55 protein-coding genes and 2 tRNA genes (2 of these 57 cut by a window edge) are annotated in these 56,108 nt (G+C 68.2%); 35 read left to right on the top strand and 22 right to left on the bottom strand.

Features of this window, described 5'->3' with window-relative positions:
- The 3 genes from DI276_RS44570 to DI276_RS44560 all read right to left on the bottom strand — a co-directional run.
- Positions 1-3,757, bottom strand: partial view of an ATP-binding protein gene (locus DI276_RS44570; protein WP_112275513.1) — the 5' portion only. The gene continues 293 nt to the left of window position 1, outside the view; only the first 3,757 of its 4,050 coding nucleotides appear in the window; it begins with the start codon at positions 3,755-3,757; its stop codon lies off the left edge, out of view.
- An 18-nt stretch (positions 3,758-3,775) separates the two neighbouring features.
- Positions 3,776-5,452 (bottom strand): energy-dependent translational throttle protein EttA, encoded by a 1,677-nt coding sequence (gene ettA / locus DI276_RS44565; protein WP_112275511.1) that lies wholly within the window; start codon positions 5,450-5,452, stop codon positions 3,776-3,778.
- Between the two features lie 265 nt (positions 5,453-5,717).
- On the bottom strand, positions 5,718-6,113 hold the full coding sequence (locus tag DI276_RS44560; RefSeq protein WP_232837349.1) for a single-stranded DNA-binding protein: 396 nt from the start codon (positions 6,111-6,113) through the stop codon (positions 5,718-5,720).
- A 256-nt stretch (positions 6,114-6,369) separates the two neighbouring features.
- Here DI276_RS44560 and DI276_RS44555 point away from each other — a divergent pair, with 256 nt between their 5' ends.
- From DI276_RS44555 to DI276_RS44545, 3 genes are read left to right on the top strand one after another with little or no spacing between them, the layout of a single operon-like run.
- Positions 6,370-6,978: a TetR/AcrR family transcriptional regulator gene (locus tag DI276_RS44555; protein WP_112275507.1), complete on the top strand. Its 609-nt coding sequence runs from the start codon at positions 6,370-6,372 to the stop codon at positions 6,976-6,978.
- Positions 6,971-7,894 carry an ATP-binding cassette domain-containing protein gene (locus tag DI276_RS44550; RefSeq protein WP_112275505.1) on the top strand — a complete coding sequence of 308 codons (924 nt, stop codon included), beginning with the start codon at positions 6,971-6,973 and terminating at the stop codon, positions 7,892-7,894. Before DI276_RS44555 ends, DI276_RS44550 begins: the two co-directional genes overlap by 8 nt.
- Positions 7,895-7,902: 8 nt before the next feature.
- A complete protein-coding gene (locus tag DI276_RS44545) occupies positions 7,903-8,700 on the top strand; it encodes an ABC transporter permease (protein WP_112275503.1) in 798 nt (265 codons plus the stop codon).
- Here the strand turns inward: DI276_RS44545 and DI276_RS44540 are convergent.
- Complete coding sequence (locus DI276_RS44540; protein WP_332874760.1) at positions 8,697-10,628, bottom strand: cytochrome c oxidase assembly protein; 1,932 nt, start codon at positions 10,626-10,628, stop codon at positions 8,697-8,699. The genes DI276_RS44545 and DI276_RS44540 overlap by 4 nt on opposite strands.
- 35 nt (positions 10,629-10,663) lie before the next feature.
- Between DI276_RS44540 and DI276_RS44535 the strand changes: the two genes are divergently transcribed.
- Positions 10,664-11,182: a lipoprotein gene (locus DI276_RS44535; RefSeq protein ID WP_157985344.1), complete on the top strand. Its 519-nt coding sequence runs from the start codon at positions 10,664-10,666 to the stop codon at positions 11,180-11,182.
- Here the strand turns inward: DI276_RS44535 and DI276_RS44530 are convergent.
- Positions 11,160-12,323 carry an MFS transporter gene (locus DI276_RS44530; RefSeq protein ID WP_112275769.1) on the bottom strand — a complete coding sequence of 388 codons (1,164 nt, stop codon included), beginning with the start codon at positions 12,321-12,323 and terminating at the stop codon, positions 11,160-11,162. The two genes, DI276_RS44535 and DI276_RS44530, sit on opposite strands and share 23 nt — an antisense overlap.
- A gap of 73 nt (positions 12,324-12,396) precedes the next feature.
- Here DI276_RS44530 and DI276_RS44525 point away from each other — a divergent pair, with 73 nt between their 5' ends.
- The 4 genes from DI276_RS44525 (at position 12,397) to DI276_RS44510 (ending at position 14,870) form a co-directional block, all read left to right on the top strand.
- Complete coding sequence (locus DI276_RS44525) at positions 12,397-13,476, top strand: LacI family DNA-binding transcriptional regulator (protein WP_112275766.1); 1,080 nt, start codon at positions 12,397-12,399, stop codon at positions 13,474-13,476.
- A gap of 126 nt (positions 13,477-13,602) precedes the next feature.
- Positions 13,603-13,675 (top strand) — tRNA-Arg (locus DI276_RS44520).
- Between the two features lie 122 nt (positions 13,676-13,797).
- Complete coding sequence (locus DI276_RS44515) at positions 13,798-14,496, top strand: helix-turn-helix domain-containing protein (protein WP_408610634.1); 699 nt, start codon at positions 13,798-13,800, stop codon at positions 14,494-14,496.
- Positions 14,497-14,504: 8 nt separating this feature from the next.
- On the top strand, positions 14,505-14,870 hold the full coding sequence (locus tag DI276_RS44510; RefSeq protein ID WP_112275497.1) for a hypothetical protein: 366 nt from the start codon (positions 14,505-14,507) through the stop codon (positions 14,868-14,870).
- On the opposite strand, the gene DI276_RS44505 is transcribed toward DI276_RS44510, so the two are convergent.
- Positions 14,867-15,667 (bottom strand): NAD(P)H-binding protein, encoded by an 801-nt coding sequence (locus DI276_RS44505; protein ID WP_112275762.1) that lies wholly within the window; start codon positions 15,665-15,667, stop codon positions 14,867-14,869. The genes DI276_RS44510 and DI276_RS44505 overlap by 4 nt on opposite strands.
- Before the next feature lie 79 nt (positions 15,668-15,746).
- On the opposite strand from DI276_RS44505, the gene DI276_RS44500 reads away from it, so the two are divergent.
- On the top strand, positions 15,747-16,508 hold the full coding sequence (locus DI276_RS44500) for an AraC family transcriptional regulator (RefSeq protein ID WP_112275495.1): 762 nt from the start codon (positions 15,747-15,749) through the stop codon (positions 16,506-16,508).
- Here DI276_RS44500 and DI276_RS44495 read toward each other — a convergent pair.
- Both DI276_RS44495 and DI276_RS44490 read right to left on the bottom strand, forming a co-directional pair.
- A complete protein-coding gene (locus DI276_RS44495) occupies positions 16,465-17,055 on the bottom strand; it encodes a LysR family transcriptional regulator (RefSeq protein ID WP_112275493.1) in 591 nt (196 codons plus the stop codon). The genes DI276_RS44500 and DI276_RS44495 overlap by 44 nt on opposite strands.
- A gap of 24 nt (positions 17,056-17,079) precedes the next feature.
- A complete protein-coding gene (locus DI276_RS44490) occupies positions 17,080-17,649 on the bottom strand; it encodes a TetR/AcrR family transcriptional regulator (RefSeq protein ID WP_112275491.1) in 570 nt (189 codons plus the stop codon).
- Between the two features lie 83 nt (positions 17,650-17,732).
- On the opposite strand from DI276_RS44490, the gene DI276_RS44485 reads away from it, so the two are divergent.
- On the top strand, positions 17,733-18,368 hold the full coding sequence (locus tag DI276_RS44485) for a class I SAM-dependent methyltransferase (protein WP_157985343.1): 636 nt from the start codon (positions 17,733-17,735) through the stop codon (positions 18,366-18,368).
- Here the strand turns inward: DI276_RS44485 and DI276_RS44480 are convergent.
- Entirely contained in the window at positions 18,316-19,098 is a 783-nt protein-coding gene (locus tag DI276_RS44480) for a DUF3152 domain-containing protein (RefSeq protein WP_112275486.1), read from the bottom strand. The two genes, DI276_RS44485 and DI276_RS44480, sit on opposite strands and share 53 nt — an antisense overlap.
- A 79-nt stretch (positions 19,099-19,177) precedes the next feature.
- On the opposite strand from DI276_RS44480, the gene DI276_RS44475 reads away from it, so the two are divergent.
- Both DI276_RS44475 and DI276_RS44470 read left to right on the top strand, forming a co-directional pair.
- Positions 19,178-19,843: a response regulator transcription factor gene (locus tag DI276_RS44475; protein ID WP_112275759.1), complete on the top strand. Its 666-nt coding sequence runs from the start codon at positions 19,178-19,180 to the stop codon at positions 19,841-19,843.
- The gene (locus DI276_RS44470) at positions 19,840-21,555 is read left to right on the top strand and encodes a sensor histidine kinase (RefSeq protein ID WP_112275484.1); all 1,716 of its coding nucleotides are present in this window, start codon (positions 19,840-19,842) and stop codon (positions 21,553-21,555) included. Before DI276_RS44475 ends, DI276_RS44470 begins: the two co-directional genes overlap by 4 nt.
- Here DI276_RS44470 and DI276_RS44465 read toward each other — a convergent pair.
- Positions 21,536-22,345, bottom strand: a complete 810-nt coding sequence (locus tag DI276_RS44465) for an NAD(P)/FAD-dependent oxidoreductase (protein WP_112275483.1) — start codon at positions 22,343-22,345, stop codon at positions 21,536-21,538. The two genes, DI276_RS44470 and DI276_RS44465, sit on opposite strands and share 20 nt — an antisense overlap.
- A 50-nt stretch (positions 22,346-22,395) precedes the next feature.
- Here DI276_RS44465 and DI276_RS44460 point away from each other — a divergent pair, with 50 nt between their 5' ends.
- Entirely contained in the window at positions 22,396-22,956 is a 561-nt protein-coding gene (locus DI276_RS44460) for a helix-turn-helix domain-containing protein (RefSeq protein ID WP_112275481.1), read from the top strand.
- Between the two features lie 7 nt (positions 22,957-22,963).
- Positions 22,964-23,233: a DUF2277 domain-containing protein gene (locus DI276_RS44455; protein ID WP_112275479.1), complete on the top strand. Its 270-nt coding sequence runs from the start codon at positions 22,964-22,966 to the stop codon at positions 23,231-23,233.
- On the opposite strand, the gene DI276_RS44450 is transcribed toward DI276_RS44455, so the two are convergent.
- Positions 23,230-23,487 carry a hypothetical protein gene (locus DI276_RS44450; RefSeq protein ID WP_112275477.1) on the bottom strand — a complete coding sequence of 86 codons (258 nt, stop codon included), beginning with the start codon at positions 23,485-23,487 and terminating at the stop codon, positions 23,230-23,232. The genes DI276_RS44455 and DI276_RS44450 overlap by 4 nt on opposite strands.
- A gap of 285 nt (positions 23,488-23,772) precedes the next feature.
- Between DI276_RS44450 and DI276_RS44445 the strand changes: the two genes are divergently transcribed.
- Entirely contained in the window at positions 23,773-24,453 is a 681-nt protein-coding gene (locus tag DI276_RS44445) for a hypothetical protein (protein ID WP_232837348.1), read from the top strand.
- 171 nt (positions 24,454-24,624) lie between these two features.
- Here DI276_RS44445 and DI276_RS44440 read toward each other — a convergent pair whose 3' ends face one another.
- Both DI276_RS44440 and DI276_RS44435 read right to left on the bottom strand, forming a co-directional pair.
- Positions 24,625-25,275, bottom strand: coding sequence for an HNH endonuclease family protein (locus DI276_RS44440; protein WP_112275475.1), 651 nt, complete (start codon positions 25,273-25,275; stop codon positions 24,625-24,627).
- Between the two features lie 63 nt (positions 25,276-25,338).
- Positions 25,339-26,286, bottom strand: a complete 948-nt coding sequence (locus DI276_RS44435) for a methionyl-tRNA formyltransferase (protein WP_112275473.1) — start codon at positions 26,284-26,286, stop codon at positions 25,339-25,341.
- A gap of 93 nt (positions 26,287-26,379) precedes the next feature.
- Between DI276_RS44435 and DI276_RS44430 the strand changes: the two genes are divergently transcribed.
- Together DI276_RS44430 and DI276_RS44425 are read left to right on the top strand one after the other, a co-directional pair.
- Positions 26,380-27,630, top strand: coding sequence for a lysine N(6)-hydroxylase/L-ornithine N(5)-oxygenase family protein (locus tag DI276_RS44430; protein ID WP_112275755.1), 1,251 nt, complete (start codon positions 26,380-26,382; stop codon positions 27,628-27,630).
- Between the two features lie 10 nt (positions 27,631-27,640).
- The gene (locus DI276_RS44425) at positions 27,641-29,182 is read left to right on the top strand and encodes an amidohydrolase (protein WP_198681283.1); all 1,542 of its coding nucleotides are present in this window, start codon (positions 27,641-27,643) and stop codon (positions 29,180-29,182) included.
- Here DI276_RS44425 and DI276_RS44420 read toward each other — a convergent pair.
- Genes DI276_RS44420 through DI276_RS44410 form a run of 3 tightly spaced genes read right to left on the bottom strand, consistent with a single transcriptional unit; the run spans position 29,160 to position 30,747 of the window.
- Complete coding sequence (locus DI276_RS44420) at positions 29,160-29,471, bottom strand: ArsR/SmtB family transcription factor (RefSeq protein WP_112275471.1); 312 nt, start codon at positions 29,469-29,471, stop codon at positions 29,160-29,162. The two genes, DI276_RS44425 and DI276_RS44420, sit on opposite strands and share 23 nt — an antisense overlap.
- Positions 29,468-29,902: an SRPBCC family protein gene (locus DI276_RS44415; protein WP_112275469.1), complete on the bottom strand. Its 435-nt coding sequence runs from the start codon at positions 29,900-29,902 to the stop codon at positions 29,468-29,470. The genes DI276_RS44420 and DI276_RS44415 overlap by 4 nt, the downstream gene beginning before the upstream one ends.
- Before the next feature lie 35 nt (positions 29,903-29,937).
- Positions 29,938-30,747, bottom strand: a complete 810-nt coding sequence (locus tag DI276_RS44410) for a hypothetical protein (protein ID WP_112275467.1) — start codon at positions 30,745-30,747, stop codon at positions 29,938-29,940.
- Positions 30,748-30,899: 152 nt separating this feature from the next.
- Here DI276_RS44410 and DI276_RS44405 point away from each other — a divergent pair, with 152 nt between their 5' ends.
- Both DI276_RS44405 and DI276_RS44400 read left to right on the top strand, forming a co-directional pair.
- Complete coding sequence (locus DI276_RS44405) at positions 30,900-32,372, top strand: CYTH and CHAD domain-containing protein (RefSeq protein WP_112275465.1); 1,473 nt, start codon at positions 30,900-30,902, stop codon at positions 32,370-32,372.
- Positions 32,373-32,606: 234 nt separating this feature from the next.
- Complete coding sequence (locus DI276_RS44400) at positions 32,607-34,178, top strand: beta-N-acetylhexosaminidase (RefSeq protein ID WP_332874759.1); 1,572 nt, start codon at positions 32,607-32,609, stop codon at positions 34,176-34,178.
- Here DI276_RS44400 and DI276_RS44395 read toward each other — a convergent pair whose 3' ends face one another.
- Complete coding sequence (locus DI276_RS44395; RefSeq protein ID WP_112275463.1) at positions 34,179-35,516, bottom strand: aldehyde dehydrogenase family protein; 1,338 nt, start codon at positions 35,514-35,516, stop codon at positions 34,179-34,181.
- Positions 35,517-35,694: 178 nt separating this feature from the next.
- Between DI276_RS44395 and DI276_RS44390 the strand changes: the two genes are divergently transcribed.
- From DI276_RS44390 to DI276_RS44355, 8 genes are read left to right on the top strand one after another with little or no spacing between them, the layout of a single operon-like run.
- The gene (locus tag DI276_RS44390) at positions 35,695-37,068 is read left to right on the top strand and encodes a GAF domain-containing protein (RefSeq protein ID WP_232837347.1); all 1,374 of its coding nucleotides are present in this window, start codon (positions 35,695-35,697) and stop codon (positions 37,066-37,068) included.
- Between the two features lie 57 nt (positions 37,069-37,125).
- A complete protein-coding gene (locus DI276_RS44385) occupies positions 37,126-38,400 on the top strand; it encodes an FAD-dependent oxidoreductase (RefSeq protein ID WP_112275459.1) in 1,275 nt (424 codons plus the stop codon).
- On the top strand, positions 38,378-38,920 hold the full coding sequence (locus DI276_RS44380) for a DUF402 domain-containing protein (protein ID WP_112275457.1): 543 nt from the start codon (positions 38,378-38,380) through the stop codon (positions 38,918-38,920). Before DI276_RS44385 ends, DI276_RS44380 begins: the two co-directional genes overlap by 23 nt.
- Positions 38,917-39,504, top strand: a complete 588-nt coding sequence (locus DI276_RS44375) for a nucleoside/nucleotide kinase family protein (protein WP_112275749.1) — start codon at positions 38,917-38,919, stop codon at positions 39,502-39,504. The genes DI276_RS44380 and DI276_RS44375 overlap by 4 nt, the downstream gene beginning before the upstream one ends.
- Positions 39,505-39,550: 46 nt before the next feature.
- Positions 39,551-40,108 (top strand): RNA polymerase sigma factor, encoded by a 558-nt coding sequence (locus DI276_RS44370; protein WP_112275455.1) that lies wholly within the window; start codon positions 39,551-39,553, stop codon positions 40,106-40,108.
- A complete protein-coding gene (locus tag DI276_RS44365; RefSeq protein ID WP_112275453.1) occupies positions 40,105-40,824 on the top strand; it encodes a hypothetical protein in 720 nt (239 codons plus the stop codon). The genes DI276_RS44370 and DI276_RS44365 overlap by 4 nt, the downstream gene beginning before the upstream one ends.
- 10 nt (positions 40,825-40,834) lie before the next feature.
- Complete coding sequence (locus DI276_RS44360; RefSeq protein ID WP_112275451.1) at positions 40,835-41,119, top strand: DUF6412 domain-containing protein; 285 nt, start codon at positions 40,835-40,837, stop codon at positions 41,117-41,119.
- Positions 41,120-41,159: 40 nt separating this feature from the next.
- Complete coding sequence (locus DI276_RS44355) at positions 41,160-41,777, top strand: YidC/Oxa1 family membrane protein insertase (protein WP_112275449.1); 618 nt, start codon at positions 41,160-41,162, stop codon at positions 41,775-41,777.
- On the opposite strand, the gene DI276_RS44350 is transcribed toward DI276_RS44355, so the two are convergent.
- Complete coding sequence (locus DI276_RS44350) at positions 41,759-43,267, bottom strand: PucR family transcriptional regulator (RefSeq protein WP_112275447.1); 1,509 nt, start codon at positions 43,265-43,267, stop codon at positions 41,759-41,761. The two genes, DI276_RS44355 and DI276_RS44350, sit on opposite strands and share 19 nt — an antisense overlap.
- Positions 43,268-43,376: 109 nt before the next feature.
- Between DI276_RS44350 and pruA the strand changes: the two genes are divergently transcribed.
- Complete coding sequence (gene pruA / locus DI276_RS44345) at positions 43,377-45,005, top strand: L-glutamate gamma-semialdehyde dehydrogenase (protein WP_112275445.1); 1,629 nt, start codon at positions 43,377-43,379, stop codon at positions 45,003-45,005.
- Positions 45,005-45,928, top strand: a complete 924-nt coding sequence (locus DI276_RS44340) for a proline dehydrogenase family protein (RefSeq protein WP_112275443.1) — start codon at positions 45,005-45,007, stop codon at positions 45,926-45,928. Before pruA ends, DI276_RS44340 begins: the two co-directional genes overlap by 1 nt.
- Here DI276_RS44340 and DI276_RS44335 read toward each other — a convergent pair.
- Together DI276_RS44335 and DI276_RS44330 are read right to left on the bottom strand one after the other, a co-directional pair.
- Positions 45,900-48,326 carry an ATP-binding protein gene (locus tag DI276_RS44335; RefSeq protein ID WP_112275441.1) on the bottom strand — a complete coding sequence of 809 codons (2,427 nt, stop codon included), beginning with the start codon at positions 48,324-48,326 and terminating at the stop codon, positions 45,900-45,902. The two genes, DI276_RS44340 and DI276_RS44335, sit on opposite strands and share 29 nt — an antisense overlap.
- A 111-nt stretch (positions 48,327-48,437) precedes the next feature.
- Entirely contained in the window at positions 48,438-49,352 is a 915-nt protein-coding gene (locus DI276_RS44330) for a class I SAM-dependent methyltransferase (RefSeq protein ID WP_112275439.1), read from the bottom strand.
- Between the two features lie 206 nt (positions 49,353-49,558).
- On the opposite strand from DI276_RS44330, the gene DI276_RS44325 reads away from it, so the two are divergent.
- The 3 genes from DI276_RS44325 to DI276_RS44315 all read left to right on the top strand — a co-directional run bounded on the left by DI276_RS44325 (position 49,559) and on the right by DI276_RS44315 (position 53,175).
- Positions 49,559-51,199, top strand: coding sequence for a bifunctional 3'-5' exonuclease/DNA polymerase (locus DI276_RS44325; protein WP_408610638.1), 1,641 nt, complete (start codon positions 49,559-49,561; stop codon positions 51,197-51,199).
- Between the two features lie 477 nt (positions 51,200-51,676).
- Complete coding sequence (locus DI276_RS44320; RefSeq protein ID WP_112275435.1) at positions 51,677-53,056, top strand: carbohydrate-binding protein; 1,380 nt, start codon at positions 51,677-51,679, stop codon at positions 53,054-53,056.
- A 47-nt stretch (positions 53,057-53,103) separates the two neighbouring features.
- Positions 53,104-53,175: transfer RNA gene (locus DI276_RS44315), tRNA-Val, on the top strand.
- 52 nt (positions 53,176-53,227) lie between these two features.
- Here the strand turns inward: DI276_RS44315 and DI276_RS44310 are convergent.
- Complete coding sequence (locus DI276_RS44310; protein ID WP_112275433.1) at positions 53,228-53,464, bottom strand: hypothetical protein; 237 nt, start codon at positions 53,462-53,464, stop codon at positions 53,228-53,230.
- 65 nt (positions 53,465-53,529) lie between these two features.
- On the opposite strand from DI276_RS44310, the gene DI276_RS44305 reads away from it, so the two are divergent.
- Complete coding sequence (locus DI276_RS44305; protein WP_198681281.1) at positions 53,530-54,171, top strand: helix-turn-helix domain-containing protein; 642 nt, start codon at positions 53,530-53,532, stop codon at positions 54,169-54,171.
- Here DI276_RS44305 and DI276_RS44300 read toward each other — a convergent pair.
- The gene (locus DI276_RS44300; RefSeq protein WP_112275431.1) at positions 54,153-54,977 is read right to left on the bottom strand and encodes a hypothetical protein; all 825 of its coding nucleotides are present in this window, start codon (positions 54,975-54,977) and stop codon (positions 54,153-54,155) included. The two genes, DI276_RS44305 and DI276_RS44300, sit on opposite strands and share 19 nt — an antisense overlap.
- 147 nt (positions 54,978-55,124) lie before the next feature.
- Here DI276_RS44300 and DI276_RS44295 point away from each other — a divergent pair, with 147 nt between their 5' ends.
- On the top strand, positions 55,125-55,529 hold the full coding sequence (locus tag DI276_RS44295) for a hypothetical protein (RefSeq protein WP_112275429.1): 405 nt from the start codon (positions 55,125-55,127) through the stop codon (positions 55,527-55,529).
- A 16-nt stretch (positions 55,530-55,545) separates the two neighbouring features.
- On the top strand, positions 55,546-56,108 hold the 5' portion of the coding sequence (locus tag DI276_RS44290; RefSeq protein WP_112275427.1) for a DUF3558 domain-containing protein. It continues 10 nt past the right edge of the window; the window shows 563 of its 573 coding nt (coding positions 1-563); it begins with the start codon at positions 55,546-55,548; its stop codon lies beyond the right edge, outside the window.

Below are 56,108 nucleotides of genomic sequence, written 5' to 3'. Positions count from 1 at the left end.
AGTCCGAAGGCTTCGCTTCCGGTTCGGACGTCGCCCGCGGCGAACCGAACACCTCTGACCGAGCCCCGGCGTCTGATCCGGTTGGGGACGACTCCCCAACCCGAAGGAACGAGTCGGTGCTGGACGAGACTTCGGCGGTCGGCTCCGGCGTCTGCTGTGCACCGAACGGCTGGCCGGGGTTGAAGAGCGGGTCCGGACTGGACAGTCGCTCGGGTTCGGCCGGCCGTTGGGTGGGGAGGGGCTGGTCTGCCGTGTCGGGTCGGGCGCCTTCGGCCGTTGACCACTCCTGGGTGGCGAGGTCAGCGGCTTCGAACTGCTCCTCGTCGGAGCGGCGCCCGGTCTCGTAGGCGACGAGCGCTTCCGCGAGCAGGTCGGCGAGGCTCAGGTCGCTCGGCTTGCGGCGGCTGCTCGGGCGGCCAGTCCGGCTGCCGGGCTCATCATTGGCCTCGGCCGGCTGCTCCGCACCGGTCGGCGTTGCGGCATCGGTCTCGGAGGTTTCGGTCCCCGGCGTGGCGAACTGAGCAGCGGCGTCTGGCTGGGTCGCCGGCTCGGGCTCCGTGGCGAAGAAGTCGTACTGCGGGGCCGAGTCGGACTCGGTGGCCGAGTCGGATCCGGCCGCAGGCGCAGCGCCGAAGCCGTAGCCCGTGCCAAAGCCAGGACCGCTGTCGTAGTCGGCGGACATGGTCGACCCTGAGCCGATGCTGTCGGCAGGCGTGGCTGAGCCGGCACCGGCGTCCGCGGCCGCACCTGCCGGCGCGGTCGGGTCGGCCGAGATCGACAGGTCCGGCTGGTCGGGTTCGGTGGCCGGGCCCGTCGACATCCTCACGATGGGGTCGACGTCGAAGTCCGGGCTGATCTCGAAGTTCGCCCAGCCGGCTGGATCTGGCAGGGGGCGCTGCTCGGGCTGAGAGGTGTCGGCGGGCGGGTTCGGTTCGGCGCCGAAGCCCGCTTGCGTGCCGAAGGTGGGCTGGGTGCCGAAGTTCGTCTGTGTACCGAACGTCGGTTGGGTGCCGAAGTTCGTCTGCGTACCGAACGTCGGCTGCGTGCCGAAGCTGGTCTGCGTGCCGAAGCTCGGCTGCGCGGCGGAGCCGGGCTGCGTGCTCGGCTGGTCCTGAGGCGGGTTCAGCTGGACCGGGGTTGTGGGCAGGCTCGAGGTGTCGTCCTCCTGCTCCACGTCCGCGGAGCTCAGGAAGGTGCTCGAGAGCAGGTCTGGCTCTGGAGGTTGCGGGATCTCGTCGGGGGTCGGCACCGACGGGACCGGATCTGGGATCGGCGGGAGCGGCTGGCGTTCCTTGTCCGGCTCCGGGTTCGGGGTTGGTTGGGCCGGGTCCGGGTGTTCTGCGGGGTCTGGGGACGGGATGGACGCCGTCGACCACTGCGCGGTGTTGAAGTTGAGGGCGGTGTAGTCGCGCTCGGGGAGCGTGCGCTCGTCGGTGTCGGCTCGGGTAGCCGGGAAGCCGGCGGCCGGGGTCTGGAGCGGGTAGGCCGGGGTCGGGTCGTCCAGGTGGGGGCCGAAGTCCGGGGCCGCCGGAGGGCGCGCGAACGCCGCGGACAGGCCCGAGCGGGACGGGCCGTCCGGGGTGCTCGGGTCGGGGAGGTAGTCCGGGGTGCCCTGGGCGCCGAAATAGGTTTGTGGCGCTTGGGGTTCCTGGGTGTTCGCCTCGTCGTCCTGGCGCAGGTGGGTCGGGGGTTCCACGCGCCACGACGGGGTTTCGGAGGCGGACTCGGCGTCCGGGGCTCGGCGGCGGCCGCCTGCTCGCAGGCCTTGGGCCTTGAGCATGTCGAGGACGCTTTCCGGCTGGGCCCTGGCGGACTCCTCGCGGGCCGCGGCTTCCCTGCGGGCCGCTTCCTCACGGGCGGCGGCGTCGCGTTCTGCGGCCTGGCGGGCGGCTTCCTGGCGCTCGGCTTCTTGGCGGGCTGCCTCTTGGCGCGCAGCTTCCTGACGAGCCGCCTCTTGGCGGGCCAGTTCTTGGCGGGCCAGTTCTTGGCGCTCGGCCTCCAGGCGAGCCGCTTCTTGGCGCTCGGCCTCCTGGCGCGCGGCTTCCTGGCGGGCTGCTTCCTGGCGGGCTGCTTCCTGGCGGGCTGCTTCTTCGGCTGCTTCGCGTTCTGCTTGGGCGCGTTGGTCGGCGCGGGCCTGGCGTTCCGCCTCGATCTGGCGGCGCGCCTCGCGCTGCAGCTCCATGAGCTGTTCTTCGACCTTGCGCTTGCGTTCCTGGTCCGGCGTCAGCTGCTGGGGCTGCGGCTCCGGCGAGGGAGACTCGGGCTGGGTGGTCGGCTGGTCCTCGTCGATTTCGCCTGCGGCCACTCGGGCTGCGCGGCGGCGGCCGCTCACCATGGCGCCTGCGGAGGCGATCAGACCTGAAGCCGGGACTGTGCGGTCGGAAGAAGGCACGGGTGAGGGTGGGGGTTCCAAGGGTTCCGGGGTTTTGTCGTCGGGTTCGCCGAACGGCTGGACCATGCGCCACCGGTCGGCGGCGTGCTGGCGTGCCGCGGACAAACCCTCCACGGTCATGTCTTCGGCAGCTCTGCGCACGCGCTTGACCTTCAGGCCGTCGCCCTTGCGCACCTGGACCGGGCGCCACGTGCGGAGCTGTTGTTTCAGGGCGGCGGACAGGACGCCGTCGGCCACCATCTGCATGCCGTCGAACGGGCGGAGCAGGCTCGCCAGCTGCTGGTGCAGGTCGGCCGGTTGCCGGTGGACACCGGAGAACTCGGCGGCGAGTCTGGCTCGCACCGCGTAGACGGCGCGGGCTCTGCGGCGCTCGGCGGCGTGGGCGGAGCGCAGGTTCGTCAGCGCGTCGGCCAGTTCGCCGGACACCTCGTGCACGTGCGCCAGCGCCAGCAGGCTTTCGGCCAGCAGCGTGTCGAGCTGGTGGCGTTCGGCGCTGGCCGCGGCGTCGCGCAGCATTTCGCGGGCGAGCACGACTCGGCCCGCGGGCAGGTGCACTCGGGTCGCGAGCGCCAGGCGCAGCCAGCCGGAGGTGGAAGCGGACGGGGCGCGCACCGGGCGGTCGAGCAGCGGGGCGCCCACCTCGCTCGCGTCGAGCAGGCGGTTCGCGTCCATCAGCGCGAGCACCAGTTCGAGCGTGAGGCGGCCCATGCCCTGGCCGCTGTCCGCCAACGGGTCGGCGAACCTGCCGAGCAGGTCGAGACCTTCGCGCGCGGCACCGATCGCCGCGGCGATGTCGCCCCACCGGCGGTGCTGGGCTGCCTGCACCGCGCGGATCAGGCCGCGCAGCAGCAGACGGGTGTCGTCGTCGAGCGTCGTGTCGGCGACGTAGAGCTGGTCGGCTTCCGCGAGCGCTCGCGTGGGCTCGTCGCCGCGGCCGACCGTGACGAGGCACTCGCTGGCCTGCACCAGGGCCGAGGCCCGCAGTTCGGCCGGCACGTCCGGGGCTTCGAGCACGGGCGTCACCGCGGCGAAGCCCGTGAGCGGTGCGCCCACGGACCGCGCGCACGCGGCGAGCTCCACCCGCAGCAGCCACGCGGTCTCGTACTCGCCGGCGGCCTCGGCCGCCTTCAGGGCGTCGATCGCCCGGTCGGCGATGCGGACGCCGCGGCCCACGCGGTTGCCCGCGAAGACCACCAACGCCTCGGCGCGGAGCCGTTCGGCTTCGTCGTGACGGGCGGAGGCGAGCGCGAGTGCGCGCTCACCGAGCACCAGAGCGAGCTCCGGTGCCCGCCAACGCAGCCGCCAGGCGGGCACGACCAGCGTGCCCACCTCGACGTTCGCCTGCGTCTCGCCCCTCGCCGCCACGACGTCGCCGTTGCCCTCTCAGTCCCGTGTCAGCTTGCGGTAGGTGACACGGTGCGGCCGGGCCGCCTCGGCGCCCAGACGCTCGAGCTTGTTCTTCTCGTAGCCCTCGAAGTTGCCCTCGAACCAGTACCACTTCGACGGGTCCTCGTCCGTGCCCTCCCACGCGAGGATGTGCGTGGCGACGCGGTCGAGGAACCACCGGTCGTGCGAGATCACGACGGCACAGCCGGGGAACTGCTCAAGAGCGTTCTCCAGCGAGCCCAGGGTCTCGACGTCCAGGTCGTTCGTCGGCTCGTCCAGCAGGATCAGGTTGCCGCCGAGCTTCAGCGTGAGCGCGAGGTTCAGGCGGTTGCGCTCACCACCGGACAGCACGCCCGCGGGCTTCTGCTGGTCCGGGCCCTTGAAGCCGAACGCGCTGACGTACGCGCGCGAGGGCATCTCGACGTTGCCGACGTGGATGTAGTCGAGCCCGCCGGACACGACCTCCCACACGTTCTTCTTCGGGTCGATGCCGCCGCGGTTCTGGTCGACGTACGACAGCAGCACCGTCTCGCCGACCTTCACGTCGCCGGCGTCCGGCTTCTCGAGGCCGACGATCGTCTTGAACAGCGTCGTCTTGCCGACACCGTTCGGACCGATGACGCCCACGATGCCGTTGCGCGGCAAGGTGAACGACAGCCCGTCGATCAGCACGCGGTCGCCGAAGCCCTTCTTCAGCTTGTCGACCTCGACCACGACGTTGCCCAGACGCGGGCCCGGCGGGATCTGGATCTCCTCGAAGTCGAGCTTGCGCGTCTTCTCCGCCTCGGCCGCCATCTCCTCGTAGCGGTCGAGACGCGCCTTGGACTTGGCCTGGCGGGCCTTGGCGCCGGAGCGCACCCAGTCCAGCTCGTCCTTGAGGCGCTTCTGCAGCTTCTGGTCCTTCTTGCCCTGGACGGCCAGCCGCTCGGCCTTCTTCTCCAGGTAGGTGGAGTAGTTGCCCTCGTACGGGTGGGTCCGGCCGCGGTCGATCTCGAGGATCCACTCGGCGAGGTTGTCCAGGAAGTACCGGTCGTGGGTGACGGCGAGCACGGCGCCGCTGTACTGCGCGAGGTGCTGCTCCAGCCACAGGACGCTCTCCGCGTCCAGGTGGTTGGTGGGCTCGTCGAGCAGCAGCAGGTCGGGCTTGCTCAGCAGCAGCTTGCACAGCGCGACGCGGCGGCGCTCACCACCGGAGAGCTTGGTGACGTCGGCGTCCGGGGGCGGGCAGCGCAGGGCGTCCATCGCCTGCTCCAGCTGGGAGTCGAGGTCCCACGCGTCGGCGTGGTCGAGCTCCTCCTGGAGCTTGCCCATCTCCTCCATCAGCTCGTCGGAGTAGTCGGTCGCCATCAGCTCGGCGATCTCGTTGAAGCGGTCGAGCTTCACCTTGATCTCGCCCAGGCCCTCCTGGACGTTGCCGAGGACGGTCTTCTCCTCGTTGAGCGGCGGCTCCTGCTGCAGGATGCCCACGGTGTAACCGGGGGACAGGTACGCCTCGCCGTTGTTGGGCTGGTCCAACCCCGCCATGATCTTGAGCACGCTCGACTTGCCGGCGCCGTTGGGACCGACCACACCGATCTTCGCGCCGGGGTAGAACATGATCGTGACGTCATCGAGGATGACCTTGTCACCGTGCGCCTTGCGCACCTTTTTCATGGTGTAGATGAACTCGGCCATGGCGGCGATCGTAGAGCGGTGCTCAGAGGCTCCTGACCTCGGTCGCCGACAAGCACGTGTCCGCCCCCGGATCGAGCGTCACGCGAGTCGGTGACCAGCCCGTTCCGTTCGAACGTGAACGACTCTCGGCGATCGGTCCTCAGCGGCCCCGATCTACGAGCTTCCCTCCTTCTTGGTTCGCAGTGCGTACATCTTCACCGGCAGCACATCCGGATCGGGTGAGATCGAAGAAGTCCCGCGCACGGTTGCCCCGAAGGGCGCAAGATCAAAACGGCACGGGTTCCCCGGCGAGATCCTCACTCGCCCGCGGTTCAACGACGGGAGCGGAGCCCAGTGACTGCACCCGGCTCAGATCCAGCCCGACGTGGAGCGCGTCCAGGTTGAACGCGGTCTTCTTCACGTCGTCCTTCTCGTAGTGCCGCATGCGCAGCTTGCCCTGGACGATCACGGGATCACCTTTGGACAGCGCGGTTTTCACGCTGTCCGCGAGCTTGCGCCAGCAGGAGACCCCCAGCCAGAGGGTCTCGCCGTCCTCCCAGTCGCCGATCGAGGTGTTGTAGCGGCGCTCGGTCGAGTTGATGTGGAAGAAGGCGTTCGTCTTGCCGTCGTCGCCGAAGCGGTACGAGATCTCACTCGCCACCTGACCAACGACGGTGACCACCGTGGAATTCCAGGACATCGGGTTTTGCCTCCAGGGTCGTGGGGTTGCTGGTTCAGGTTGCTCCTGGAGGGGCCGGCGGGAGTGGAGGGGACGGGGATCTGTGGATTACTCGCGGGTTGTGGACAGGTCGGGATCTTGAACGACCTCGAACGGCGAAATTGTCGGGGGTGTGTGCTAGAGCGACGCTCGAGCCGAAGCGAGTGAGTGAGCGCCCACTCATTGACATGAGTGAGTGCTCACTCATACAGTTGCAGGCGTGTCAGAGGAACCACGCCGCCGCCGCGCCCCCGCGATGAGCCCGGAAGACCGCCGTGAAGCGATCGTCCAGGCCACGCTGCCGCTCGTCGTGATGGCCGGCGCGAACGTCACCACCAGCCAGATCGCCGCGGCGGCCGGCATCGCGGAAGGCACGGTCTTCCGCGTCTTCAAGGACAAGGCGGAGCTGCTCGACTCGTGCGTCCAACGCGCGTTGCGCTCAGACGAAGAGGTCGCCCGCCTCGAAGCGATCCCCACGGACGTGCCATTGGCGGAACGGCTGACCTCGGGCGTCGCCACGTTCAGCGGATACCTCGACCGCATGTGGGGCCTCATCGGCACGTTGCGCGAGACCGGCTACCAGCCGCACGACGAGGAACAGAAGAAGCACAAGGGACCGCCGATCGGCATGCAGCAGCTGTCCGAGGCCGTCGCGGGCCTGTTCGGCGAGGAGGAGCTGCGCGTCAGCCCTGACCTCGCGGCGCGGATGCTGCTCGGCGCCGTCTTCACGAACCGGATGGGTGCGGGTTTCGGCCAGACGACCGCCGAACCCGAGGCCATCGTCGACCTTTTCCTGCACGGCGCACTCAAGGGGGAGACAGATGAGTGAGCTCATGATCGAAGCCACCGAGGTGAGCAAGAAGTTCGGTGACGTGCACGCTCTCGACGGCGTCAGTGTCACCGCGAAGAAGGGCACCGTGCTCGGCCTCCTGGGCCACAACGGCGCCGGCAAGACCACGCTCGTCAACATCCTCACCACGATGCTGCCGCTGTCCGCGGGCAACGCGCGGGTCGCAGGGTTCGACGTCGCGAAGCAGGGCCACGAGGTCCGCAGCCGCATCGGCCTGACCGGCCAGTTCGCCGCCGTCGACGAACAGCTCAGCGGCCACGACAACCTCGTGCTGATCGCCCGCCTGCTCGGCGCCGGCCGCAAGCAGGCCCACCAGCGCGCGGACGACCTGCTCGAGCAGTTCGACCTCACCGACGCCGCAAAGCGCAACGCCAAGACCTACTCCGGCGGCATGCGGCGCCGGCTCGACCTCGCGGCCAGCCTGGTCGGCCGCCCGGAGGTCCTGTTCCTGGACGAGCCGACCACCGGTCTCGACCCGGCCAGCCGCATCGGGATGTGGGAGATCGTCGAGAAGCTCGTCGCCGACGGCACCACCGTGCTGCTCACGACGCAGTACCTCGACGAGGCCGACCGGCTCGCCGACACGATCACCGTGCTGTCCCACGGCAAGGTCGTCGCGTCCGGCACGTCGGCCGAGCTCAAGGCCCAGGTCGGCCAGCGCACGGTGACCGTGACGCTCGACTCGGCGTCCGAAGTGGACACCGCGCTGAAGGCGATCAACGCGGTGGGCCTCCACCCCGTTGCCGAGGGCCTCACGCTCACCACGCCCGTCAGCGCGTCACGCGACCTTGCGACGGTCGTGCGCGCGTTGGACGACAACGGCTTGGAGGCACACGAAATCGGCCTCGCTGAGCCCACCTTGGACGACGTCTACCTCACTCTCGCCGCGAACTAGGGGGAATCATGGCGACCTTGACCTGGCACGGCAGCAGCTACCCGACACAGGTGCTCGTGCTGACCGGCCGTTCACTCAGAGCGTTGTTGCGCACGCCCGCACTCGTCTTCTTCAGCGTGCTGCAGCCGTTGATCATGCTGACGCTGTTCAGCCAGATCTTCAGCAGCATCACGTCGACGGCGAACTTCCCGCCGGGCATGAGTTACATCAACTTCCTGCTGCCCGCGATCCTCGTGAACACCGCGATGCAGTCCTCTCTCGCGTCCGGCATCGGACTCGTGCAGGACATGTCGAACGGTGTGCTCGCACGGTTCCGTTCGCTGCCCATCAGGCCGAGCACGGTTCTGTTGGCGCGCAACCTCTCCGACGCGGTGCGGACCGGGTTCCAGCTCGTGCTGATGATCGCGTTCGGTGTGCTGGTGTTCGGGTTCCGGCCGGACGGCGGCATGCTCGGCACGCTCGCGGCACTGGGCCTCGCGCTGGTCGTCGGATGGGCGCTGAGCTGGGTGTTCATCGCGATCGCCGCCTGGGTGCGCAAGGCGGAGCTGATGCAGACCGTCGGCTTCCTGGCGATGTTCCCGCTGATGTTCGCGTCCAGCGCGTTCGTTCCGGTCAGCGGCCTGCCGGGCTGGCTGCAGGCGGTCGCGAAGATCAACCCGCTGACCTACGCGGTCGACGCCGCCCGCAGCCTGGCGCTGGCCCACCCCGTGACGGGAGTGGTCGGCGCGTTGGTCACGAGCGGCGCGATCGCGGTCATTGGTGCGTTCTTCGCGGTCCGCGGATTCCGCAGGCCCTTGTCGATCTAGTCCTTGCCCGCCATCTTGCGCAGCATCGCGTTGTAGGCCGCGAGGTCGGCGTCCCCATCGGCGTCGGCCTTGCGGTCCAACCGCTTCGCGTCTCTGCCGTCCTGCCGCGCCCACTGCGCGAGCAGGGCGACCATGACCACCAGCAACGGGATCTCCCCCGCCGCCCACGCGATGCCGCCGCCGAGCCGTTGGTCCTCCAGCAGGTTCTGCACCCACGGCAACGAAAGTCCGCGGTAGAACTGCTCGCCGATGACGTTCTGCGAACTCATCAGCACGACGCCGAAGAACGCGTGGAACGGGATCGACGCGAACAACAGCCCCAACCGGCCGAGCGGCGGCAACTTGTTCGGTGCCGGGTCCACGCCGATCACGGGCCAGTAGAAGACGTAGCCGGCGAGGATGAAGTGGGCGTTCATCGCGAGGTGCGCCCAGTGGAACGGCAACGCGGCCTCGAACAGCCCTGAGAAGTACAGCGCGTAGAAGGACCCGACGAACAACGCCAGCGCAACGAAGGGGTTCGTGAGGACCCGCGCGACCGGTGAGTGCACGAAGGCCAGCAACCACTCTCGCGGCCCCGGCACCTCCTTGTTGACCGGCAACGCGCGCAACGCCAGCGTGACGGGTCCACCCAGGACGAACAGGATCGGCGTCAGCATGGACAGCACCATGTGCGCTTCCATGTGGACGCTGAACATCGCCGGCGAGTACCGGCCCATGCCCGACGACGTCGCGAAGAGCAGCGAGAAGCAGCCGCACAGCCACGCGACGGTCCGTCCGACCGGCCACTTGTCGCCGCGCTTGACCAGCCTGCGCACGCCCAGCACGTAGAGCAGTGCCAGAGCCAGCGCCGCCGTGCCGAAGATGAGGTCGAAGCGCCAGTCGAACAGGATGCGCGCCAGCGTGGGCGGCCCGTCGAGGTCGTAGCCGATGGCGATCTCCGTGCGGCTGGGCAGTTCGACGCTGCCGCTAGGAGGAGGCGTGCGAGCCAGCGCGACCGCGAGCCCGATCGTGAACATCATCAGCAGCACTTCGAGGCCCGCGAGCTTGAGCAACGCGTGCGGCTTCCCGTCGACCACGCCCTTCACGCCGCGTTCGCGCTGGAAGTAGCCGAACACGCCGAGCAGCAGCAGACAGGCCAGTTTGCCGAGCGTCAGCCAGCCGTAGGTCGACGTGACGAGGTCGACCGGCGTGACACGCACGAGCGCGTTGACGACGCCGGAGACGGCCATGACGATCCAGCAGACCAGTGCCAGCTTCGAGAACCGCGTCGCGGCGAGCGGCAGGTGAGCACCGCCACGCCTGCCGTGCGCGAGCAACGCGATGAGGCCGCCCACCCACAACACGGCCGCGATGAGGTGGAACAGCAGGCTGTTCGTAGCCATGTCGTGCGAGCCACCCGACGACGAGTGGCCGGTGACCGCGACCGGCACCAACGCGAAGATGGCCAGGAACAGCAGGACCGTCGTCCACGCCCACGACAGCACCAGCCGGCAGCCGAGTGCGAGCAAGCTCACGATGATCGCCGTCAGGATCCACGCCTTCGACTGCTCCAGCAGCATCGCCGTCGCGATCATCTGGCTGAAGCTGAACGAGCTGACCGGCCGGTCGATCGCCGCCGCCGTGTTGAACGGCACAGAGAGAAGCGCGCCGACGAGCCACACGAGCGCGAACCACCCAGCGGTGCGCATCGCGGCGTAACCGTCGGCTGCGAGAGTGCCGGACTTCTGCGGTGGCACGAGGAACGCCGCCAGCAGCAACGAGCCGATGGTCACCACCGCGCCTGTCTCGGTCAGCACGCGCACGATCAGCAGCCCTGCCGGAGGGTTGCCCGAGAGCGCGCTCAACGCAACGGCAGCGAGGGCCGCCACTGCGAAGCCGATGACGACTAGGGGCACCAATCCCGTTCTGGTGGAGCGCTCGATTGCCACGTCCAGGAGCGTACGACCCTCTAGTGTTGCGCCGTGTGAGACGTTCTCTCCTCCTCCTGCTCGCAGTGTTGGCCGTGGCCGGCTGCTCGTACCGCATCCAGGGCGAACCCATCGCCGAGCCGCTGCCGCCGCTGGCCATCGCGACGCCGCGCAAGACCACCGGCGTCGACCCGTGCAGGCTCATCACGGAGACGGACCTCAAGCCGATCGGGACGCTCAAGGTCCCGGCCGCACCACGCGCCGAGATGCCGAACTCGTGTCTCTTCACGTTGAAGGAGAGCGCGTGCGTGGTGGTGGCGGTCCCCTACCGGTCGTTCGACGAGTCGAAGAACATTCAGAAGAAGGGCCGCGAGGTCCAGACCGGCAAGCACGCCACGTGGCTCAGCTGCGGCAAGCAGGAGAAGGACATGGTGTGCACGGCGACCATCGCGGTGACGCGCGGCGAGTCGCTGATGGTCGCCATCGGCATGAGCGGCAGCGTCACCGAGGCCAAGGCACGCGACCTGCTGGAACCGATCGGCGTCGAGGCCCTCAAACGGATGCCGGCTGCCTAGCGGCCCGCCTGGCCAGCCAGGTCGCCGGGATGATCAGCGCGGTGACCAGCGCCACGAACCCGAGCGACACCACGAGCGAACTCACGTGCGCCAGACCGCCCACGATCGGCGGGCCCGCGAGGAACCCCGTGTAGGCGATCGTCGTCACAAGGCCCAGCTCACGTTCGCCGCCGCTGCCGTCCGCGCGTTTGCCGATCTCGCTCGCCAGGTCCATGACCACGGGGAACGAGAACGCGAGTCCCAGCCCGGCCAGGCCGAACCCGAGGTAGCCGGACGTCGGCAGGGGAATCAGCACCGCCAGCGCCAGTCCCGTTGCGGCTAGACCTCCGCCCACTGCGAGGAGGCGGTGCGGGCCCAGCTTGCGTTGGATCGGCTCGCCGAACCACCGTGCGAGTGCCATCGCGATGGAGAAGCCCGCATAGGCGTATGCACCCGCCGCGTCACCCATACCGCGCTCACGCACCATGAACAACGCCGACCAGTCCGCCGCCGCCCCTTCCGCGATGGCGCTGCACAGCGCGACGCTCGCCAACAGCCAGAGGACCGGGCTCTTGAGCACGTTCGTGCGTTCGGTGACTTCTTCCCTGTGGCGCTCCCCTACTCCTCCGGGGATGTGTTTCGCGATGAGCGCGGTGACGAGTAGACCCACGATCGCTGCTGCGATGAAGTGCTTCATCGGCGTCCAGTGCGCCTGAGCGGCGGCGGCACTGCCCAACGACCCGATGAGGCCGCCGAAGCTGAAGCCCGCGTGGAACTGCGGCATCAACGGCCGTTGCAAGTCACGGACGACAACGACCGCAGCGACGTTCATCGATACGTCCATCGCGGCGACGCTCGCGCCCAGTGCGATGAGCGTCAGCCCGAACTGCAGCGGTGACCGCGACAGCGCGAGCACGGGCAGAAGGAGCGGACTGAGGAGGCTGCTCGCTATCAGCACCATGCGCGACCCGTGGACCGCACAGATCCGCGCGGCTATTGGCGCCGTGACGGCCAGACCTGCGCTCGCCCCGAGCAACGCCAGCCCGAGGCTGCCGGGTTCCGCGCCGATCTGCTCGGCGAGCGCGGGCACGCGGGCGGCCCAGGTGCCGAAGACAGCGCCGTTCAGCAGGAAGACGATGAACGTGGCCAGGCGTGGGGACATGCGTTCCAGCATGACTGAAGCGCTTCAGTCCCGCCAGTGATTTGGGTCCGATCTCTCGCCTACGATGCTGTCCGTGGACTCCGATCGCCGACGCAGGCCGACGCTGGACACCGTCGCCGCAGCGGTCGGGGTTTCCAGGGCCACGGTGTCGAACGCGTACAACCGCCCCGACCAGCTGTCGTCGTCGTTGCGCGAACGCATCCTCGAGACAGCGCGCGCTCTGGGCTATGCAGGCCCAGATCCCGTAGCGCGCTCTCTGGCCACACGGTCGTCAGCCGCCGTGGGTTTCATGCTGCCGCAGGGCCTGTCCGGCGCGTTCTCGGATCCAGCGCTCTCGATCGTGCTCGACGGCCTGGCCTCCACCGTCGACGGCCACGACCACAGCCTCGTACTCATGCCAGGCGACTCCACAGGCGGTCCGCGCCCCTCGATCGTGACGCGCGCACAAGCGGACGTGATGGTGGCCTACTCGCTGCCGGACACAGCCCCGGCGTTCGAAGCCGTGGCCGCCCGCGGACTGCCGTTGGTCGTGATCGACCAGCCGGTGCTGCCGAACTCGGCGCGCGTCGAGGTGCAGGACTACCTGGGCGCTTCTTTCGCCGCCTCGCTGCTGCTGGGCCTCGGACACTCGCTCTTCGGCGTTCTGACGTTCTCGCTGCACCCGGACGGCGTATCGGGCCCCGTGTCGTTCGAGCGCCGTTCGGACGTGCCGTTCCGCGTGAGCCGCGACCGGCTGGGTGGCTACCTCGACACTTTGGAAAAAGCCGGGGTGAAACCGGACAATGTCCCGGTGTGGGAGGCGCGCGGCAGTGATCGCGAGCTCGGACGTCTCGGCGCGCGGTGGTTGCTCACCCGCACGCCACGGCCGAGCGCTCTGCTGTGCGCGTCGGACCAACTGGCCTTCGGCTGCCTGCAAGCCGCCCGCGATCTGGGCCTGACCGTTCCTCGGGACGTTTCCGTCGTCGGCTTCGACGACGTCCCCGAGGCGGCCTACAGCGACCCGCCGCTGACTACTGTGCGTCAACCCCTGGCCGACAAGGGCAGGCGCGCGGGCGAGCTGGCGCTGAAGTTACTGGCCGGCGGCAGACCGCCGCGGCCAACGAGACTCGACGTTTCCCTCGTGGAGAGAGCCTCAGCGGCCCTGCGAACGTGACCCTCATCACGTTTAGACTGTTTTCGTCACCCGTTCGGCGGTAAGGCGGAAACGGTCGATCGACTCCGGACGATGTGTCCGGTGGGGGCACCGGCGACCACACATCGTGGCTGCCTGTCTCCTCAAGCCTCCGTAGCTCAGTGGAGAGAGCGAGGGACTTCTAATCCCGAGGTCGCAGGTTCGAATCCTGCCGGGGGCGCTCGTGGCGAGGGGTGAGGTGTGTCTGCGGAGAGTGCAGACCACGCCTCACCCCTCGCGTTTTGAGTGTGCCGTTGCGGCATGGTGTCCACTGGATGTGTGTTGGGGTGGAGCACTCGGCAGTTGGCTGAGCTAGCCGGGACTACGTTGCGGACGATTCGGCACTACCACGACGTCGGGCTGCTTGCTGAGCCGCAAAGGCGGGCCAACGGGTACAAGAGTTATGGCGTGCCGCACCTCGTGCGGGTGTTGCGGATCAAGCGGCTCACCGATCTGGGGTTGTCGCTCGCGCAGATCGGGGAGCTCGGCGAGGCTGACGAGCATCCCGAGGAGGCGTTGCGGGCGTTGGACGCCGAGTTGGCCGGGACGATCGAGCGGCTTCAGCGAGTGAGGGCCGAACTCGGGGTGATTCTGCGGCAGGCGGCGCCCACCGACTTGCCGCCTGGGTTGGCCAAAGCGGTGGTGGATGCGGAGTTGTCGCCCGCTGATCGGTCGTTCGCCGTTGTGCTGGCGCAGGTGCTCGCTCCGGCGACGTTGGCGCGGTATGCGGAGTCGTTGCACGGGTATGCGCAGGATCCGGTGATCGTCGAGTTCGACGGCTTGGCGGCTGATGCTGACGAGGAGACGCGGCAGGACCTTGCTGAGCGGATGCGTGGGGCGCCGGCCGTGCTGAGGATGCGGGCCCTGTTTCCGCAGGGCGTGTATGCGGACGCGCCTCGTGGGGAGGCGTACGCGATGGAGACTGCTGGGCGGGCGTTGGTCGAGCTTTACAACGCCGCGCAGATCGATGTGCTGGTTCGGATGAAGCGCGGCGGTGGATAGCCTGCGGCGTGGACAAGACGCGGTTGGGCATCGGGCTGGTCGTTGGCGTTCTGGTGGTGCAGGCGCTGGCCAGTCTGTTGTGGAGTGCTGACGCGACGTTGACCGGGGTGGCGTTGGCGTTCAACGCGGTGGCTGCGGTGTCGACCGGGCTGTTCGTGCGGCGGGGCGGGCGGGCTGCTTGGGTGGTGGCCGGGTGGTGTGCCGGGTTCTTCGGGTGGCACGTCGTCGGGCTCGGTGAGTTGGCCGGGTGGTGGACGACCGGGCTGGATGCGGCGTTTCTCGTGGCGGCGCAGTACCAGCTGTCGGTCGTCTATCAGGCGGTGATGGCCACGGCGGCCGGGTTTGCCGTGCACCTGTTGTTGCCGCGGCGTTAGCGCCAGGTGGTGGCCACGTACGTGTCGAAGCTGGTGGCGGGGCGGCCCAGCAGGCGGGTGATGTCGTCGGTCGGGGTGGCCAGCAGGCCCTTGCGCATGGCTTCGTAGACCGCGTTCAGTTCGGCGGCTTCGGCCTCGGGAACTCCCTGGGAGAGCAGGGCATCGTGGTATTCGGCCGGGGTCAGCTCGACCAGTTCGATGGCCGGGGAGATCTTGCGCAGGGCGTCGGTGAACGTCAGCGCTTCGGGGCCGGTGAGGTTGTAGGTCTGGCCGTCGTGTTCGCCGTTGGAGGTCAGGACCAGCGTGGCCACCTCGGCGATGTCCTGGACGTCCACGAACGGTTCCGGGGTGCCGTCGACCGGGAGGGACAGGCGACCGGCGCGGACCTCGGACTCCCAGATCTCCTCGGAGAAGTTCTGGTTGAAGTTGTTGGCGCGCAGGATGGTCCAGGACAGGTCGCTGGCGCGGAGTGCTTCTTCCGCGGCGCGCATGCCCTGGAAGAACTCGGCTGGGGCCTCGTCGAGGCCGCGGCCGGAGAGCAGGACCAGGCGGCGGACGCCGGAGGACTTGGCCAGGCGCACGAAGGGTTCGGCTGCCGCTGGGTCGTACGGGGCGATGACGTAGGCCGCTGTGACGCCGTGCAGGGCCGGTTGCCAGGTGGACTCGTCTGACCAGTCGAAACGAACTGCGCTGGAGCGGGAGGCTGGGCGGATCTGAACGCCGGCTGCGGAGAGGGCGCGGACCACGCGGCGGCCCGTCTTGCCGGTCGGGCCCAGTACCAAGATCTCTTGTGACATGGCTTCAGCCAACTTCACCGCGCAGCCGTCGACCATGGGTGAGAGTTCATCGATGATGTTCGATCGTATCTTGGTAGGCATGGAGCCGTTCGACGAACTGTTGCGCGGGGTGCGCGCGGATGGTGCTGGAGTGCGTCGGGTCGAGGTGGCCGGGACCAGAACGGTCTCGGGTCTCACGTTGTGCGCACTGGGGTCTGGTTCGCTGCGCGTGCTGGGCATGACCGCGAATGCCGGGGACATCGTGGTGGTGCGGGGAAACGTTGCGGTGGAAGGGCAAGCCGAGGTGGTCAGCGGGACCTACGACATCATGGGGGCGGTGGCGCGGAGGTTGACGGCGGTGTTGCCGGACGCGCTGGTGGTGCCGGGGACCGACGAGTGTGCGGCCTTCTATTCGGGCGTCGGTACCGATGGGCCCGGTGTGGTCGCGGATCGGTTGCTGGACTGGATGATGGTGTGCGCGTTGCGGGAGTGGTTCGACCGCGAACACGGCACGGGGTGGATGGGCGCGCTCGCCGACGAGGTGGTCGGGCCGGTGTTGCGGGCGATGCACGCGCGGCCGGAGAAGGCGTGGACGTTGGCGTTGCTGGCGAAGGAGGCCGGGGTGGCGCGGACGACGCTGGCCGCGCGGTTCGCCCGGCTGGTCGGGGTGCCGCCGTTGACGTACCTGACCGAGTGGCGGATGGCCTTGGCGGCTGACCTGCTGGCCGAGCCGTCGGCGACGGTGGGTGCGGTGGCTCGCAAGGTCGGGTACGCCGACGCGTTCGGGTTCAGCGCCGCGTTCAAGCGCGTGCAGGGGGTCAGTCCCAGCGAGTGCCGCAGCCGGTGCGCCGCGACTGCGTGACGTCCAGGCAGCACCTGACGAAGTCCGCGACCGCGTCGCCCGCGCCCGGCTGCCAGGCGACGCCCACTTCGCTGAACAACGACCGCACGCCGAACGACTCCTCGCCGGGGAAAGGCAGGCGCAGCAACGCAACCGGCACCTCGGCGGTGGCCAGGCCCGCGGTCGGGTCGTTCCACGGCGCCTTCCGCAGGTCGACCCGCCAGCCCGGTCGGCGTTGAGCGAACGCGGCGAGGATGTCTTCCGTGACGTCCGTGCCGGCCACGAAACCGACGCGCAGCACACGGGCCGTGCTTCTGGTTTCACGCACAGCGGCATCCCAGTCCGCCAGCACCGGCGGCACCCGCTCGGCGAGGGTGTGGCCTGCCTCGGTCAGCTTCATGCCGGTGCTGGACCTGGTGAAGAGCCGCACGCCCAGTTGGGATTCCAGGTGCTTGAGCTGCTTTGTCAGCGACGGTTGTGACACGAAGAGCCGATGCGCCGCGCGCGTGAGGTTGCCCTCCTCGGCGATGGCGGCGAAGAACCGCAGCAGTCTCGTGTCCACGTCCATGCGGTCAGGTTATGGAGCCGCGTATCAACCAGAAGTGAGCACACGCCCCAGTTGGTGATCTACGAGTTCCACAGCGACATTTGGGTCCACCTGGCCGATGAGCATCTGCATCATCAGGCCGTCCACGAACGCCAACAGCACCATCGCGTCCCGTTCCGCATCGCCGTCGAGACGCACCTGCCTGATGAGATCCGCCACGAACGCCACCATCTGCGGGCCGCCCTCGCGCAACGGTTCGGTCAGACGTGGTTCGACGACGGCCTGGGCCAGGAACGCGGCCAGCACCGGGGCCTCCGCACGCGCCGCAGGGCTCAGCGGCAGGAGTTCGAGGAGCAAGGCACGCAGGAACGTTCGCGGATCGGGTGAGTGGACGGCGGCGATCCGCGCGGCCACCCGGTCGCTGATCTGACGGAACGCGAACAGGAGCATGTCGTCTTTCGACTCGAAGTAGTGCTGGACGCGGCCCATGGACACGCCTGCCTCGGCGGCCACGTGACGCAGGCTCACGGCGTCGATGCCGCGAGAGGCCATCACGCGGCACACGGCGTCACCGATCTCACGACGGCGTTCGTCGTGGTCCACCTGCTTCGGCATGTTCCCCCCAATGCGATCGCATTGCATCCTACGCACAGGTGTTTTACGATGCAGTCGCATTGCAAAACGTGAAGGGGGACGTCATGCAACTGTGGGACTTCGCCGCGCTCACCTACTACCGCTTGCTCGACCGGTTCTCGGGGACGCTCAACACGCTCGCGGTCGACAAGCTCGACCTGAAACCCGGCGAGGCGGTGCTCGACATCGGGTGCGGCACCGGGGCGTTGCTGCCCGCGCTCGTCGAAGCCGTTGGGCCGCGAGGGCGGGTGGTTGCCATGGATTTCAGTCCGCGCATGGTTGCGATCGCCAGGAAGCGGGTGAAGTGGCCGAACGTCGAGGTGCGCCAAGCGGATGCGTGCAACACCGATCACGGTGCCGGGGAGTTCGACGCGGCGGTGGCGTTGGGGGCGTTCAGCGCCATGCCGGACGTGCCGGCGGCGGTTGCGAACGCCGCCGACGCGCTCAAGCCGGGTGGGCGGTTGTTCGTGTTCGACGTGCGGCTGGCCAAGAAGACCCGCACCACGAGGTTCCTGAGGGCCGCTTACCAAAAGATCGCCGGGTTCACCGGGGCCGATGTCGTCGACGAGCTCCGCAACGTGTTCGAACGGGTGGAGCCGGTGTTCCGCGTCGAAGGCGAGACCACGACCGTCGTGATGGCCACGAAGGTCACGGATACGGCCACGGATTCGGCGCGCACACCTTGCCGTCCTGCGGAATGACCGCGCCCTGAGGTACGCCCTGCGTGATGCGGACGATCTCGTCGTTGGACACGCTGAAGGTCTGTTGCATCATCACGGGGGCCGGGCCGCCGCCGCAGGGGCGGTGGGGCTGGCCGAACGCGTGGCCCGTCTCGTGGTTGACCATGTACTGGCGGTACGAGGTCAGGTCCGGCAGGTAGGCGACGGCGCCGCGGAACCAGCGGGCCGCGCTCAGGAACACGGAGTTGCCGTCGCGGCACGAGACATCGACCGGGATTTCGTAACCGCAGACGGAACGTGCGGTTTGCTGCGAGGCCAGCCTGATCCGCAACGACGCGGCACCCGGAACGCGCTGAACCGAGCGGGCGCCCCGGCCGGTCCAGCCTCGTGGGTCAGCGAGAGTGGCGTCCACGAAGGTCGCGAAGGCCTGCTCGTCGACGGTGATGCCGTCCTCGACCTCGACGGAGTAGGTGCGCAACGGGCCGGAGCCGATCACCGGACCTGAGCCCGGAACGACGTGGAACGTGCCGGCGCCGGACACCGGGAAAGCCGGGCCGTCGGGCAGGTCCGAGCTGGAGGCGTACACCCGCGGAGGAGGAGGCGGCGGCGGAAGCGGTGGCGGCGCGACAGAAGAGGTCACCACAGGGGGCGGAGCCAAGGTCGGCGCGGCCGCCGGAGACGTTTCGCCTGCCAGCTGCGATGCCGTCAAAAGCACGGCGGTCAGGGCGACCGCCCCCAGAACCAGCTTCATGACGACGAGGCTTGCCGGAACTGATGAAGAACCTGTTTGCGTTCCGCTTGACTGTCGTGAAGGACTGCATACTGCTGTGGTGTGTGCCCACATCCTCGTCGCCGAGGACAACGTTCGCCAGGCGGAGCTCGTGCGCCGGTACCTCGAGCACGACGGGCATTCCGTGGTGGTCGTGCACGACGGACGGGCGGCGATCGACGAGACGCGGCGGCGCAACCCGGATCTGCTGGTGCTGGACGTGATGATGCCGCTGGTGGACGGCATTGACGTGATGCGGGCGATCCGGACCGAGTCGGACGTGCCGATCGTGCTGCTGACGGCGCGGTCCACTGAGGACGACGTGTTGCTCGGGTTCGACCTCGGAGCGGACGACTACATCACCAAACCGTTCCGGCCGCGGCAGATGGTGGCGCGGGTGCGGACGATCCTGCGGCGCACCGGGCGGGCACGGGAGACCAACGCGACCGTGCTCAAGGTTGGCGACCTGGTCATCGACCCCATCCGGCACGAGGTGCACATCAACGACGAACCGGTGAACCTCACGCCCGCGGAGTTCCGGTTGCTGGCACGGATGGCCGCGCAGCCGCACCGGGTGTTCACGCGGGAGCAGTTGCTGGAGGACGGGTTCATCACGGCGCGCACGGTCGACGTGCACATGATGAAGCTGCGCCGGAAGATCGAGAAGGATCCGCGCCGGCCCGAGCGACTGCTGACCGTCTACGGCATCGGATACAAGCTCACATGAAGTCGTTGCTGGTCCGGTTCTTCCTGTTCTCCCTGGTGATCGCGGCGTGCTCGATCGCCGTCACGGCGTGGCTCGCGAGCCAGGCCACGACCGGCACGATCCGGCAGGAGCAGGGCGAGGCGCTCGAGACGGACGCGCAGATCTTCGACGACGTGGTGAAGTACGCGGCCACGCACGAGGACTGGTCGCAAGCGAAGTCCGAAATGGACAGAATCGCGCGACAGCACGGCCGCCGCATCGCGCTGACCGACCACAACGGCAAGAAGATCCTGGACACCGGCGACGCGAACTCGCCGCAGCTGCCCATCACGCCCAAGGCGATCGTCGACCCGCTCAACGTCAACGGCAAGATCGACTCGAGGGCGGTCGGGCCGTTCAAGCTCACCGACGAGGAATTCGCCAAGCTGCACGCCTACGCCGGGGAACTGACCGCGTGCAACCCGAACGTCAAGATCGTGGACGCGCCCAACGGACGGCCGCGGCTCTCCAACCTGCAACCCGGCGAGCTCTCGGTGTGGGAGGAGTGCCAGGTGGGCTACCGGCTGTACACGCTCACGGCTACCGAGAGGGCCGCGTACGCCCAGTTGCAGCTGTTGTTCGACGAGTGTCTCCGCAAGCTGCCCGAACAATCGCAGGCCTTGGACAAGTGGCCGGGCCACCTGATGACGTTCGACTGGGAGATCACGACGGTCCGGGACTCACCGCCGGAGGTGGGAGCGTGCATGGAGAGCGCGCGTCGTACCCAGCTGGAGCCGTACGTCGCCGGCCAGGCCCAGCTCTACCTCACCGCGCTGACCGGCGAGGAGCCGCAGTCGATCGACCTGTCGACCACCGGCGTCACCCGGATCACCTTGGTGGCACTGGGAATTCTGGCGCTGGCCGGCTTCGCGTCGTGGATCACCGCGACGCAGCTGGTGCGGCCGATCCGCGCGCTCACCGCCGCCACCAAGCGCACCGCGGAGGGCGACCGGACGGCGCGGGTGGACGGCGGCGCCGGCGAGATCGGTGAGCTGGCCAAGTCGTTCAACGCGATGTCCGAGAAGCTCGCCGAGACCGAACGGCAGCGGCAGGCGATGGTCAGCGATGTCGCGCACGAGCTGCGCACGCCGTTGGGCAACATCACCGGCTGGCTGGAGGCGACGCAGGACGGGCTGGCGGAACCGGACCCGCACCTGATCGACATGCTGCTGGAGGAATCCCTTCTGCTGCAACGACTCGTGGACGACCTGCACGACCTCGCGCAGGCGGACGCGGGAACGTTGCGGCTGCATCCGGAACCGATCGCGCTCGACGACGTCGTGGACCAGGTCGTCAACGCGCAGCAGAACCGCGAGATCCTGCTGCGCGCGGAAACGACGCCGGTGCACGCGACCGCGGACCCGGTGCGGCTGCGGCAGGCGCTCGGCAACCTCGTCGCGAACGCCGTGCGCTACACGCATCCTGGTGGCGAGGTCGTCGTGAAGCTGTTCGAGCAAAAGAACTTCGCGATCCTCGAAGTGCAGGACACCGGCACGGGAATCGCGCCGGACGACCTGCCGCACGTGTTCGACCGGTTCTGGCGCGCGGACAAGTCGCGCAGCCGCCGCACCGGTGGCAGCGGCCTCGGGCTCGCGATCACGCGGCACCTGGTGGAGGCGCACGGCGGCACGGTGTCGGTGACCAGCGAGCTGAACCGAGGTTCGACGTTCCGGATCAGCCTGCCGCTGCCATGACCAGGTCCATGTTGATCATTCCGGCCGCCTGGGCGCCCTGAGCCGCGGCGACGATCACGATGGCCGCCGGGTCCGTGACGTTGCCCGCCGCGTAGACGCCCGGCACGCTCGTGCAGCCCTTGTCGTCCGTGCGCACGAACGGGCCCATCGGGGTCTCCTCGGTCTCGGCGCCCAACGCCAGCAGGAACTCGTCGCGCGGCTTGACCGAAGCGGAGTACACCAGCGCGTCGGCCGGCACCCGGTCGTTGCCGGAGATCACCGCGACGAGCCGGTCGTTCTCCACCTCGATGCCGTCCACCGACGGGACGTGCGTGACGTCGTCGGACCACTGCCGGACCAGCGCCACCTTCGTTTCCGCGCCGAACACGACGAGCTTCTGGTCGCGGACCTCGTAGCCGTGGCAGTACGGGCAGCTGAAGACGTCGCGACCCCACCGCGAGCGCAGGACGTCCGGCACTTCGTCGACGAGGCCGGTCGCGAACAACAGCCGGTCAGCCGTGACGACACGGCTGGACAGCTCGACCGCGAACCCGTCGTCGAGCTTCGTGACGCCGTGGACCGTGTCGTTGACGATCTCTCCGCCGTAGCCCTCGACCTCGGCGCGACCGTGCTTGAGCAGGTCCAACGGCGAGAACCCGTCGCGAGAGAGGAAGTTGTGCATGTGCGCGGCCGGCTTGTTGCGCGGCTCGGCACCGTCGACCACCAGCACGCTCCGGCGCGCCCTGGTCAGCACCAGCGCCGCGCTCAGCCCGGCCGCTCCACCACCGATGATCACCACTTCGTAGTTCATGGTTCGAGGATGCGTTCGACAGTCCGGTTTCGGCAAAGTAAGTTGCTGATATGGCAACTTCCGTGGGGCAACGGCTCGCCGCGTTGCGGGCGGAGCACGACCTGACGCTGGCGACGTTGTCCGAGATGACGGGCATTTCGAAGTCGACGCTGTCCCGGCTGGAGACCGACCAGCGCAAGCCGACGCTGGAGCTGCTGCTGCCGTTGTCGCGGACGTACCAGGTGTCGCTGGACGACCTGGTCGGCGCACCGGAAGTCGGTGATCCACGGGTGGTGATGAAGCCGCGCGAGCTCGACCACGGCCGCGTCGGCATCCCACTGACCAGGTCGATCGGGCCGTTGCAGGCGTGGAAGATGATCCTCACCGAGGCGGAGCTGCACGAGCCGCGGGTGCACGAGGGCTACGAGTGGTTCTACGTGCTGAGCGGACGGATCCGGCTGCGGCTCGGCGACCAGGAGGTCGTGCTGCGCGCCGGCGAAGTGGCGGAGTTCGACTGCCGCCAGCCGCACGCTTTGAGCAGCGCGGACGGCAACCCCGCCGAGATCATCAGCCTGTTCGGCAAGCAGGGAGAACGCATCCACACCCGCGCGGCGCCGCCGAACCGGTCATAGTGGAGCCATGTGCCGAAACATCCGGGTGCTCCACAACTTCGAACCGCCGGCCACGTCCGACGAGGTGCAGGCTGCGGCGTTGCAGTACGTGCGGAAGGTGAGCGGGGCGGCGAAACCGTCGGCGGCGAACCAGGCCGCGTTCGACAAGGCGGTCGCGGCGGTGGCGGCCGCTACCCAGGAGCTGCTCGACGCGCTGGTGACGTCGGCGCCGCCCAAGGACCGCGAGGTCGAGGCGGCGAAGGCCAAGGCTCGGGCGGCGGAGCGATACGGGAGTTAGCTGCGGACGCGGGTGTCGAGGTACATGCAGATCAGCTTGGCCGCGACACCTGCGGAACCGACGATGAACGCCTGGTCAGGGCCGAGCGTGAGGGCGATGGCCCAGAGCAGCAAGGCGATCAGCACGAGGATGACCGTCACCTGCGCGGCGTGCGGCCACCGGTCGGGGTGGACGAGCCACCTCGTCGGCTGCCGCGGCTGCGGAACCTCCACGTCACCCGCACTCTCGGGTGAACGCTCCGCTTTGACCGCCATCTCTCTCCCTCGCTGCGATTCCTCCTGCTGGACCCATTCTCCTCAGTTGATCTTCTACGTAGGGTGACTTCCGCTTGTCGTGCGGTGAGCGTTGCGTGAGCATCGCCGAATGGCAGACGAACGGTCATCGTCATGATCGGTTGCCGGTCAGTCACCGTCCGTTTACCGAATGAGGCCCAGACCACCACTGTGAGTGGTGCCCGTCTGGGTAGTCGCTCAACTCTACGTAGCCGTTACGCCGTTCGGAGCAGCGCCCTTTTTGTCAGACCCCTCCGATAACGTCAGGTGCAGATCGCGGTACGAGGGGAGAAAGCGTTGCCGGACAACAACGTCAGCGTCACCGCACTGTCGTTCACCGAGTACGTCATGAGCGGCCAGCGTGGACGCATCAACATCGTGTCGGAGCAGCGGGGGATGTACCTGACCGACGACCCCAAGGTGTGCGGGTTCTACAACCCGATCCGCGACGCCATGCGACGAGCGGTCAACTCGACCGAACCTGAACTGGAGCTGAAGAAGGCGGTGATGAACGCCAACCGGACGGGGCAGCTGCGGGCGTTCGAGGAGATCGCCGACGGGTTCCTGCCGTGGCTCGCGTCGTTCAAAGCCACCGGGGTGCAGGTGGAGGGAGCCACCTACCGGGTCGGCGACCTGACCCTGAAGGTCCGCCCGCACCTGGGGCTGCGCAAGAAGGACGGGTCGACCTACGCGGTGCTCGTGCACACCAAGGAGGTGCCGCTGACCAGGGAGGCGGCGAACGTGGGGCTGCGGATCCTGCAGCACACGATCTCCGACACGTTGCCGGGGGCGACGCCGATGGTGCTCGACGTGCGGCGGGGCAAGGCGTACCAGATGCCGGTGCGGACGAACCTCGGGAAGCTGGACGTGCTGATCGCGGCCGAGGCCATGGGGTACGTGACGCACTGGCAGCTGTCCGGGCTGTTCGAGTCGGTGCGCGCGGTCTAGCGGGGTGGGCGACGCGGCCCGCCTGGGGGGTCGGGCCGCGTCTTCTGCTCAAGGCGGAGTTCCGTGCTCGAGTGCGGACTGGGTTTCAGCGGCGAGACAGCTGATCACCACGCGAAGTTCCGGCGTTGGTGCACAAACTCGGCCTCACCGAGCCGATCACCGTCACGGTGATCAGCACGCCTTGAGCATCGAGGCCAGCGCGTCGTGCTCCGCCTGGTCGGCGGTCAGCTTGTAGGTGATCTTCACCGAGATCCAGTACTGGGCGTACGTGCACCAGTAGGTCTGGGCCGGTGGCTTCCACTTCGCCGGGTCCTGGTCGCCCTTGGCGCGGTTGGACTTCGCCGTCACGGCCAGCAGCTGGATGCCGCCGAGGTCGTTGGCGAACGCCTTGCGCTCGTCGTCGGTCCACTTGTCCGCGCCGGAGCGCCAGGCTTCGGCGAGCGGCACCATGTGGTCGATGTCCACGTCGCCGGCGTCCTTGATCACCACGTTGTCGTAGACGCTGTTCCAGGTGCCGGAGACGGCTTTGCAGTCCTTGTCGGACTTCACGTCGGTGCCCTGGCGCTGCAGCACGATCTCCCTGGTGTCGCAGGAGTTTCCCTGCGAGGCCCAGTGCGGGAAGCGGTCGCGGCTGTAGCCGGCCATCTTGCCCTCCGGCGCGATCTTCAGGGCGCCGAGATCGGACGAACCGGCCGGAGCGGACCCGGTGGGAGCCGGCGTCGACGGCGGATTTTCCTTGGAGGACTGGAGTTCCGAGAGGTACCAGCCGAGTGCCACGAGCAGCACGAAGACCACAAGTGACGTCACCGCCGCGCGATTCATGCGCCAATGATCGACCATGCTGATCACGGACCGGTCACCCGGCCCGCGATCCGCGTGTCGGCGTCACGGACGCGACGTCAGGTATCCGCCCATGTGCTTGAAGTACTCGTGCGCCTTGAACTCCACGCCGTCGGCGGTGCGAACCCTCTTGACCAGCAACGCCTTGCTGCGTCCGCGCCGGGCTTCGGCACCGGCGACGACCGCCACGCCGTCGCCCTCGCGGTAGAAGATCCGGCCGGGAGTGCCGCCGTAGACGGCCTCCGAGACGTCCGCCTCGATGATCTCCAGGCGCTGGCCGCGGTGGAAGCAGAACGCGCTCGGGTACGGCGCACACTGCGCGCGCACCAGGCGGTCCAGCTCCTCGGCGGTCCAGGTCCAGTCAATGCGCAGGTCTTCCTCGGCGCGCTTGTGGAAGAACGAAGCCTGCGAACGGTCCTGCTTGACGAAGTCCGTGCGGCCGGACGCGATCTCGGCGAGGCCGTCGACCGTGATGGGGCCGAACAGCTCCAGCGTCTTGGCGAAGAGGTCGGCCGTCGTGTCGCGCGGGCCCACCGGGACCGAGCGCTGCAGCACGATGTCGCCGGCGTCGAGCGTGTCGTCCATCATGTGGGCCGTCACGCCGACTTCCTTCTCGTCGTTGAGCAGCGCCCAGATCAACGGCGAGAAGCCCGCGTACTTCGGCAGCAGCGAGTCGTGCACGTTCAACGTGCCGCGCTTGGGCAGCGCGAAGACCTGCGGCGGGATCCAGGTGCGCCAGTTGCAGGCGACGATCACGTCCGGGTCGGCCGCCTTGAGCCGGTCGAGCAGCTCCTGGTCCTCCGGGCGCTCGCGGATGACGACCTCGATGCCGTTCTCGCGGGCCAGGTCCTCGACGGAATCGCTCCAAATCTTCTCGTAGGCGCCCTCACCGCACGGATGGGTCACCACCAGGACGACCTCGTGCTCGGACGCCAAAAGTGCCTGCAGGGTGCGATGCCCCCAGGTCTGGAACCCGAACATGACGACCCTCATGGGGGTGTCCTCCTTCACTCCGGCGAGATACGGTCAGGCTAACCTAACTGACGGCTTGCCAGGAGAGCTTAGGCTGGCCTAAGTTCGGTGCTCATGCATCCGATCTACGACATCGTCGGTATCGGGTTCGGCCCCTCGAACCTGGCGCTCGCGGTCGCTCTGACCGAGCACAACGAGCAGGCCGAAACCCCTGTCACCGCGGTGTTTCTCGAACGGCAGGACACGTTCGGCTGGCATCGGGGCATGCTGCTCGACGACGCCACCATGCAGGTGTCGTTCCTCAAGGACCTGGTCACCATGCGGAACCCGGCCAGCCGCTTCTCGTTCCTCTGCTACCTGCGCGACCGCGGCCGGCTCGTCGACTTCGTGAACCACAAGAACCTGTTCCCGCTGCGCGTCGAGTTCCACGACTACTTCGAGTGGGCCGCGGCGCAGGTCGACGACCTGGTCGCCTACGGCACGGAAGCCGTTGGCGTGAAAGCGATCCAGGACGACCTGTTCGAGGTGACAACGGCCACTGGTGACGTGTACCACGCCCGGAACCTCGTCTTCGCCACCGGACTGCGGCCCACCGTGCCGGACGGCGTCGAGCTGTCGGACCGCGTGTGGCACAACAGCCAGTTCCTGCACCGCGTCGGCGAGCTCCAGGACCCGAAGCGCTGCGTCGTCGTGGGCGCCGGGCAGAGCGCCGCGGAGGCCGTGGCGTACCTGCACCGCGAGTTCCCGGATGCCGAGGTGTGCTCGGTTTTCTCGCGTTACGGCTACTCCCCCGCCGACGACACCTCGTTCGCGAACCGCATCTTCGACCCCGAAGCCGTCGACCACTACTACGACGCACCGGACGCCGTGAAGCAGCAGTTGATGGGCTACCACCGCAACACGAACTACTCGGTGGTGGACGTCGACCTCATCGCGCAGCTCTACCGCACCGTGTACCGGGAGAAGGTGCTCGGCGTCGAGCGGCTCAAGATGATGAAGATGACCCGGTTGGTCGCCATCGAGGAGTCGGCGAGCGGCGCGCGTGCGGTGGTCCAGTCGCTCGTCACCGGCGAGCAGGAGGTCCTCGACGCCGACGTCGTGCTGCTCGCGACCGGCTACGACGAGGCCGCGCCGGTTCTCGGTTCGCTCGACAACACCTGCGCACGCGACGAGGAAGGTCGCCTGGTCGTGGGACGGGACTACCGCGTGCAGTCGTCGTTGCGCGGTGGCATCTACCTGCAGGGCGGCACCGAGCACACACACGGCATCACGTCGTCGCTCTTGTCCAACGTCGCGGTGCGTTCAGGTGAGATCCTGGCTTCCGTGCTGACCAACACTCCTGTGCCGGTCCTCGCGACCGCATGAGACTTACTGGGTGAAACTCGATCTCAAACTGACGGGCTGCCGGGCCCTCACGATGGACCCGGCACGGCCCGCCGCACACACGATCGGCATCTGGCAGGGCCGCATCGCCGGGCTGGACGAGCAGGTCGCGGACCTGCCGGCCGCAGAGACCGTCGACCTCGGCAACGCCGTGGTGCTGCCCGGTTTCATCGACGCCCACACGCATCTCGCGTGGAACGGCCGCACCCGCCGGACCGTCGATGTGACCGGACTCCAGACCGTCGCCCAGGTCGTCGAACGCCTGGCCGACGCACCGGGTGCGGGCTGGATCGAGGCGTCCGGTTACGACCGGCGGATCATGGACCGGCCGCTCACCGCCGCCGACCTCGACCCGGTCACCGGCGATCGGCCGCTCTACCTCGCGGACATCTCCGGGCACGCGTGCGTGGTGAACACCGTGGTGCTGAACCAGCTTCCGGAGATCACCAGCGACGGCTGGCTGACCGAGAACGAGCAGCTGGCCGCGCGGTCGTTGCGGCTGCCGCACTCGATCGAGGAGATCATCGGCGACCTGCACGAGAGCGCACGGCAGGTGCTGGCCGAGGGCGTGACGATGTGCGCGGAGGCGGGCATCGGCGCGGGCCTGATCGCCAGCAGCCCACTGGAAGCGGCCGCGTATCAACGCGCTCAGCTGCCGATCCGCGTGCAGCTCATGGCCTCCGCGTACGTCCTGCACGACGTCGCCGCCGACCCTGCGGACCGGATCCCGCGGGCGATCGACCTCGGCCTGCACACCGGGTTCGGCGACGACATGCTGTCGCTCGGCGCGATGAAGCTCTGGACCGACGGCGGGATGATCGCGCGCACGGCCGCGTTGTCCGAGCCCTACACCGGCACCGCCAACTCCGGGCAGCTCGCCGAGTCCGAGGAGTTCATGCGGGCGGCGATCGTCGACGGGCACCACGCCGGCTGGCAGCTCGCCATCCACGCGATCGGCGACCGCGCGATCGACTTCACGCTGGACGCCGTGGCGGAGGCGCAACGGCAACGACCACGCGAAGACGCGCGGCATCGGATCGAGCACTGCGGCCTGGTGCGTCCCGACCAACTCGAACGGATCGCGGCTCTCGGGCTGATACCGGTCGTCCAGCCCACCTTCCTGTGGTCGTACGGCGACGACTACAGCGAGATCATGGGTTCGCACCGGGCGCCCTGGATGTACCGCGGGCGGTCGTTCCTCGACCACGGGATCACCGTCGCGGGCAGCTCGGACCGGCCGGTCGCGGACGGATCACCGTTGCGCGCCATCGAGTTCATGGTGCGGCGGCGCTCTTCCGGCGGCCGGGCGATCGGACCGGACGAGGCGATCACCGTCGAGGAGGCGATCCGCGCGTACACGCTCGGCAGCGCCTACGCGTGCCGCAAGGAGCACGTGCTGGGCAGCCTCACGCCGGGCAAGCTCGCGGACCTCGTGGTGCTCGGCGACGACCCGCGCACGAGCGACGCGATCGCGGACATTCCCGTGCTGGCCACCATGGTCGGCGGCAACCTCATGCCTCAGCGATCTTCTTGATCGCGGCCAGCCGCTTGTCCCACTGCGAGGCCAGCGAGGCCATCCAGGTGGCGGTGGCGTCCAGCGCATCGGACCGCACGGAGAAGTTGTTCTCCCGGCCGGCCCGCTCGGACGCCACCAGCCCGGCCTTCTCCAGCACGGCCAGGTGCTTCACGATCGCCTGCCGGCTCACCGGCAGCTCGTTCGCGAGCGCCGACGCCGACACCGCCCCCTTGGCCGCGACCAGGTCGAGGATCCGCCTGCGCATCGGATCGGCAAGCGCGGCCAAGACATCATCGACCTGACTCACTTCTCCAGGTACTCCCGCAGCTCGTCGAGTTCGTGGCCCCAGCCGTCGACGTTGCCGGACGCGTAGCGCTCCTGCTCTTCCGACGGCAGGTCGAGCTGCGTGAACCCGCTCTCCACGACCTGCAGCAACGTGCCGCCGTCCTGCGGCGTGAGCGTGAACTCGACCAGCGTCGCGTTGCCGGGCACCGGATCCGGCCCGAGCGGACCGGACCAGCGCCACGAGAAGAACGACTCGGGCTCGACCTTCTCGATGATCGCACGCCCGGTGCCGTGCTCGGCCCACGTGAGCGTGACCTCACCACCGGCCTCGAGCCGCGACACCGTCGCGCCCGCGTCCCCGAACCACGTGCCGAGGTGCTCGGCCGACGTCAGCGCGGCCCACACCCGTTGCGGCGACGCGTTGATCAGCACGTCGCGTTCGATCCGGTCCATCGAGCCCTCCTGCAACCGCTCGGTTGCAGAAAAGACTACTGCAGGTGGAACGTGGCGGCCAGCGTGGTGAGCCGGTCGGTGATGTCCGCGTGCACGTTCGTCCGGCGCGCCCAGTTCTGACACCCGCTCGACGCAGACGGCGGCGCACCCAGCGGCGTGACCGCGTCCGTCACCCCGTACTCCAGCCGGTACGCGAGCACCGCGATCGCCGACTCCAGCCAGAACGACGGGTCGGGCGTCGGGATCTCCCCCAGCCCCACCCGGAACCACACCGGCATGCGCGCGTACTGCCCGAGCGCCTCCGAGATCCGCCGCGCCGCCGCGTCCTTGATCTCGCCGCGAGCCTTGTCCCCCGCGAGCACGGCCTCGGTGCGCCACTCCTCGGCGGCAGCCTCCTCGTCGGCCTCCAACCGCTCGGCGGCCCTCTTCGCGCTCGCCTCATTGGCGTTGATCAGCCACTCCATCTGCCGAACCTCGTGCGAAAGCGCGTCCCGCTCGAACCGCGGCACCCGCCCACCGTCCAACTTGGACCGCGCCTCGTCCCGGCGCGCCTTGAGCCCGTCGAACTCGAGCACTTCCTGCCTGAGCTCGACCCGAGCGGGATCGGCGAGGATCTCCTGCTCCGCGTCCCACGCCTTGCGCAACGCCTCCACCAGCGGCTTGACGTCACCGGCCACCGCGTCAAGATCCACCAGCGGCCCGTCACCGGCCCCCGACAACCGCCGCTCCAACACCGTCAACCGAGCGGTGACGCGTTCGAGTTCAGCCGAGAGCTGACCGACGTGACTGATCAACGTGGCGACCTGCGGCTCGACCACGTCAAGCCGTTCCTTCTCCGTGGGCACCCGACCAGCGAACCGGACACTCCAAACCCGGCCAAGGCGATCACCACCAACTTCACGCGTTCGAGGTCAAAGTCCGCCCGCCCGAGGCAACCACCCCTAACGCACCGTCACCACAGTGGGTGAACAGCGACAAAACGAGGTATTACTAGTAAATGGCGACCTCTGTTACTGAAACCGAACGCAAGTACGAGGCCCCATCGGACGCGAGTCTGCCGGATCTCACTGAGATCACCGGCGTGGCGACCGGCCCGGAGGAGTTCGACCTGGAAGCCACGTACTTCGACACCGACGACTACCGCCTGGCCCGAGCCGGCGTGACCCTGCGCCGCCGAGTGGGCGGCGAAGACGAAGGCTGGCACCTCAAACTCCCCGCAGGCGAAGACTCCCGCCAGGAAGTCCGAGTCCCCCTCGGCCGCGCGGTGAAACAGCCCCCGAAGGACCTCTCCTCCCTGGTCCGAGCCCACACCCGAGGCTCAGGCCTGACCCCGGTGGCCGAAATCCGCACCAACCGCCGCCGCTGGCAACTGACCAACGGCAACGGCGAACTCCTCGCCGAAGTGGTGGACGACGTGGTCACCGCCCAAACCATGGGCTCGTCGACCACCACCACCTCCTGGCGCGAGATCGAAGTGGAACTGGGCGAAGGCGGCACCCGCAAGCTCCTGGACACCGTCGAACAACACCTCGGCGCCGCAGGCATCACCCCTTCCTCCTCGAAGTCCAAGCTCTCCCAGGTGATCGGCGTCAAGCGAGACGCCATCCCCTCCATCACCAAAAAATCCACCGCAGGCGAAGTGGTCCTCGCCTACCTCCACGAACAACGCGCGGCCCTGCAAAACCAGGACCCCCGAGTCCGCCGCAACGAAGACGACGCCGTCCACCAAATGCGCGTAGCCACCCGCCGCATGCGCTCGGCCCTCCAGGCCTTCGGCAAACTCATCGACCGCGAAGCCACCCGCACGCTCACCGACGAACTGAAGTGGCTCGCCTCCGTCCTCGGCACCTCCCGCGACCTGGAAGTACTCCGCATGCGCTTCGAAGACGCCCTGCACTCCCTCCCGCCAGAGGTAGTGCTCGGCGACGTCGCCGCCCGCATGACTCGTCACTTCGCACCGCTGGAAGCCAAGGCGCACAAGGCATCCGTGGCAGCCCTAGACGACAAGCGCTACTTCTCCTTGCTCAATTCGATCGACGCGCTGCTCGCCGATCCTCCTCTCACGTCCTCGGCGTCGGGCAAGGCCAAGGACGTACTTCCCAAGCTCGTCGAGAAAGCCAGGCACCGCCTGGACGTGCGCGTCGAAGCCGCTCTTGCGACCAGTGACAGCGACGAACCGCTGCACGAGGCCCGCAAGGCAGCCAAACGCCTCCGCTACTCGGCGGAAGTGGCCGAGCCCGCCCTGGGCAAGCACGCCAAGGCACTCCGCAAGCGCGCCAAGGACGTCCAAACACTCCTGGGCGAGCACCAGGACTCGGTGGTGGCCCGCCCCGTCCTCCTGGAACTGGGCCGTGGTGACGAGAACGGCTTCACCTTCGGCCTGCTCTACGGCAGGGAAGTAGAACTCGCCCACAAAACGGAAGCCGAACTCCCGACCCTGTGGCAAAAGCTGAGCAAGGAGCACCTCTAGACCTCAAGCCAATGCCGAAGGCGAGGTGACCCGATGGCGCAGCCGAGGCGCTTGAACGCTTGAACGCGGTGCGGGCGGGTCCCCGTCACCTACCGCAACCGGCGCGCCCACGCCGGAACGGCGGACGGCCCGGCGAACCAATTGGTCTGAACCTTGACACCCCACCAGCCCGCCTGAAACCGTGAACCTCTCGCCGCCACCCCACAAGGCCCCGCCTTGCCCTGGAGGATTGGCGTGAACTATCAACGAGTGCGGACAGCACTAGCGGCGCTGGCGATCGCCGCCTCAGGAGTACTGGTGACCACACCCCCGGCAACAGCCGCAACCTCACTACAAGAACTGGTCCCCCAACCAGTACAGCTCCACCCCAGAGCAGACATCACCTACACCCTCACCGCAGCCGCCAAGATCCAACTGGGCACCCCAGCAGCCCGCAAGCCAGCAGAACTTCTGGCCGGAATCCTCCGCCCGTCAACCGGCTTCCCACTCCCGATCACCGACGGCATAACAGGCGACGGCAACGGCATAGTCCTCCTAACCGGCGCAGACCAAAAAGTAGGCCAAGAGGGCTACCAACTGGACGTAACCCCCAAACAGGTAGTCATCCGAGCCAACTCACCAGCAGGCCACTTCAACGGCATCTCAACCCTGCGCCAACTCCTACCAGCCAAGTCAGAAGCCAAGACCAAACAGCCAGGCCCGTGGCCAGTCCCAGGGGCAAGCATCCTGGACCACCCGAGGTACCACCACCGCGGCGCGATGCTGGACGTGAGCCGCCACTTCTTCACCCCGGACCAGGTAAAGCGCTACATAGACCAAATCGCAGCGTTCAAAATCAACTACTTCCACCTCCACCTGTCCGACGACCAGGGCTGGCGCCTGGAAATCAAAAGCTGGCCAGACCTGACCAAGATCGGCGGCAGCACAGAGGTAGGCGGCCGCAAGGGCAACCTGTACTACACCCAGGACCAGTACAAGGACCTGGTCACATACGCAGCCAACCGCGGCATCACGGTCATCCCCGAGTTCGACATGCCGGGCCACACCAACGCGGCCCAGGCGAGCTACGGCGAACTGAACTGCGACGGCAAGAAGCGCCCCCTGTACACCGGCACGGAAGTCGGCTTCTCCAGCCTGTGCATCAACAAGGAGATCACCTACAAGTTCGTGGAGGACGTGGTCAGGGAGGTCTCAGCGATCACCCCCGGCCCGTACTTCCACATCGGCGGCGACGAGGCGCACTCCACCCCCGACGCCGACTACGTCAAGTTCATGAACCGGGTGCTGCCGATCGTCAAGAAGTACGGCAAGGTCACCACGGGCTGGCACGAGTTCATCAAGACCACCACGGACACCGCGGTGATCCCGCAGTTCTGGGGCACGGCGACGTCCGACGCGAACGTCGCCGCGGCGGCCCAGCGCGGCAACAAGGTGCTGATGTCGCCGGCGAACCGGATCTACCTCGACATGAAGTACGACAAGAACACCAAGCTCGGCCTGAACTGGGCGGGCTACGTCGAGGTCAAGGACGCCTACAGCTGGAACCCCGGCGCGTACCTGAACGGCGTGTCAGAAGCGAGCGTCCGCGGCGTTGAGGCTCCACTGTGGACGGAGACCATCAAGACCAACGCCGACATCGAGCAGATGGCGTTCCCCAGACTTCCGGTGGCCGCCGAGCTCGGCTGGTCGACGGCCGCGAACCACAACTGGGACCGCTTCGCCCCGCGCCTGGGCGCGCAGGGACCGCGCTGGAAGATCCAGGGCATCAACTACTACGCGAGCAGCCAGGTGCCCTGGAAGAAGTGATCAGAAGTAGCCCTGCGCACGGTCGGAGTAGCTGACCAGCAGGTGCTTCGCGCGGCGGTACTCGGCGAGCACTGCGGTGTTCGCCGGGTACGCGTAGTAGTTGTTGACCCACACCCGCTCGGCGGTGAGCTCCTGGCCGATGTTGTGCGCCAGGGCGACGTCGCGGCACCAGACGCCGGCGCCGAGCTGGTGCGCCGTCTCGTTGGCGATCTTCACCGCGTCGTCGCGGTCGTCGAACCTCGTCACCGAGACGACCGGGCCGAGCACGGCGTCGGCGAACACGGCGGAACGGTGATCACCCTCGAAGATCGTGGGCTGGACGTAGTGGCCGGAGGCCTCGCCGCCGGTCACCAGGCGCGCGCCTTCGGCCTTGCCGCGCTCGATGTACGCGAGCACCCGGTCGCGTTGCTCCAGCGACACGACCGCGCCGACCATGGTGTCGGTGTCGAGCGGGTCGCCCACCCGCAACTGCTCGGTGCGGACCGTCGCCAGGTGCAGCAGTTCCTCGTAGATCGCGGTCTGGATCAGTGCGCGCGACGGGGCCGTGGAGACCTCGCCCTGGTTGGCCGCGAACATCGCGAAGCCTTCGAGGGCCTTGTCCAGGAAGTTGTCGCGCTGGGCCGTGACGTCGGCGAAGAAGATGTTGGGGCAGCGGCCCGGGACAACACGGGGCTCATCCGATCCGGTGATCACGTTCACCACACCGGGCGGCAGCAGGTCGGCGATCACGCCGAGGAGCACGTGGATCGACGCCGGCGTCTGCGGCGCGGGCTCCAGCACGACGGCGTTGCCCGCGGCCAGCGCGGGTGCGAGCACGCGGCCCGCGTTCAGCAGCGGGAACGTCCACGAAAGTCGTTCGTGCACGACGCCGAGCGGCTGGAACGAGCGGTAGTCGCAGGTGTTGCGGCCGAGCTGCTCGACCTCGCCCACCTCGGTGCGGATGACGGCGGCGAACTGGCGGAACTGCTCGATCAGCAACGGCACGTCGGCGACCAGGGCCTCGCGGACCGGCTTGCCGTTGTCCCACGTCTCGGCGACCGCGAGCTCGGTCGCGTGCTCCTCCACCCGGTCGGCGATCTCGCACAGGACCGTGGCGCGCTCACGAGCCGTGGTGCTCCCCCACGCGCGTGCGGCGCCGCTGGCTGCATGCAGGGCACGCGCACGGTCGGCGTCGGTGCCGCGGGCGACCTCCGTGAAGACCTCACCGGTCACCGGTGTGACGTTCTCGACGTACTCGCCGGAGACGGGCGGCACGTGGTCGCCGCCGATGAAGTGGTCGTACCTCGGCCGGTACGCGACCACGCTGCCGGGCTGACCCGGTGCCGCGTACTGCGTCATTCTCACTCCGTGGTTTAGGAGGCCTGCTGCAAGATCGGTGTGGGGGAAATGAGAAAGTAGGCCGCAGAACGTTGCATGCTCGTTGCAAGCCGTGGATGGATCAGTGACCCACGACCCCGGGCAACACGCACTGTTGCTGAGTCGCGTCAGAGATGCCGTGTTGAGTGGTACTCGCACGGTGGATTTGCCACGCTCGGTGATTTCCGCGTCGTGGCAACGGTCACTGGCCGCCAACGTGGATCCCGACCTGCACACCGCGCCCACGGTGTTCGCCGCGGACGAGCTGCCCGATCTTCGCGAACGGCACCCGCTGCACCCGAGCCTGCCGGTGCTGCGCGAAACGCTGCTGGGCTTCGCGGAAGAGGCCAAGCACATCATGATCGTCGCGGACGCCCAGGGCCACATCCTGTGGTGCGAGGGCGACCGGAGCACTCGCGGCAGCGCGGAGGACGTCGGCCTGGCCGAGGGAACGTGCTGGTCGGAGGGCGCGGCCGGCACGAACGGCATGGGCACCGCGCTGGCGGTGAACTCCGCCGTCACGGTCCACTCCGCCGAGCACCTCGTGCGCACCTACCACCGCTGGACGTGCGCGGCGAGCCCGATCCGCGACCCCGACACCGGCTCGACGATCGGTGTCGTCGACCTCAGCGGCCCGATCGAGACGGTCCACCCCTCGATGGTGGCGCTGGTGTCCGCGTCGGCCCGGCTCGCCGAGTCCGAGATGCTCGCCAGGATGCACGCGCAGGACGAGGAGCTGCGGGCGCGCAACATGCGGCACCTGATCGCGCTGCGAGGCGAGCCGGGCGCCCTCCTCAGCCCCACCGGTCGGGTCGTCGCCGTCGAGCCGTACGGACTGCTGCCGGCGCGCGTCGACGTGTCCAGCGACCGGGTCACGCTGCCGGACGGCCGGGAAGCGGTCCTGGAAACGCTCGCCCAGGGCTACCTGCTGAGAGTTCCCCGGCAGCGGCACGTGAGACGGTCCGTGCTGTCGCTGTCGTTCCTGCTGCCCGAACCCAAGGTCGTGCTCGACGGCCGCGAGGTGCCGATCTCGCTCAGACACGCCGAGATCCTGTGCGCGCTGGCGTTGCACGGCAGGCTGACCGCCGACCAGCTGGCGTTGCGGCTCTACGGCGAGCGCGGCAACCCCACGACCGTGCGCGCCGAGCTGCACCGGCTGCGCGCCCAGCTCGGCACCGACGTGCTGTCGACCAGGCCGTACCGGCTCACGGCCGACGTCGAGGCCGACTTCCTGGCGGTGCGGGCCGCGCTCAAGGACGGTGCCGTGCCGCTGGCCGCGAGCAGGTACCGCGGCTCCCTGCTGCGCCGCTCCGAGGCACCTGTCGTGCTGGCCGAGCGGGACGACCTCGCGACCGGCGTGCGCAAGGCCGTCCTGTCGCGCGGCGATGCGAACGCGATCTGGACGTTCACCCAGACCGACTCCGGCGAACACGACGTCGAGGCGCTGGAACAGCTGGTCAGGCTGCTTCCGGCGGACGACGTGCGGCGCGCGGTCGGCTCGGCGCGGCTGAGGAGACTCAGTCAGGACGATTGACAAGAGTCTCGCCAACTGAATATCTTCCCAACTAAGAGACTTAGTTGAGGGGGAAACATGCGCGTACTCATCATCGGAGCGGGGACCGGCGGCCTGTGCCTGGCGCACGGGCTGAAGAAGGCCGGCGTGGACGTGGCGCTGTTCGAACGCGACCGCACGCCGCGCAGCATGCTGATCGGCTACCGGGTCGGGATCAGCCCGGACGGCAGCAAAGCGCTGCACAGCTGCTTACCGCCGGACGTGTTCGCCGAGTTCGTCCGCACCACCGCCCGGCCGGCCACCCGGATCAACATGCGCACCGAGAAGTACAAGGAGTTGCTGGTCGCCGACATCCCGCAGGCCCGCAACCCCGCCCACCGCGAGAACTCGGTCAGCCGGATCGCGATGCGGACGGCACTGCTGAACGGCCTGGAGGACGTCGTCCGGTTCGACAAGACGTTCACGCACTTCAGCCGCAACGACGACGGCACCGTCACCGCGTTCTTCGACGACGGCACCTCCGAGACCGGTGACGTGCTGGTGGGCGCGGACGGCGCGCAGTCCAAGGTGCGCAAGCAGTACCTGCCGCACGCCAAGGTCGTGGACAGCGGCATCACGACGATCGCGGCCAAGCTGCCGTTGACGCCCGAGAACGCGAAGCTGCTGCCGCCTCAGGCCGACGGCGCCGTCACGTTGCTGTACGGGCCGAAGGGCGCGTTCGTGATCATCCACGTGATGCGGTTCGAAGACGCAAGCGTGGAAGACGACTACATCATGTGGGGCTACGCGGCCTCGCACGACAAGTTCCCGGACCTGAAGGGCATGAGCCAGGAACAGCTCAAGCAGGTCGTGCTGGACATGACGCCGAAGTTCCACCCGAACCTGCGCGAGCTCTTCCGGCTCGGCGATCCCGAGACCGCGTTCCAGATCAAGGTCCGCACGTCGGAGCCGGTGCAGCCGTGGGAGTCGAGCAACGTCACGATGATCGGCGACTCGGTCCACCTGATGACGCCGGGCCGCGGCATCGGGGCGAACACGGCGTTGCGCGACGCGGAACTGCTCACTCGCAAACTCACCGAAGCCCACCACGGCAAAGACGTCGTGCAGGCGATCTCCGAGTACGAGCGGGAGATGATCGAGTACGGGTTCGCGGCGGTGCAGTCGTCGCGCGAGCAGATGGACGGCAACGGCGCGATCCACAAGCCGGTGATCGGCCGCGTCGTGCTGGCGTTCCTGCGGACGTTCCTGCGGGTCACGAACGCGTTGCCCCCGCTCAAGCGCCGGATGATGGCCAGGGACATGGCCGATCGTGATCACGTAGATTCAGCGCATGAGGTGGTTCACGCCGGGTGAGGTGGTCGTGCGGCGGGAGGTGCTGCACGGCAAGGTCTGGTCCGAGATGCCGACCAGGGTGGTCGTCGACGAGCCGGGGCTGCTCGCGGTGTTCGTGGAACCGGGCACCCGGCTCACCTACCCCGACCACCACCACCCGCACCCGTGGGACAAGCCCGAACGCGGGTTCTGGCGCGGGCACGGCAAGCTGATGCTGCACCGGCCCGACGACGGGTACTCGGTCGACCTGTTCTGGAAGGGCGACGACCGGGTGTTCGGCAACTACTACCTGAACCTGCAGGCGCCCTACCGCCGCACCGAGGACGGGTTCGAGACGCTCGACCACGCGCTGGACTACACGCTGGCCCCGGACGGCACGTGGCAGCAGCGCGACCTCGACGAGTTCGAGGAGCAGGTCGCCTCCGGCAAGTACTCGGCGGAGGAAGCCGAGGCGATCCGCGCGGAAGGCCAGAAGATCGAGAAGATGCTCGCGTCGGGTGACATCTGGTGGGACACGGCCTGGGCGGACTGGCATCCGTGAAGGTCCGCCCGCTGACGTTCGACACGCTCGTCGCCGAGATCGTCGACCGGGTTTCGGCACTACCGGGCCGGGTTCGTGTGCTGGTCGACGGCGCGCCCGCGGCCGAACCCGGCAAGCTCGCCGACGCGGTCGTGGAACCGTTGCGCGCCTTGGGTCGCTGGGTCCAGCGCGTGTCCACTGAGGACTTCCTGCGGCCGGCGTCGGTGCGGCTGGAGCACGGCCGCACCGACCCGTACTCGTACCGGCACGACTGGTTCGACCTGGGCGGCCTGCAGCGCGAGGTCCTCGACCCGGCGCTGGACGGCAAGGTGCTGCCGTCGCTGTGGAACGCGGCCACCGACCGGGCCAGCCGCGCCGAGTACGTCGACGTGCCGGAGAACGGCGTGGTGATCGTCGACGGCACCCTGCTGCTGGACCGCTGGCTGCCAGCCGAACTCACCGTCCACCTGTGGCTCTCCCCCGGCGCTTTGAAGCGCAAGACGGCCGAACAGTGGACCCTGCCGGCGTTCGACGACTACGAGCCGGTGGCAGACCTCTTCGTCCGCTACGACCACCCGGACCGACCGGGTCTGGTCGAGTCGTGAACCACTCCTCCTGCTGCGGACATAGACGGGGCAGAGAGGAGGGTCCGTGACCGACGAAGAACTCTGGAGGCAGGTCCGGACCGGCGATGACGCGGCGTTCGGCCAGCTGTTCGAACGCCACGCCCAAGCCGTGTTCGCCTACTGCCTGCGCCGCACCGGCGCGTGGACCGTGGCCGAGGACCTGATGTCCGTCGTGTTCATGGAGACGTGGCGGAAGCGCAAGTCCGTGACGGTCGACGGGTCCCAGGACTGGTCACTGTTGCCATGGCTGTACGGCGTAGCACTGGGTGTCACCCGCAACCACCAACGCTCCCGGACGCGGTACAAGGCCGCGCTTGGCAAGGTTCCGCTGCCTGACCCGGACGGTGACCACGCCGATGACGTGGCTCGCCGGGTGGACGCGGAGACGCAGACCAGGGCGGTGATCGCGGAGCTCGAGAAGCTGCCCGCCGGAGACCGCGAGGTGCTGGAGATGTCCGCGTGGTCGGACCTGAGCCAGGCGCAGATCGCCCAGGTGCTCGGCATCCCGGTCGGCACGGTGAAGTCCCGACTCGCTCGCGCCCAGCGCACGGTGCGTGGCGCATTGGTTGAGGAGGCACTGTGATCAAGCCCGACATCCCGCAGTTGGACCCCATGCGGCTGCAGGTCCGCAAGCACGCACTGCTGAACGAGATCAGCTCGAAGCCGTCCCGCCGGTGGTGGCGCTTCTCGGTGCCCGCGACGGTTCTCGTGGCCGCCGTCGCCGTGACGCTGGTGCTGTGGACCCCGACGAACCAGGACGCCTACGCGTCGTGGACCGCTGAACCGAGGGCGCCCGGCGACCTGGCACCCGTGCTCGCGGACTGCGGGAAGAGGCTCGACCAGGATGACGCGGACAGGGGGGTGAACGGGCCGGACTGGCCGGCCCCCCGTGAGGTGTCGGTCGTCGACTGGCGCGGAGACATGACGATGGTGCTGTACACGGGTCCGCAGTCCGCGTCGCTGTGCATGCGGACGCCGACAGGCGTCGCCATGAGCGGAAGCGGGAACGTCAAGGGCCGCGAGCCGCTCGGCGACCGGCTGTTCGCCGACTTCGCCCCGCAACTGGGCATGACCGACGTGAACACCGGCAGCAGCGTGCAGTTCCTGACCGGCCGGGTGAGCCCGAAGGTCGGCAAGGTGGTCATCGGCACCGAGGACGGGCTGGAGGTGACCGCGACCACCGACAACGGCTGGGTCGTGGCGTGGTGGCCGAGTTTGGGCAAGCCGAAGTACGTCCGGCTTTACGACGAAGCAGGCGGCGTTCTGCAGACTGCCCCGATTCCGGTTCGCGTTCGGTAGTCTGCAAGGCATGTGGCAGCCGGAGACCAGGAACCGAGCGATGCTGATGCTCGCGGTCTTCCTGCCTGCCCTCTACGCCTTCACGTTGTTCTCCTCGCCGACCGAGGTCGTCGCGGCCGTGACCGCGCTCGCCCTCGCGTTGATCGTGGTCGTCGCGCTGGTGCCGCTCTCGGTGGCACCGGCGCGGTCGCTCTCGATCCGGGAACGAGCCCAACGATCAGCTCAACTGCGGCTGCGCAACCCTGACGCCGCAGGCAGGCCCCGTCCTCGAGCACCGGGATGCCGGACGTTCTGACACGTCCCGCTGATCCCAACTCGATACGGAGAAACACCCCTTGTTCGCTGACCTGGGCGCTGCCCTGGCGAGCTTCGGCATGCCCGCGCTCGCCATCGTGCTGTTCACCATCGCCGTGCGGCTCGCGCTGCACCCGCTCTACCGCGCGGCCGTGCGCGGCGAGAAGGCCAAGGCCAAGCTCGCCCCGGAGATCCAGAAGCTGCAGAAGAAGTACGGCAAGGACCTCATGCGGATGTCCGAGGAGTCGCAGAAGGTCTACAAGAAGCACGGCGTCTCGATGTTCGCGGGCATGCTGCCGATGCTCGCGACGATCCCGTTCTTCATGGTCATCTACCAGGTCGTGACGACCCCCAACCCCCTTCTGGAGGGATCGATTTTCGGGGTTTCGCTGAGTGCTCACTTCATGAGCACTTTCGACTGGGTGTTCTTCGCGCTGTTCGGTCTGCTCGCCGTGGTCGCGTACCTGACCGTGCGGTGGCAGAAGTCCCAGATGACCACGACGCCGACGCCGGGGTTCATGACCGGGCTGATCAAGGTGCTGCCGTTCGGCACGATCCTGGTGGCGGCGTACCTGCCGCTGGCCGCCGGGCTGTACCTGCTCACCACGACGACGTGGACGATCGCGGAACGGGCGCTGCTCTACCGCATCCTGAGCTGAAGCTGGGCGACGAGCCGGACGAGCGGGTCCTCCAGGTCGAGATCGATGCGCTTCAGCCGGTACCGCAACGTGTTCGGGTGGACGTGCAGCCGTTCCGCAGCGGCGCGCACGTCGCCCAACGCGTCCAGGTAGGCCAGCAGCGACTTGGCGAGCTCAGGGTCGAGCGCGTCGATCCGGGGATCGCGGATCCGCGGGTTGTCCTGCAGCAGCGCGAGAATCTCGCTCACCAGCACCTGTGAGCGGACGTCGGCCAGCGTCGCCACCTCGGCGTCGAGGTCGCGGGCCATCGCGTCCAGCACGCGTTCGGCTTCCTGCCGGGAGATCTGCGCGTCGTCCAATGTGGACACGGTCGAGCCGACCGCGGCCTGGACGGACGTGTGCAGGTGCCGTCGTGCGGTCGTGACGATTTCCCTTGTCAGGTTCAGGAGCTGGGCGTTCGGGGCGAGGTCGGGCAGCAGCACGTAGGTGCGGCCGCCGGACTCGCTCACCAACGCGCTGCGCCGGTACGCCGCCGCGTGCACGGAGATCAGGCCGGTCATCTCGGCCCGGCGGAGTTCGTGTTCACTGCGGTCGCCTTCACCGCCGCGCAGCGCGAAAACCACGACGGCGGCAGGCTTCTGCGGATCTGCGCCGATCTGGCCGGCGACCGTGGCCGCGTCCATCCTGCCGGTGAGCAGCGCGGCGAGGAGGTTCTCGCGGAACCGCGACGTCGGCTGGTTGCGCTGCTGGATCAGGTGCGGCGCGGTGACGCGGGCGGCGCCGAGCAACGCCCGTTCGGCCTGTTCGGTCAGCGGCTGGTCGCCTTCCTGCACCCAGATCGCACCGAGCGGCTGTGTGCCCGCGTGGATGCCGACGGCGATGCGGCGGCGGATGCCGAGCTCCGGGCGTTCGTCGATGCGGACGACCTCTTCCGACGACCGCAACAGGTTGTAGACGCCCCACTCGCGCAGCATCTTCAGGTACGGCTCCGGGCCCTGGCGGCCGAGGATCGAGAGCCGGCGCAGCTCGTCGACCTCGTCGGACGAGCGGGAGTAGGCGAGGACGCGACTGGCGGTGTCCTCGATGCTGACGATGCCGCCGGTGAGGGTGGCAATCGTTTGCGCGAGCGCGAACAGGTCGCCGAGCACCTCGCCGTCGTCGGTGGTGGTCGTGAGCACGCCCTTGGCCAGCGACTCCAAGTGACCCCAGCGGACCTCCGGCCGGACTTCGAGCAACGCCACGCCCGCATCGGTCGCAGCCTGTTCCAGAGCCTGCGAACTTTCTTTCACCGCCACCGCGGCCGCCTTGGCCTTGCCGGCGGCTCTGATCAGCGGCAATGCGGCCCGACCTCGAGCTCCGATGATCAAGGCGAGATCACCGGCCGCCACGTCCGGCGGGTCGTCCGGGTCCATGATCACGACATCGCGCACGTCGACCTCCAGGCCGTTGGGCGCGACCTGCAGTTCGACGAGTGGATCACCCAGAGCGATCAGGATGTGGCGAAGACTCATGGTTGTTCGATCGTACATCTGACCCGGTGAATCTTGGCCGGTCGCACAACAGGCGGACAGAGCGTCGGACTTACGGTTTGGGCACCCCATCTCAAAGAGGAGTTGCCGAGTGGACGCTGTCACCCAGGTTCCCGCCCCGGTCAACGAGCCGGTGCTGCAGTACGCCCCCGGTACCCCGGAGCGCGCGGAACTGCAGGCCAAGCTGGCCGAGCTGCAGAAGGAGCCGCTCGAGCTGACCTTGACCATCGGTGGCGAGCAGCGCATGGGTGGCGGACAGCGTTTCGACGTCGTCCAGCCGCACAACCACCGCTCGGTCCTCGGCACCCTGGCCGGCGCGACCCAGCAGGACACCCAGGACGCCGTGCGCGCGGCCCGCGAGGCTGCCCCGGCGTGGCGCGCGATGTCGTTCGACGACCGCGCGGCCATCCTGCTGCGCGCCGCCGACCTGCTCGCCGGTCCGTGGCGGCAGACGCTCAACGCCGCGACGATGCTCGGCCAGTCGAAGACCGCCATCCAGGCCGAGATCGACTCCGCGTGCGAGCTGATCGACTTCTGGCGCTTCAACGTGCAGTTCGCCCGCAACCTGCTGAGCGAGCAGCCGATCTCCTCCCCCGGCGTGTGGAACCGCACGGACCACCGTCCGCTTGAGGGCTTCGTCTACGCGATCACGCCGTTCAACTTCACCGCCATCGCCGGCAACCTGCCGACCGCGCCCGCGCTGATGGGCAACGTGGTGCTGTGGAAGCCGTCGCCGACCCAGTCGTTCGCCGCGCACCTCACCATGCGGCTGCTGGAAGAGGCGGGCATGCCGCCCGGCGTGATCAACCTGCTGCCCGGTGACGGCCTGGCCGTGTCCGAGGTGGCGCTGAACTCCCCCGACCTCGCTGGCATCCACTTCACCGGCTCCACCGCGACGTTCCAGAAGCTGTGGGCGCAGGTCGGCGCGAACATCGCCAACTACCGCTCGTACCCGCGGATCGTCGGCGAGACCGGTGGCAAGGACTTCATCCTGGCGCACCCGTCGGCCGACCCGGACGTGCTGCGCGTCGCCATGATCCGCGGTGCGTTCGAGTACCAGGGCCAGAAGTGCTCCGCCGCGTCGCGCGCCTACGTGCCGCGCTCGGTGTGGAACAAGATCAAGGACCAGTTCCTGGCGGAGGTCGAGGCGCTGACCTACGGCGACGTCACCGACTTCTCGAACTTCGGTGGCGCGGTGATCGACCGCCGTTCGTTCGACAAGCTGTCAGGCGTGCTGCAGGCCGCCCGTGCGGACTCCTCGCTGGAGATCGCCGCCGGTGGCACCGCGGACGACTCGGACGGCTTCTTCGTCCGCCCGACCGTGCTGCTCGGCTCCGCCCCGGCGAACTCCGTGTTCACCACCGAGTTCTTCGGTCCGGTGCTCGCGGTGCACGTCTTCGAGGACGCCGACTACCTGACCGTGCTCAAGCAGATGGAGAGCGCGGCGCCGTACGGTCTGACCGGCTCGATCATCGCCCGCGACCGCGCTGCCGTGGCGCACGCGCAGGAGGAGCTGCGGTTCGCCGCCGGCAACTTCTACGTCAACGACAAGCCGACCGGTGCCGTCGTGGGTCAGCAGCCGTTCGGCGGCGGCCGTGCGTCCGGCACGAACGACAAGGCGGGGTCGGTCCACAACCTGCTCCGCTGGGTCAGCCCGCGCTCCATCAAGGAGACCTTCGCGGCGCCCACCAACCACCTGCACCCGCACCAGGGGGCGTGATGCTGCGCAACAGCCTTCTTCTCGCTTCTCGTTCCAGGGGAACACGAAAGCTCGTCGAGTCGACGCCGCTGACCCGGCCGGTCGTCGAGCGGTTCGTAGCGGGTGACGACGTGGATGCGGCGATCCGCGCGACCGCCGAGGTGCTCGCCGACGGCCGGTTGGTCACGCTCGACCACCTCGGTGAGGACACCGTCGAGGAGTCTCAGGCCAACGACACCGTCGAGGCGTACCTGACGTTGCTCGCGCGGTTGGAGTCGCACGGGCTCACTGACGGCGCCGAGGTGTCGGTCAAGCTGTCCGCGGTCGGCCAGTCGCTGGCGATCGACGGCGAGAAGATCGCGCTGGAGAACGCCCGGCGGATCTGCTCGGCCGCCGCTGTCGTCGGCACGACCGTGACGCTGGACATGGAGGACCACACCACCACGGACTCCACGCTGGGCATCCTGCGTGAGCTGCGGGTGGACTTCCCGTGGGTGGGTGCGGTGCTGCAGGCGTACTTGCGGCGCACCGAGCAGGACTGCCGCGACCTGGCCTACGCCGGTTCGCGCGTGCGGCTGTGCAAGGGCGCCTACCAGGAGCCTGCTTCCGTTGCGTGCCAGGACAAGCACGACGTCGACCTGTCGTACGTGCGGTGCCTCAAGGTGCTGATGGAGGGACAGGGCTACCCGATGGTGGCCTCGCACGACCCGCGCCTGATCGCGATCGCCGCCGACCTGGCTTCGTCGCGGTCGAAGGACTCCTACGAGTTCCAGATGCTGTACGGCATCCGGCCGGAGGAGCAGCGCCGGATCGCTGGTGAAGGCAACCGGATGCGCGTGTACGTCCCGTACGGCGACGAGTGGTACGGCTACTTCATGCGGCGGCTGGCGGAGCGTCCGGCCAACGTGGCGTTCTTCATGCGGTCGCTGCTGACGAAGAGCTGAGCGCCTCGGCCGTTTCCAGAGCGAACTCCAGCTTCACCGGCTCGCCCACCGCGCGCATGATCTCCACCGCGCGGTGGGTGAGCCGGAGTGCTTTCTGCAGCTGGTACTTCGTCTCCGCGCACAGTCGGGCGTAGATCGTGAGCGTGTCGGCGTAACCGGGTTCCTGGTCCAGGTCCTTGCCCGTCAGGTGCCACAGCACCACGGCCGTGTGCGCCGTGTTCCTGGCTTCCACCCGTCGTCCCGCGGCGCGGAGCTTGCACGCGTGCTGCTGCAGTGCCCCGATGTAGGCGCCGGGCGACTTGTCCTTGTGCGCCCGCCAGATGTCCAGCATCAGCTCGGACGACTCCAGCGCGTGCGCGTGATACTCCATTTCGGACAGTGTGGCCGTCATGGGCTGCATGGCGAGCGCGAGCTTGATCCCGAAGAAGTCGATGAGCTGCGACGGCAGCCGCCGCACGATGTCGAACAGTTCCTTGGTGCTGGTGAGCGCGTGGTCGATCTCGTCGTGGATGAGCTGCTGTTCGGTGAGCGCGGCCAGGGCGATGGCGACGTCGACCTGGTGCCAGACGGTGTTCTCGGCCGCCAGTTCCCGGTACACCGCAACGGCTTCCTGCGCCGCGAGCAGTTCCGCGTCGAAGTCGAAGGCGACCTTGACGACGTTGAGCAGTGCGGCGCCGAGGCCTTTCTGGTCGCCGGTCTCCCGCCACAGCATCACGGCTTCCTGCGCGGTGAGCTTGGCGTCCGGGTCCTGGCACAGGTCGCGCAACGCCTGACTGTGCCGCATCAACGCGTCCGCGAGCTCCGGCCGGAACGTCTGCGGGTTCACCACGGCGAGCCGGCGGAAGACCTCGACGGCCTCCTTGAGCGTCTCGCTCGCCGCCTCTGCCCGGCGCAGCTCGACCAGCATGCTGCCGGCCGCGGCGAGGTTGCGGGCCAGTTCCGGTTCGTAGCGCGGGTCTTCCTGAGCCAGGATGCGCCAGTTCGCGATCGAGAGCTGCATGGAGTCGGCGGCGTAGGTGTGCTCGCCTTCCTCGTGGTAGCGGCGGGCCACCGTGGCCGCGACCCTGGCGAAGTCGACGCGGAACAGCGCGGGGTGCGTCTTCGCGAGCTCCTGGTACATCAGCGTGGCGCGGCTGATGGCGTCCATCGACTGTTCCGGCAGGCCGAGCGCCTGGTAGCGGTAGCTGATCTGCTCCAACGCCGAGGCGAGCTGCGGGATCGTCTCCGGGTCGTCGATCGCGATCTCGTGCCAGAGCCGGATCGCCTCCTCCGAGACCTGGAGGACCTCCTCGGCGCGGTGGACGGCGATGAGCCTGAGGCCGAGGTCTCCCAACGAGTCCGCGAGCAGCGGGCGGTTCTCGCGGTCCTGCTCGACGAGCTCGCGGTAGCACTCGACCTCGTTCTTCGACGCTTCGACGGCTTCCTCGCGCAGACCGCAGAGTGCGGTGCGGGCGCTGAGCATCCCGTACATCTCGGCGCGTTCGAGGGTGTCCTGGGCGCGCTCGATGAGGCGTCTCGTGAGCATGGCGGGGATGGCGTCGGCGGCGAACCGCTCGTCGCGGAAGACCTGGCGGGCGATGTGCTCGAGCGTGGCGAACGAGCCGATCTCGGCGGCGCTGCGGAGGCTGTCGCGCTGCAGGTCCAGCACGATCTTCGGGTCCCTTGCGATGACCTCGTCGAGCTTGGGCATCAGGTGTGGGTGGCGCTGCGCCGCGCGGGCGAGCAGGTCCGGGTCGGGGGTGTCCGGGGTGGCGACGGCGAGGCAGTCCTCGGCGATGCGACCTTTTTTGGGACCGTCGTCGCGTTTCAGGAGCTGGCGGATGAGCTGGGTGCGGTTGACGTCGCAGGGGTCGCCGTGGACCGCGGTCAGCGCGGCCAGGTGCAGGTCGAGGACGGTCTCGCCGGCGATGTTGGGCGGCGGCTCGTCCGGCGCGGTCACGTTGAGCTGCTTGGCGAAGTGCCGGCAGGCGAGGCTGAACGACTCGGCGCGGTCTTCCATGGTCGGTTCGAGCGCGAGATCGGTGACCTCGTGGTCGAAGTCCGCGATGCGCTGGCGGGTGGAGGACCACCACCAGCCCGTGGTCCTCGCCGCCAGCAGCACCCGCGTGCGCGCCGGTCCGTGCCGGAGCGTGTCCTGCAGCCTTTCGAAGATGTCGTTCCAGGTGAGGCGGTCGGCGTCGTCGATCACCAGCAGGCGGCCCTCGTGGCGCTCCTCCTGGAAGCGCTGGAGGAGCCTCGTCTTGCCCGCGCCTGCCGGTGCGTGCAGCAGCAGAGACGCTTGTGGCGCGGGGCTGTCGCGCCAGAGCGTGAGTGCTTCCAGCTCGGATTCTCTGCCGTGAAAGGGGACCACCTGTTGGGTGGGGTCCAGCAGTGCGGCGACGCTGAGTGCTCGGTCCACAGCCTCATAGTCGGCTTGCGGTCAGGCCAGGGGTAGGAAGACCACACCATCGTGGAGTCTTCCCGTTTCTCCTTCACTCCTTTGCTGACTGGCTTGGAGATCCTCCAACGGTCAGGTGCGTCGGGCGAGGTGATGCCGGTAGCTCTCGTACTCGGCGACGAACTTCGGGCGGATGCGGGTCAGCTCCAGGACCTTGGAGAGGGCGTCGCGATGGCCGATGAAGTCCGCGCCCGCGTAGTGCGCGCCGCCGAGGCCGCCGATGATCCGTGCCCTCATGGGCATCTGCTTGCGGGCGTACTCCTTGCGGAAGAAGCTGCCTGGTGCCATGCGTCGGCGGATCGAGCTCTTCACGTTCTCCGTGACGTCGCGCTCGTAGATCCACGCGAAGTCTTGGATCTCCTGCAGTTCGCCGAACCGTTTGGTTGAGCGGGCGTCGAACACGTCGATGATCGAGAAGTGCCCGCCGGGCCTGAGCACGCGGGCGACCTCGCGGAAGAACCGCTCGACGTCCGGGTAGTTGTGCGAGCTCTCGACGTTGATGACGAGGTCGAACTCGCCGTCCTGGAAGGGCAGTTGCTCGGCGTCGCCCTCGACGTAGCCGAGCCGGTCGCCGCGGGCGAGCAGGGCGTTGGCCCTGCGGATGGCGGCCGCGGAGAGGTCGAGGCCGACCGCTCGGGCAGGGTCGACGAGCCGGGCGAGGAAGTTCAGGCCCTCGCCCATGCCGCAGCCGACCTCGAGCACGTTGAGGGTCCTGAAGTCGTTTTTGCTGAATGGCAGACCCTGGAGGGTTTGATAGTAGAGCTGCTCGGAGAACGTGTCGCTGACGCCCGCGTTGAAGTTCGGGCAAATATCGGTCAGTTCTTTCAGCAGATCCGGGCAATGCATGCCCCAGTTCCAGAAGTCGCCGGTCCGCGACCACGAGGCCACGTCGTCGTAGACCGCCGAGACGGCACCTTTGAGCTGGTCAGCGTCGGGGATGCCGGTGTTGAGGTCGCGCAGCCCGGTGGCCGCGTTGCCGTTGGTCATGAGAGCTCTCCCAAGGTGAGCGTTCCTTTGGTTCGCACTGTGGCAGCGCTCCCACTAGGAGATGTCCTTTTGTGTGCGCATTTCGGGGGAATTCATAGAGTCTGCGTTTGTTGCTTTGGCTTCCAATTCTTCCCGGTACATTTCCCGGTTTCTCGGCTTCAGCGTGGACTGAAACTGTCAGACCTCCGCTGCACAATCAGGGGGTGCTGGTAGCCCTCGTCCCGGAAGCGGACGGTGCGGGCCGGTGGCAGAAGCTGCACGACGACGGGACACCCGCCGGTCCCGCGATGTCAGCTCCGTCCCTGGCCTCCGCCGTCGCGTCGCTGGAGCGTGCCCACAAACCGCGCTGGGTGTGGGCCGACACCTCCGAGGTCTACCCGGACCTGCTCACCGCGGGCGTGCGCGTCGACCGGTGCTGGGACCTGCACCTGACCGAGGCGTTGCTGCTCGGTTCCGAAGGCAGGCACCGGGAGCCGCGCGAGTTGCCCGCGGCGCTGGCGCGCGTCCTCGGGCTGCCGGCGCCGGCCGATCTGGGGCCGCGCAAGAAGGACGTGGAGCTGACGTTGTTCGCGCCGGAGCCGGTGCAGTTGCCGGGCGGCACCGACGAGCTGGCGGCGTTGTCGCTGGTTTACCGTTCGCAGCAACGGAATCCTGGTTTGGGACTGCTGATCGCGGCGGAGTCGGCGTCCGCGTTGGTGGCCGCCGAGATGACGCACCACGGGTTGCCGTGGCGGGAGGACGTGCACAACCGGATCCTCGAGGAGGTCCTCGGCCCGCGCCCGATCCCTGGCACGCGACCGAAGTTGTTGCAGGACCTGGTCGACCAGATCCAGGAGGCGTTCGACGGCCGCGAGATCAACCCGGATGCGCCGGCGAGCATCGTCCGTGCGTTCTCACGTGCCGGCATCGAAGTCCCGTCCGCGCGCCGCTGGGTGCTGAAGAAGATCGACCACCCCGCAGTGGAACCGTTGCTGGACTACAAAGAGCGCGCACGGCTGTGGGTGGCACATGGCTGGACGTGGCTCGACGCGTGGGTGCAGGACGGCCGCTTCCGCCCGGACTACGTCGTAGGTGGCGTGGTGTCAGGCCGCTGGGCGTCGCGCGGCGGTGCGGCGTTGCAGATCCCGAAGCTGATGCGGCAGGCCGTGATCGCCGACGACGGCTGGTGCCTCGTGGCAGCCGACGCCTCGCAGCTCGAACCGCGAATTCTCGCCGCCCTGTCCGGGGATGCGCGGCTGATGGAAGTCTGCGGCGACGACGACCTGTACGCGGCGCTCGCGGAAGACTCGTTCGCCGGCGAGCGCCCGCGCGCGAAGATCGCGATGCTGTCCGCGATGTACGGCGGCACGTCCGGTGAGGCCGGCCCGCTGCTGGCCGTGCTGCGCAAGAGGTTTCCCGTTGCCGTGGGCTACGTTGAGGCAGCGGCTCTGGCCGGCGAGCAGGGCCGGATGGTGCGCACTCGGCTGGGCCGCACCTCGCCCACACCGTCCGCGGCGTGGCAGGAGCTGACTGGCGGCGCCGACGAAGCCGGCGAGGTGTCGAGTTCCTCACGGCAGGCGGCGCGAAACTGGGGCCGCTTCACCCGCAACTTCGTCGTGCAGGGCAGCGCGGCGGACTGGACGGCGGCGCTGCTCGGCGTGCTGCGCAACCGTTTGCCCGCCGACGCCCACCTGGTGTTCTTCCAGCACGACGAGGTGCTCGTGCACTGCCCGCGCGCGGACGTGAACGCCGCGATCGAGGCGATCGCGGACGCTGGACGTGAGGCGACTCGGTTGCTGTTCGGCGAAACATCGGTGCGGTTCCCCATGAACGCCGTACCGGTGCAGTGCTACGCCGACGCAAAGTAGCCCGATCGCCCACACCGTCCGCGCAACAAGGCGATCACACAACCCACTCGCCGGCGTGGACACCGCTACCGAGGCGATCAGCGCCGGGCGCGAGGCGACCCGGTACCTGCTCGGTGAACATCGGTGCGGTTCCCCATGAACGCCACACAAGCGCTGTACAACGCCGACGCAAGCAGCCCGATCGCCCACACCATCCACACAACCAGGCGATCGCGCACAACCCATGCTGGCCTGGGCACCGTTACCGAGGCGATCGGCGCCGACCGCGCGGCGACCCAGTAGCTGCTCGGCGAAAACATCGGTGCGGTCCCCATGAACGCCGTACCGGTGCAGTGCTACGCCGACGCGAAATAGTCCAAACGAGACGCAGCGTGACCGGCCACTTCTCCGGCCGTTACTCCGGATGGCCGCTTGTTCACGCGCCGTGAGAGCGCTCTCATAAATGGACTGCACCCGTGACAAGGAGGTCACTCGCGCATGAGGCAACGCCGCCGCATCCTCGCGGCCACGACAGCGCTTATTGCCGCGGTACCCCTGGCGATCGCCGCCATGTCCGCCAACGCTTCGATCCCACCCCCTGCAGCGGGATGGACGCAGGTGTGGGGTGACGACTTCAACGGTCCCAACGGGTCGCTGCCGTCGAGCTCCAACTGGATCTTCGAACTCGGTCACAGCTACCCGGGAGGCCCCGCGAACTGGGGCACCGGCGAGATCCAGAACTACACGAACAGCACGCAGAACATCAAACTCGACGGCTCCGGCAACCTGCGCATCACCGCGCTGAAGGACGGCGCGGGCAACTGGACGTCGTCGCGCATCGAGACCCAGCGCGCGAACTTCAAGCCGGCGCCGGGTGGCAAGCTCGCCATCGAGGGCCGCATCCAGATGCCGAACGTCACCGGCCAGGCCGCGCTGGGCTACTGGCCGGCGTTCTGGGCGCTCGGTTCGCCATTCCGCGGCAACTACTGGAACTGGCCGGGCATCGGCGAGTTCGACGTCATGGAGAACGTCAACGGCATCAACTCGGTCTGGGGCGTGCTGCACTGCGACGTCGCTCCCGGCGGTGCCTGCAACGAGTTCACCGGCATCGGCAACTCGCGGGTGTGCCCCGGCGCCTCCTGCCAGTCGGCGTTCCACACCTACCGCTTCGAGTGGGACGACGCCGAGAAGAGCTTCAAATGGTTCGTCGACGGCCAGCACTTCCACACCGTCACGCAAGCACAGCTCGGCGCGGGCGTGTGGGACCGGATGACCTCGCACGCCGGGTACTTCATCCTGCTGAACCTGGCGATGGGCGGCGCGTTCCCGAACGCGCTGAACAACGGCCAGCCGACCCCTGTCGCGGCCACTCAGTCCGGCCACTCGATGGTCGTGGACTACGTGGCCGTCTACACGGCTGGCGGCGGACCCACCACTCCCCCGACGACCACGACGACGTCGAACCCCGGCGGTGGAGGTTCGGCGTACAGCGAGCTGCAGGCGGAGAGCGCGTCCGAGCGCTCCGGCGGTTCGGTGGCGCCGGGGGATGGTGGTTCCGGCGTGCACCAGATCGCGAACGGCGGCTACCTGAAGTTCTCCGGCGTCAACTTCGGCACCGGTCCGGCGCGGCAGTTCTACGCCCGCGTGGCGTCGGGTGCCGGCGGCGGGGTGAGCGGTCTGGTCGAGGTGCGGCTCGGGTCGCGGACGGCGGCTCCGGTCGGGTCGTTCGCGGTCGGCAACACCGGTGGCTGGGACGCGTGGAGAACCATTCCCGCGAACATCTCCAACATCAGCGGGACGCACGACGTGTACGTGACGTTCACGTCCGGGCAGCCCGCGCCGTACGTGAGCGTGAACTGGGTGAAGTTCGGAACCTGACCCCTGCGCGGCCTCTCCGGTGGCTGGGCTAGAATCTCGTCCTGCACGGACGATTAGCTCAGCGGGAGAGCACTACCTTGACACGGTAGGGGTCACTGGTTCAATCCCAGTATCGTCCATCTGAACTCGGAAGCCCTGCTCCTCATGGTGAGGAGCAGGGCTTCCGTCGTTTCACCTGGGGAGCAGGTAGAGCCAGTACTTCTGGCTCGCCGGGCTGGACGAGTGCGGCCCGGTGCAGTCCCAGCGGACCGTCTTGCCGGACGCGTAGTACTGGAAGCCCGCCGTCTCACAGGCGGACTTCGTCGGGTACTTCTTGTACGGCTCCTGCGCGGACGCCGTGCCCGCACCGGCGAGGATCACGCCCAACGCCACCGAAACAGCCGCGGCCGTGCTCAGGATTCGCTTCATTGACATTCCTCCCAGTCGATGTCGTTGATCATCCTGCCACGACGGGGTCATGGGAGAATGGCCGCGTGTACGCCGAACGTCCCGCGCCGGCGGGCCTGGCCTGCCTCTGGACGCGCACGGTTTCCGCGGAGATCGTGCAGCGGGTGGTGCCGGACGGGTGCACGGATCTGATGTGGACACCGGCCACGGGTGCGCTGTTCGTCGCCGGTCCGGACACGGCCGCGCAGCTCGCCGTGGTGGCTCCGGGCACGTTGTACGGGGTGCGGTTGCCGCCTGGGGCGTTTCCGTCCGTGTTCGGGGTGCCCGCGCATGCCGTCAGGGATCAGCGGGTCCCGTTGGCGGAGTTGGTTCCTGACGTTCGGCTTTCGTCATTCTCGGACATGGTGTCGTTCTGCGCTTCGCGGGTGGTGGTGGATCCGGCCCTGGCGGCGACGGCTTCGTTGCTGCGGTCTGCGGATGTGGCCACCGCTGCCTGGGAGATCGGGTTGAGCTCACGTCAGCTGCGACGCCGGTCCCTGGACGCGTTCGGGTATCCGCCCAAGGTGCTGCAACGGGTGCTGCGGTTCGACTTCGCGATGCGCCTGGCCTGGCGCGGCCTGCCGTTCGCCTCGGTGGCGCATGAGGCCGGTTACGCAGACCAGGCGCATCTGGCTCGCGAAGTGCGGTCGTTGGGCGGGGTGCCGCTGGGTCAGCTGATCCGGCCGTAACGCCGCAGGGTCAGCAACGCCTCGACGGTGGCGATGGAACGCCATTCGAAGTTGACCACCGGGGTGAACGCCGGGAAGCCGAAGTTCCAGCCGCCGTCTTCCTGTTGTCCGCGCTCAAGTTCGTCAAGGTCTTTGCCGAATTCTTCGTCGGTGAACCACCGGCGGGCGAGGCTGGTGGGCTTTTCCGCGTAGTGATGCGGGGCCATGCCTTCGTCGTCGTCTTCGTAGCCCTCGGCGTTCAGGTGCTTCAGCTTCTCGGCCGCGAGTTCCGCTCGCTGCCGGTCCTTGGTCTCGTCCAGGAACATCACGGCCCCGCGGAGCTCGTACGGGTGGGTCTTCTCGAGCTTGTCGATCTCCTGCCAGCAGTAGTCGCTGGCCCGGTCGAGCCACGGATGGGTGATCTTCAGGGCGAGCAGCGCAGCCGCGATCTGCGAGGTGAGGAGCAGTCCGCCCTGGTCGTCGGCCGCCACCCAGGGCGCCTTGGGGTGGTCCTTCGAGGTGGACATGCCGAACGGGACACTCCCGTCGGGACAGGTGGCTTCGAGCCAGGTAAGGACCGATTCCGCGTGCTCAGGGGCGTTGACCGCGCCGAACATCTGCAGCGCGCGCAGGGCGTGCAGCGGCTGGCTGGTGGGGCCGCGGTGGTCGGGTTCGAGGGCGTGGCCATAGCCACCGTCGTCGTTGCGATGAGCCAGCACGGCCTGGACCACCCCGTTGGCCGAGCCGCCGTCGAAAGCGTGCTCGAACCAGCGTTGTTCCAGCGTGCGGGCGTTGTGCCAGATGAAGTTCCGCGCTCGTTCGATCATGTCTCGAACCTAGGCCGGTCGTCACGCTGGGTCTTGAACGAATCGGCCATGTGACCTGATCAGCTGATTCGATCGGCTCCATGGGGAACCGGCCCTGTGCGAAAATCCTCTAACAGGGGTGTGGAGTTCTGAGGGGAGCTGGCCGAGATGCTGATGTTCGACGCAGTGGTGCCGGTGAGGGCAGGCGCAGCAGCCGGTGCCGCGGCGGGCAATGTCGCCTCCGGCGCTGGTGGCGCGGGTACTGCCAAGTTCAGCGTTGATCCAGATCAGGCGCAGAAGATGATCGACGGCCTGAAGCAGGCGATCGAACGACTGGTCGAGCTCGAGCAGCAAGCCGGCCGTCTGCAAAGGTCAGGAGCTCCCGGTCCTGACCCCTACAGCGGGTGGGCAACCCTCGCGATGCGCCAAGCAGCAGGCAAGGACCCTGGCGGTTATGCCTGGGCCAATGAAGCTGCGCAGAAAGCGCTCGAAAAGACGATCGAGAACATCGAGAAGGCTCTGGCCAAGTACCGGGGCACGGACGAAGCGGCGAAGAACGCTGTGAAGGGCTGACACGATCTTGAAGCGCATGACCGCCTTGTTGACCGCCGTCCTCGTCACCGGCGTCCTCGCCGGGTGCTCGGAGAAGACCCCTGGTAACGCTGGCACGACGACGCCAACCGCCAGCGACCAGACGGGCAGTTCGCCTACGAGCACCGATTCCCCGTCGGGACTCAGCATCGACAAGTTCGTCAGCAAGCCGTGCGAGATTCTGACGGCTGCCCAGGTCGCAAAACTCGGTTCCGTCCGCGCACCTCAGGCCGGCAGCGACGTGCTCGGCCCGCTGTGCACTTGGAAGGGCCAGGACGTCATCAAGAACTCCACCTACACGATCTCCGTGACCAAGGACAAGGACGTTGACGAGATGGTCGCCAACGTCAAGAGCGACCCGGTGTTCACCGATCACAAGGTCGACGGGGTGCGCCTCATCACCAGCGACGAGACGAACGGTGAGATGAGCTGCGCAACGATCATCCAGGCGTCCAAGACTGACTCGGTCACGCTGCAGGTCAGCGTCGCGAAGGACGAGCGGGCGACGAAGAAGCCCTGCACTGAGTCCGAGACAGTTGCAAAGATGATCATCGAAAACCT

This window comes from Lentzea terrae (genome assembly GCF_003265345.1).
GTDB classification, from domain to species: Bacteria; Actinomycetota; Actinomycetes; order Mycobacteriales; family Pseudonocardiaceae; genus Lentzea; species Lentzea terrae.
Note: the sequence above shows the minus strand (reverse complement) of the source record. Positions and strands in the feature narration are given on the sequence as shown.

Excerpts from the sequence above, each read along its gene's own strand:
- ettA (WP_112275511.1), bottom strand. The coding sequence starts at position 5,452 with ATGGCCGAGTTCATCTACACCATGAAAAAGGTGCGCAAGGCGCACGGT.
- DI276_RS44550 (WP_112275505.1), top strand. The coding sequence starts at position 6,971 with ATGAGTGAGCTCATGATCGAAGCCACCGAGGTGAGCAAGAAGTTCGGT.
- DI276_RS44545 (WP_112275503.1), top strand. The coding sequence starts at position 7,903 with ATGGCGACCTTGACCTGGCACGGCAGCAGCTACCCGACACAGGTGCTC.
- DI276_RS44530 (WP_112275769.1), bottom strand. The coding sequence starts at position 12,323 with ATGTCCCCACGCCTGGCCACGTTCATCGTCTTCCTGCTGAACGGCGCT.
- DI276_RS44505 (WP_112275762.1), bottom strand. The coding sequence starts at position 15,667 with ATGTCACAAGAGATCTTGGTACTGGGCCCGACCGGCAAGACGGGCCGC.
- DI276_RS44500 (WP_112275495.1), top strand. The coding sequence starts at position 15,747 with ATGGAGCCGTTCGACGAACTGTTGCGCGGGGTGCGCGCGGATGGTGCT.
- DI276_RS44495 (WP_112275493.1), bottom strand. The coding sequence starts at position 17,055 with ATGGACGTGGACACGAGACTGCTGCGGTTCTTCGCCGCCATCGCCGAG.
- DI276_RS44490 (WP_112275491.1), bottom strand. The coding sequence starts at position 17,649 with ATGCCGAAGCAGGTGGACCACGACGAACGCCGTCGTGAGATCGGTGAC.
- DI276_RS44485 (WP_157985343.1), top strand. The coding sequence starts at position 17,733 with ATGCAACTGTGGGACTTCGCCGCGCTCACCTACTACCGCTTGCTCGAC.
- DI276_RS44480 (WP_112275486.1), bottom strand. The coding sequence starts at position 19,098 with ATGAAGCTGGTTCTGGGGGCGGTCGCCCTGACCGCCGTGCTTTTGACG.
- DI276_RS44470 (WP_112275484.1), top strand. The coding sequence starts at position 19,840 with ATGAAGTCGTTGCTGGTCCGGTTCTTCCTGTTCTCCCTGGTGATCGCG.
- DI276_RS44465 (WP_112275483.1), bottom strand. The coding sequence starts at position 22,345 with ATGAACTACGAAGTGGTGATCATCGGTGGTGGAGCGGCCGGGCTGAGC.
- DI276_RS44460 (WP_112275481.1), top strand. The coding sequence starts at position 22,396 with ATGGCAACTTCCGTGGGGCAACGGCTCGCCGCGTTGCGGGCGGAGCAC.
- DI276_RS44455 (WP_112275479.1), top strand. The coding sequence starts at position 22,964 with ATGTGCCGAAACATCCGGGTGCTCCACAACTTCGAACCGCCGGCCACG.
- DI276_RS44450 (WP_112275477.1), bottom strand. The coding sequence starts at position 23,487 with ATGGCGGTCAAAGCGGAGCGTTCACCCGAGAGTGCGGGTGACGTGGAG.
- DI276_RS44440 (WP_112275475.1), bottom strand. The coding sequence starts at position 25,275 with ATGAATCGCGCGGCGGTGACGTCACTTGTGGTCTTCGTGCTGCTCGTG.
- DI276_RS44435 (WP_112275473.1), bottom strand. The coding sequence starts at position 26,286 with ATGAGGGTCGTCATGTTCGGGTTCCAGACCTGGGGGCATCGCACCCTG.
- DI276_RS44430 (WP_112275755.1), top strand. The coding sequence starts at position 26,380 with ATGCATCCGATCTACGACATCGTCGGTATCGGGTTCGGCCCCTCGAAC.
- DI276_RS44415 (WP_112275469.1), bottom strand. The coding sequence starts at position 29,902 with ATGGACCGGATCGAACGCGACGTGCTGATCAACGCGTCGCCGCAACGG.
- DI276_RS44405 (WP_112275465.1), top strand. The coding sequence starts at position 30,900 with ATGGCGACCTCTGTTACTGAAACCGAACGCAAGTACGAGGCCCCATCG.
- DI276_RS44395 (WP_112275463.1), bottom strand. The coding sequence starts at position 35,516 with ATGACGCAGTACGCGGCACCGGGTCAGCCCGGCAGCGTGGTCGCGTAC.
- DI276_RS44385 (WP_112275459.1), top strand. The coding sequence starts at position 37,126 with ATGCGCGTACTCATCATCGGAGCGGGGACCGGCGGCCTGTGCCTGGCG.
- DI276_RS44380 (WP_112275457.1), top strand. The coding sequence starts at position 38,378 with ATGAGGTGGTTCACGCCGGGTGAGGTGGTCGTGCGGCGGGAGGTGCTG.
- DI276_RS44360 (WP_112275451.1), top strand. The coding sequence starts at position 40,835 with ATGTGGCAGCCGGAGACCAGGAACCGAGCGATGCTGATGCTCGCGGTC.
- DI276_RS44350 (WP_112275447.1), bottom strand. The coding sequence starts at position 43,267 with ATGAGTCTTCGCCACATCCTGATCGCTCTGGGTGATCCACTCGTCGAA.
- DI276_RS44340 (WP_112275443.1), top strand. The coding sequence starts at position 45,005 with ATGCTGCGCAACAGCCTTCTTCTCGCTTCTCGTTCCAGGGGAACACGA.
- DI276_RS44330 (WP_112275439.1), bottom strand. The coding sequence starts at position 49,352 with ATGACCAACGGCAACGCGGCCACCGGGCTGCGCGACCTCAACACCGGC.
- DI276_RS44320 (WP_112275435.1), top strand. The coding sequence starts at position 51,677 with ATGAGGCAACGCCGCCGCATCCTCGCGGCCACGACAGCGCTTATTGCC.
- DI276_RS44310 (WP_112275433.1), bottom strand. The coding sequence starts at position 53,464 with ATGAAGCGAATCCTGAGCACGGCCGCGGCTGTTTCGGTGGCGTTGGGC.
- DI276_RS44300 (WP_112275431.1), bottom strand. The coding sequence starts at position 54,977 with ATGATCGAACGAGCGCGGAACTTCATCTGGCACAACGCCCGCACGCTG.
- DI276_RS44295 (WP_112275429.1), top strand. The coding sequence starts at position 55,125 with ATGCTGATGTTCGACGCAGTGGTGCCGGTGAGGGCAGGCGCAGCAGCC.